The 57,066-nt window shown below is 70.2% G+C and carries 49 protein-coding genes, 1 other RNA gene and 1 pseudogene (2 of these 51 cut by a window edge); 26 read left to right on the top strand and 25 right to left on the bottom strand.

Going from position 1 to position 57,066, the window contains the following annotated elements:
• A protein-coding gene (locus HOV91_RS03910; protein WP_174184041.1) for a GlxA family transcriptional regulator crosses the window boundary here: on the bottom strand, positions 1-323 show its 5' portion. The gene continues 625 nt to the left of window position 1, outside the view; only the first 323 of its 948 coding nucleotides appear in the window; the start codon lies at positions 321-323; the stop codon falls past the left edge of the window.
• 71 nt (positions 324-394) lie between these two features.
• On the opposite strand from HOV91_RS03910, the gene HOV91_RS03915 reads away from it, so the two are divergent.
• Both HOV91_RS03915 and ald read left to right on the top strand, forming a co-directional pair.
• Positions 395-1,162 (top strand): MBL fold metallo-hydrolase, encoded by a 768-nt coding sequence (locus HOV91_RS03915; protein WP_174184042.1) that lies wholly within the window; start codon positions 395-397, stop codon positions 1,160-1,162.
• A 125-nt stretch (positions 1,163-1,287) separates the two neighbouring features.
• Positions 1,288-2,397: an alanine dehydrogenase gene (gene ald, locus HOV91_RS03920; RefSeq protein WP_174184043.1), complete on the top strand. Its 1,110-nt coding sequence runs from the start codon at positions 1,288-1,290 to the stop codon at positions 2,395-2,397.
• Here ald and sigJ read toward each other — a convergent pair whose 3' ends face one another.
• The gene (gene sigJ, locus HOV91_RS03925) at positions 2,398-3,357 is read right to left on the bottom strand and encodes an RNA polymerase sigma factor SigJ (RefSeq protein ID WP_174184044.1); all 960 of its coding nucleotides are present in this window, start codon (positions 3,355-3,357) and stop codon (positions 2,398-2,400) included.
• A 146-nt stretch (positions 3,358-3,503) separates the two neighbouring features.
• On the opposite strand from sigJ, the gene HOV91_RS03930 reads away from it, so the two are divergent.
• Positions 3,504-4,421: a cobalamin biosynthesis protein gene (locus HOV91_RS03930; RefSeq protein ID WP_174184045.1), complete on the top strand. Its 918-nt coding sequence runs from the start codon at positions 3,504-3,506 to the stop codon at positions 4,419-4,421.
• Between the two features lie 194 nt (positions 4,422-4,615).
• On the opposite strand, the gene HOV91_RS03935 is transcribed toward HOV91_RS03930, so the two are convergent.
• Both HOV91_RS03935 and HOV91_RS03940 read right to left on the bottom strand, forming a co-directional pair.
• Positions 4,616-5,518 (bottom strand): SURF1 family cytochrome oxidase biogenesis protein, encoded by a 903-nt coding sequence (locus HOV91_RS03935; RefSeq protein ID WP_174184046.1) that lies wholly within the window; start codon positions 5,516-5,518, stop codon positions 4,616-4,618.
• Entirely contained in the window at positions 5,518-6,036 is a 519-nt protein-coding gene (locus tag HOV91_RS03940) for a low molecular weight protein-tyrosine-phosphatase (RefSeq protein ID WP_174184047.1), read from the bottom strand. Before HOV91_RS03940 ends, HOV91_RS03935 begins: the two co-directional genes overlap by 1 nt.
• A 44-nt stretch (positions 6,037-6,080) precedes the next feature.
• On the opposite strand from HOV91_RS03940, the gene cobC reads away from it, so the two are divergent.
• The 9 genes from cobC to HOV91_RS03985 all read left to right on the top strand — a co-directional run bounded on the left by cobC (position 6,081) and on the right by HOV91_RS03985 (position 22,948).
• Positions 6,081-7,121 carry an Rv2231c family histidinol phosphate aminotransferase CobC gene (cobC, locus tag HOV91_RS03945; protein ID WP_174184048.1) on the top strand — a complete coding sequence of 347 codons (1,041 nt, stop codon included), beginning with the start codon at positions 6,081-6,083 and terminating at the stop codon, positions 7,119-7,121.
• 136 nt (positions 7,122-7,257) lie between these two features.
• Entirely contained in the window at positions 7,258-8,376 is a 1,119-nt protein-coding gene (locus HOV91_RS03950) for a Nif3-like dinuclear metal center hexameric protein (protein WP_174184049.1), read from the top strand.
• A 136-nt stretch (positions 8,377-8,512) separates the two neighbouring features.
• The gene (locus HOV91_RS03955; protein WP_174184050.1) at positions 8,513-9,157 is read left to right on the top strand and encodes a hypothetical protein; all 645 of its coding nucleotides are present in this window, start codon (positions 8,513-8,515) and stop codon (positions 9,155-9,157) included.
• 72 nt (positions 9,158-9,229) lie between these two features.
• Positions 9,230-9,967, top strand: coding sequence for a zinc ribbon domain-containing protein (locus HOV91_RS03960; protein ID WP_174184051.1), 738 nt, complete (start codon positions 9,230-9,232; stop codon positions 9,965-9,967).
• Positions 9,968-10,001: 34 nt separating this feature from the next.
• Complete coding sequence (locus HOV91_RS03965) at positions 10,002-11,189, top strand: bifunctional RNase H/acid phosphatase (protein WP_174184052.1); 1,188 nt, start codon at positions 10,002-10,004, stop codon at positions 11,187-11,189.
• A gap of 308 nt (positions 11,190-11,497) precedes the next feature.
• Positions 11,498-13,969, top strand: a complete 2,472-nt coding sequence (locus HOV91_RS03970) for an FAD-dependent monooxygenase (protein WP_174184053.1) — start codon at positions 11,498-11,500, stop codon at positions 13,967-13,969.
• Between the two features lie 177 nt (positions 13,970-14,146).
• On the top strand, positions 14,147-21,385 hold the full coding sequence (locus HOV91_RS03975; RefSeq protein ID WP_312884456.1) for a non-ribosomal peptide synthetase: 7,239 nt from the start codon (positions 14,147-14,149) through the stop codon (positions 21,383-21,385).
• Between the two features lie 295 nt (positions 21,386-21,680).
• On the top strand, positions 21,681-22,268 hold the full coding sequence (locus HOV91_RS03980; RefSeq protein ID WP_174184055.1) for a GNAT family N-acetyltransferase: 588 nt from the start codon (positions 21,681-21,683) through the stop codon (positions 22,266-22,268).
• The gene (locus HOV91_RS03985; RefSeq protein ID WP_174184056.1) at positions 22,265-22,948 is read left to right on the top strand and encodes a hypothetical protein; all 684 of its coding nucleotides are present in this window, start codon (positions 22,265-22,267) and stop codon (positions 22,946-22,948) included. Before HOV91_RS03980 ends, HOV91_RS03985 begins: the two co-directional genes overlap by 4 nt.
• Positions 22,949-22,954: 6 nt before the next feature.
• Here HOV91_RS03985 and HOV91_RS03990 read toward each other — a convergent pair whose 3' ends face one another.
• The 4 genes from HOV91_RS03990 to HOV91_RS04005 all read right to left on the bottom strand — a co-directional run bounded on the left by HOV91_RS03990 (position 22,955) and on the right by HOV91_RS04005 (position 25,721).
• Positions 22,955-23,416: a GNAT family N-acetyltransferase gene (locus HOV91_RS03990; RefSeq protein ID WP_174184057.1), complete on the bottom strand. Its 462-nt coding sequence runs from the start codon at positions 23,414-23,416 to the stop codon at positions 22,955-22,957.
• Positions 23,417-23,464: 48 nt separating this feature from the next.
• Complete coding sequence (locus HOV91_RS03995; RefSeq protein ID WP_174184058.1) at positions 23,465-24,037, bottom strand: NUDIX hydrolase; 573 nt, start codon at positions 24,035-24,037, stop codon at positions 23,465-23,467.
• Between the two features lie 113 nt (positions 24,038-24,150).
• Positions 24,151-24,669, bottom strand: a complete 519-nt coding sequence (locus HOV91_RS04000; RefSeq protein ID WP_174184059.1) for a TrmH family RNA methyltransferase — start codon at positions 24,667-24,669, stop codon at positions 24,151-24,153.
• A gap of 164 nt (positions 24,670-24,833) precedes the next feature.
• On the bottom strand, positions 24,834-25,721 hold the full coding sequence (locus HOV91_RS04005; RefSeq protein ID WP_174184060.1) for an alpha/beta hydrolase: 888 nt from the start codon (positions 25,719-25,721) through the stop codon (positions 24,834-24,836).
• A 36-nt stretch (positions 25,722-25,757) separates the two neighbouring features.
• Here HOV91_RS04005 and rnpB point away from each other — a divergent pair.
• Positions 25,758-26,175, top strand: an RNA gene (rnpB, locus tag HOV91_RS04010) — RNase P RNA component class A.
• A gap of 99 nt (positions 26,176-26,274) precedes the next feature.
• Here rnpB and HOV91_RS04015 read toward each other — a convergent pair.
• Positions 26,275-26,646: a hypothetical protein gene (locus tag HOV91_RS04015; protein ID WP_174184061.1), complete on the bottom strand. Its 372-nt coding sequence runs from the start codon at positions 26,644-26,646 to the stop codon at positions 26,275-26,277.
• 450 nt (positions 26,647-27,096) lie between these two features.
• Between HOV91_RS04015 and HOV91_RS04020 the strand changes: the two genes are divergently transcribed.
• Both HOV91_RS04020 and HOV91_RS04025 read left to right on the top strand, forming a co-directional pair.
• Positions 27,097-27,411, top strand: coding sequence for a hypothetical protein (locus HOV91_RS04020; RefSeq protein WP_246349801.1), 315 nt, complete (start codon positions 27,097-27,099; stop codon positions 27,409-27,411).
• A 15-nt stretch (positions 27,412-27,426) separates the two neighbouring features.
• Positions 27,427-28,878: an RNB domain-containing ribonuclease gene (locus tag HOV91_RS04025; protein WP_174184063.1), complete on the top strand. Its 1,452-nt coding sequence runs from the start codon at positions 27,427-27,429 to the stop codon at positions 28,876-28,878.
• 73 nt (positions 28,879-28,951) lie between these two features.
• Here the strand turns inward: HOV91_RS04025 and HOV91_RS39690 are convergent, their stop codons facing one another.
• The 4 genes and pseudogenes from HOV91_RS39690 to panB form a co-directional block, all read right to left on the bottom strand.
• Entirely contained in the window at positions 28,952-29,863 is a 912-nt protein-coding gene (locus HOV91_RS39690; RefSeq protein WP_312884459.1) for a CHAD domain-containing protein, read from the bottom strand.
• Positions 29,843-30,790: pseudogene (gene pip, locus HOV91_RS39695) on the bottom strand (prolyl aminopeptidase); the annotation flags it as partial. The pseudogene pip and the gene HOV91_RS39690, both read right to left, overlap by 21 nt.
• Positions 30,791-30,804: 14 nt before the next feature.
• Complete coding sequence (locus HOV91_RS04040) at positions 30,805-31,254, bottom strand: hypothetical protein (RefSeq protein ID WP_174184064.1); 450 nt, start codon at positions 31,252-31,254, stop codon at positions 30,805-30,807.
• 377 nt (positions 31,255-31,631) lie between these two features.
• On the bottom strand, positions 31,632-32,489 hold the full coding sequence (gene panB, locus HOV91_RS04045) for a 3-methyl-2-oxobutanoate hydroxymethyltransferase (protein WP_174184118.1): 858 nt from the start codon (positions 32,487-32,489) through the stop codon (positions 31,632-31,634).
• 182 nt (positions 32,490-32,671) lie between these two features.
• On the opposite strand from panB, the gene HOV91_RS04050 reads away from it, so the two are divergent.
• The 3 genes from HOV91_RS04050 (at position 32,672) to HOV91_RS04060 (ending at position 38,788) form a co-directional block, all read left to right on the top strand.
• Complete coding sequence (locus tag HOV91_RS04050; protein WP_174184065.1) at positions 32,672-34,216, top strand: alpha/beta hydrolase; 1,545 nt, start codon at positions 32,672-32,674, stop codon at positions 34,214-34,216.
• A 165-nt stretch (positions 34,217-34,381) separates the two neighbouring features.
• Positions 34,382-35,719, top strand: coding sequence for a glutamine synthetase family protein (locus HOV91_RS04055; RefSeq protein WP_174184066.1), 1,338 nt, complete (start codon positions 34,382-34,384; stop codon positions 35,717-35,719).
• A 57-nt stretch (positions 35,720-35,776) separates the two neighbouring features.
• Positions 35,777-38,788, top strand: coding sequence for a bifunctional [glutamine synthetase] adenylyltransferase/[glutamine synthetase]-adenylyl-L-tyrosine phosphorylase (locus HOV91_RS04060; RefSeq protein WP_174184067.1), 3,012 nt, complete (start codon positions 35,777-35,779; stop codon positions 38,786-38,788).
• Positions 38,789-38,830: 42 nt separating this feature from the next.
• Here the strand turns inward: HOV91_RS04060 and HOV91_RS04065 are convergent, their stop codons facing one another.
• Positions 38,831-39,166: a winged helix-turn-helix transcriptional regulator gene (locus HOV91_RS04065; RefSeq protein ID WP_174184068.1), complete on the bottom strand. Its 336-nt coding sequence runs from the start codon at positions 39,164-39,166 to the stop codon at positions 38,831-38,833.
• A 116-nt stretch (positions 39,167-39,282) separates the two neighbouring features.
• Here HOV91_RS04065 and HOV91_RS04070 point away from each other — a divergent pair, with 116 nt between their 5' ends.
• Both HOV91_RS04070 and HOV91_RS04075 read left to right on the top strand, forming a co-directional pair.
• On the top strand, positions 39,283-39,609 hold the full coding sequence (locus HOV91_RS04070; protein WP_043722338.1) for a YciI family protein: 327 nt from the start codon (positions 39,283-39,285) through the stop codon (positions 39,607-39,609).
• Positions 39,610-39,611: 2 nt separating this feature from the next.
• On the top strand, positions 39,612-40,259 hold the full coding sequence (locus tag HOV91_RS04075) for a cysteine hydrolase family protein (protein WP_174184119.1): 648 nt from the start codon (positions 39,612-39,614) through the stop codon (positions 40,257-40,259).
• Between the two features lie 120 nt (positions 40,260-40,379).
• Here HOV91_RS04075 and HOV91_RS04080 read toward each other — a convergent pair whose 3' ends face one another.
• A complete protein-coding gene (locus HOV91_RS04080) occupies positions 40,380-40,766 on the bottom strand; it encodes a hypothetical protein (protein WP_174184069.1) in 387 nt (128 codons plus the stop codon).
• Between the two features lie 127 nt (positions 40,767-40,893).
• On the opposite strand from HOV91_RS04080, the gene HOV91_RS04085 reads away from it, so the two are divergent.
• Both HOV91_RS04085 and HOV91_RS04090 read left to right on the top strand, forming a co-directional pair.
• Positions 40,894-41,838 carry an endonuclease/exonuclease/phosphatase family protein gene (locus HOV91_RS04085; RefSeq protein ID WP_174184070.1) on the top strand — a complete coding sequence of 315 codons (945 nt, stop codon included), beginning with the start codon at positions 40,894-40,896 and terminating at the stop codon, positions 41,836-41,838.
• Between the two features lie 220 nt (positions 41,839-42,058).
• The gene (locus HOV91_RS04090; RefSeq protein WP_174184071.1) at positions 42,059-42,499 is read left to right on the top strand and encodes a hypothetical protein; all 441 of its coding nucleotides are present in this window, start codon (positions 42,059-42,061) and stop codon (positions 42,497-42,499) included.
• Between the two features lie 57 nt (positions 42,500-42,556).
• Here the strand turns inward: HOV91_RS04090 and HOV91_RS04095 are convergent, their stop codons facing one another.
• Genes HOV91_RS04095 through HOV91_RS04105 form a run of 3 tightly spaced genes read right to left on the bottom strand, consistent with a single transcriptional unit; the run spans position 42,557 to position 45,790 of the window.
• Positions 42,557-43,069 carry a DUF3558 family protein gene (locus HOV91_RS04095; RefSeq protein ID WP_174184072.1) on the bottom strand — a complete coding sequence of 171 codons (513 nt, stop codon included), beginning with the start codon at positions 43,067-43,069 and terminating at the stop codon, positions 42,557-42,559.
• The gene (locus HOV91_RS04100; RefSeq protein ID WP_174184073.1) at positions 43,066-45,531 is read right to left on the bottom strand and encodes a TPR repeat domain-containing protein; all 2,466 of its coding nucleotides are present in this window, start codon (positions 45,529-45,531) and stop codon (positions 43,066-43,068) included. The genes HOV91_RS04095 and HOV91_RS04100 overlap by 4 nt, the downstream gene beginning before the upstream one ends.
• Positions 45,524-45,790, bottom strand: a complete 267-nt coding sequence (locus HOV91_RS04105; RefSeq protein WP_174184074.1) for a hypothetical protein — start codon at positions 45,788-45,790, stop codon at positions 45,524-45,526. Before HOV91_RS04105 ends, HOV91_RS04100 begins: the two co-directional genes overlap by 8 nt.
• A 453-nt stretch (positions 45,791-46,243) precedes the next feature.
• Between HOV91_RS04105 and HOV91_RS04110 the strand changes: the two genes are divergently transcribed.
• The gene (locus HOV91_RS04110) at positions 46,244-47,680 is read left to right on the top strand and encodes a neutral zinc metallopeptidase (protein WP_174184075.1); all 1,437 of its coding nucleotides are present in this window, start codon (positions 46,244-46,246) and stop codon (positions 47,678-47,680) included.
• Between the two features lie 6 nt (positions 47,681-47,686).
• Here the strand turns inward: HOV91_RS04110 and HOV91_RS04115 are convergent, their stop codons facing one another.
• The 4 genes from HOV91_RS04115 to HOV91_RS04130 are packed head-to-tail and all read right to left on the bottom strand — an operon-like array spanning position 47,687 to position 52,067.
• On the bottom strand, positions 47,687-48,139 hold the full coding sequence (locus HOV91_RS04115) for a 6,7-dimethyl-8-ribityllumazine synthase (RefSeq protein WP_174184076.1): 453 nt from the start codon (positions 48,137-48,139) through the stop codon (positions 47,687-47,689).
• A 9-nt stretch (positions 48,140-48,148) separates the two neighbouring features.
• Positions 48,149-49,036 (bottom strand): alpha/beta hydrolase, encoded by an 888-nt coding sequence (locus HOV91_RS04120; RefSeq protein ID WP_174184077.1) that lies wholly within the window; start codon positions 49,034-49,036, stop codon positions 48,149-48,151.
• Entirely contained in the window at positions 49,033-50,403 is a 1,371-nt protein-coding gene (locus tag HOV91_RS04125) for a M20 family peptidase (RefSeq protein WP_174184078.1), read from the bottom strand. The genes HOV91_RS04120 and HOV91_RS04125 overlap by 4 nt, the downstream gene beginning before the upstream one ends.
• Positions 50,400-52,067, bottom strand: coding sequence for a CocE/NonD family hydrolase (locus HOV91_RS04130; protein WP_174184079.1), 1,668 nt, complete (start codon positions 52,065-52,067; stop codon positions 50,400-50,402). The genes HOV91_RS04125 and HOV91_RS04130 overlap by 4 nt, the downstream gene beginning before the upstream one ends.
• Positions 52,068-52,178: 111 nt before the next feature.
• Here HOV91_RS04130 and HOV91_RS04135 point away from each other — a divergent pair, with 111 nt between their 5' ends.
• Complete coding sequence (locus tag HOV91_RS04135) at positions 52,179-53,177, top strand: DMT family transporter (protein ID WP_312884457.1); 999 nt, start codon at positions 52,179-52,181, stop codon at positions 53,175-53,177.
• Between the two features lie 36 nt (positions 53,178-53,213).
• Here HOV91_RS04135 and HOV91_RS04140 read toward each other — a convergent pair whose 3' ends face one another.
• The 3 genes from HOV91_RS04140 to HOV91_RS04150 form a co-directional block, all read right to left on the bottom strand.
• Positions 53,214-54,326 (bottom strand): glycosyltransferase, encoded by a 1,113-nt coding sequence (locus HOV91_RS04140; protein WP_312884458.1) that lies wholly within the window; start codon positions 54,324-54,326, stop codon positions 53,214-53,216.
• 8 nt (positions 54,327-54,334) lie between these two features.
• Positions 54,335-55,075 carry a DUF2334 domain-containing protein gene (locus tag HOV91_RS04145; RefSeq protein WP_174184081.1) on the bottom strand — a complete coding sequence of 247 codons (741 nt, stop codon included), beginning with the start codon at positions 55,073-55,075 and terminating at the stop codon, positions 54,335-54,337.
• A 78-nt stretch (positions 55,076-55,153) separates the two neighbouring features.
• Positions 55,154-55,678, bottom strand: a complete 525-nt coding sequence (locus HOV91_RS04150; RefSeq protein ID WP_174184082.1) for a hypothetical protein — start codon at positions 55,676-55,678, stop codon at positions 55,154-55,156.
• Between the two features lie 320 nt (positions 55,679-55,998).
• Here HOV91_RS04150 and HOV91_RS04155 point away from each other — a divergent pair, with 320 nt between their 5' ends.
• Positions 55,999-56,442 carry a TY-Chap domain-containing protein gene (locus HOV91_RS04155; protein WP_174184083.1) on the top strand — a complete coding sequence of 148 codons (444 nt, stop codon included), beginning with the start codon at positions 55,999-56,001 and terminating at the stop codon, positions 56,440-56,442.
• Positions 56,443-56,504: 62 nt separating this feature from the next.
• Positions 56,505-57,066 carry the 5' portion of a DUF4191 domain-containing protein gene (locus HOV91_RS04160; RefSeq protein WP_174184084.1) on the top strand. Its footprint extends 173 nt past the window's final position, so only the first 562 of its 735 coding nucleotides appear in the window; its start codon is at positions 56,505-56,507; its stop codon lies beyond the right edge, outside the window.

Here is a 57,066-nt window from a genome sequence, read left to right on the forward strand (position 1 = left end):
GCCCAGGAGCCGAGGCACAGCCCGACGATCCGCGCGCCGCCCGCGTGGGCGGCGTGCAGCGCGGCGCGCAGGTCGGCCGACAGCGCCATGCCCGCTCGCCAGCTCGGGAGCACGACCGTGTCGGCGCGGGTCAGCGTATCCAGGTCGTGCCGGACGTGGATGTCGAATCCGGCGGGCGTTGCCAGGCTTCCGGCTTGCTCGGCGCACACGTCGACTCGATACGGGGCGGCCCCGCCCACCCCTATCCGCCCGAAGACGAGGCTGGGTACCGACAGATGGAACGGACTGATCCCGTCGTACGCGAAGACGGCCACGGTGTGCATGGCCCGATCTTAACGTTAGGCGGCTCACGGGCCACTGTCGGCGGTTGGACGAGCCGGACAAGATCGACGGCATGAGCGACACGATCGAACGCACCGCCCTGGAAGTCCTGCATGTCGGCGGCCCGACGCTGCGGTTCCGCTACGCAGGCCGCACGTGGCTGACCGATCCCACCTTCGACGAGCCCGGCGACTACCCGGGGCCCGTCACACTGCACAAACTCATCGGACCCGCGGTGTCGCCGCGAGAGGTCGGCCCGGTGGACGTCGTGCTGCTCTCGCACGACGAGCACGCCGACAACCTGGACAACTCCGGCCGGGAATTCCTGGGCACCGTGCCGACCGTGCTGTCCACTCCCGGTGCGGCGACCCGGATCGAGGGGGTGCGCGGCCTGGAGAACTGGGAGACCGTGACGGTGCACGGGGTGCGGGTGACCGGCGTGCCCGCCCTGCACGGTCCCGAGGGCTGCGAACCGATCACCGGGGTCGTCACCGGGTTCGTGTTGCGCGCCGAGGGGGAGCCGACGGTGTACGTCTCGGGTGACAACGCCTCCGTCGACGTGGTGCGGCGCATCGTCGAGCGGATCGGCCGGATCGACATCGCCGTGCTCAACGTGGGCGCGGCGAACGTCGGCCGCTTCATCGAAGCCGACGTCACGTTGAACGCGCGCACCGCCCTGCAGGCCGCCGAAGTGCTCGGTGACGCGCTGATCGTGGCGGTGCACGGCGAAGGCTGGGCCCACTTCAGCGAGACGCTCGACTACCTGAGCCAGGTGTTCCGCTACGCCGGTCGCGCCGGCCACCTGCGCATACCTCCTCTGGGGCGCGCGGCCACCGTGTGAGATCGATGCGCTCAGCTGGGCAACGTGCCGAGAAACCGGCGCGAAGCGGGGTGCCCGAGTGGGCGGCGTGCGCTACCGGCGCGTCGCTCGTGGCGCGGGCACCGTGGCGGGGCCACGATGGCGATATGAGGATCGGAGTACCACGGGAGGTCAAGGAGCAGGAATTCCGGGTAGCCCTGACTCCGGCGGGTGCCGGGGAACTGGCCGGGCACGGGCACGAGGTGCTGGTGCAGGCGGGCGCGGGCGTCGGATCGGGGTTCCCCGATGCCGACTTCGCCGCGGCGGGGGCGCGTCTGGTCCCGGACGCCGACCGAGTGTGGCGGGAAGCCGAGCTGGTGTTGAAGGTCAAGGAACCGATCGCGCAGGAGTATCCGCGGCTGCGTAGCGGGCAGGTGCTGTTCACCTTCCTGCACTTGGCCGCCTCGCGCGAATGCACCGACGCCGTACTGCGCTCGGGGATCACCGCCATCGCCTACGAGATGGTCCGCGCCGCCGACGGCTCGCTGCCGCTGCTGGCGCCGATGAGCGAGATCGCGGGCAAACTCGGCGTCCAGGTCGGCGCGTATCACCTGATGGCGCCGCTGGGTGGCGCGGGACTGCTGCCCGGCGGCGTCCCCGGTGTGCGTCCGGCGGAGGTGGTGGTGCTCGGCGGCGGCGTCGCGGGCTCGAACGCCGCCGCGGTGGCGGTGGGCATGGGCGCGCGCGTCAGCGTGCTCGACACCAACCTGCACCGGTTGCGCGAACTCGACGCCCGCTTCGACGGGCGGGTCACCACCGTCGCGTCGAACGCCACGGAGATCCGGCGTGCGGTGCTGTCGGCCGACCTGGTGATCGGCGCGGTGCTTGTCCCGGGTGCGCGCGCGCCGAGACTGGTCACCGACGACCTCGTCGCGGGCATGCGCCCCGGCGCGGTGCTGGTGGACATCTCCATCGACCAGGGCGGCTGCTTCGCCTCCGCGCACCCGACGACGCACGCCCAGCCCACCTTCCGGGTAGCGGACGCGCTGTTCTATTGCGTCGCCAATATGCCCGGAGCGGTGCCGCACACCTCCACGATCGCGCTGACCAACGCGACCCTGCCCTACGTGCGCGCGATCGCCGACCTCGGCTGGAAGGAGGCATGCGCCGAGCACCCCGATCTCGCGCACGGGCTCACCGCGGACGCCGGGCGGCTGCTGTCGGCGGAAGTCGCCGCCGCGCACGGATATTCGCGGCCGCTCGGCGTCGCGGGCTGACTACTCCCGCTCGTCGCGGCCCTCGCCCAGATACCAGTCGGGCTCGCCGCTGGTGGGCAGGTCGCGCAGCTTGTCCGGGTTGCGGACCACGTCGATCGCCACGATGCGGCCGTCGTCGACGGTGAAGGAGAAGACGCCCGCGTGGGTGCCGTCGAAGACCACCAGCCCGGGCTGGCCGTTGACCAGCACCGCGCGACCCCAGGCGCCCGTGGCGGACGGCGCGTGGTACCAACCGAGCAGCAGCTTGGCCACGAGTTCGGCGCCGTGCACCGGCTGCCGGATCGCGGGCACCTTGCCGCCGCCGTCGGCGGTGAGGCTCACGTTCGAGTCCAGGACGCCGAGCAGCGCGCTGAGATCGCCGGAACGCCAGGCCAGCGCGAAGGCCGAGACCACTTTCTTCTGCTCGTCGGGCGAGGCCGGGAAGCGCGGCGTGCCGCTCTCGACGTGCTTGCGCGCCCGGGAGGCGAGCTGGCGGACCGCGGCCGGGGTGCGACCGACCACTTCGGCGACCTCCGGCCCGCTCATGCCGAAGACGTCCTGGAGCACGAACGCGGTGCGCTCGGCCGGTGACAGGGACTCCAGCACAACCAGCAGCGCGGTGGTGACCCGCTCGTCCTGGGTGATCCGGTCGGCGGGGTCGTCCCAGGTGGTCACCTCCGGCTCCGGCAGCCATTCGCCCACGTACTGTTCGCGGCGTACGCGCGCGGAACCGAGGTGGTCGAGGGCGAGCCGGCCGGTGACGGTGGACAACCAGGCGCGCAGGTTATCGATCTCGCCCGCCGCGCCCGCCTCGTACTGGCGCTGCAACCGCAACCACGCCTCCTGCACCACGTCGTCGGCGTCGCTGAGACTGCCCAACGTGCTGTAGGCGAGCCTGCGCAGATACGGCCGGTGCTCCTCGAACTGCCGGGCCAGCTCGGCTTGGTCGAGAGGCTCGCGGGAAGGCTGCTGGGAGGTCACTCTGTTCGCCCGTTCGTGGTTCGGCCCCTACTGGGGGAGTCTATGGTGCGTCACCAGGTCGACGACGCAGGGGAACAGAGTGTGACATGGGTTCGAGCGGTGAGCCGTGTGCGCAGGACCGCCCGCCCACCCGATAACCTCGCCGGGTGCAGAAGGGGACCTCCACCGCGATCGGGCTGCTGCTCGGATTCGCGCTCGACCGGGCGTTCGGCGATCCGCGGCGATGGCATCCGGTGGCCGGATTCGGTTCCGCGGTGACGGCTCTGGAATCGGTGACCTACGCCGACCGGCGCGCGGCGGGGCTGGTGCACGAGGCGCTGGCCGTGGGCGCGGTGGCCGGTCTCGGCATGGCCGTGCGGCGCGGCGGGGTGGTGTCGACCGCGGTGGCGACCTGGACCGTCCTGGGTGGACGCAGTTTGGCCCGGACCGGCCATGCGATGGCCGACCGGTTGGCGGACGGCGACGTGGAAGGCGCTCGCGCGCTGCTGCCCTCGCTGTGCGGCCGCGATCCGCAGGCGCTCGACGCCGACGGCCTCGCCCGCGCGGCCCTGGAGTCCATCGCCGAGAACACCTCCGACGCGGCAGTGGCCCCCGTGGTCTGGGGCGCCGTGGCGGGTGTACCGGGTTTGCTCGGCTATCGCGCGGTCAACACGCTCGACGCGATGATCGGCTACCGCAACGAGCGCTACCGGCGTTTCGGCTGGGCCGCCGCGCGCGTCGACGACGTGGCCAATCTGATTCCGGCGCGCCTCACCGGTTTGCTCACCGCCGCCCTCGCGCCCATGATCGGCGGACGGCCCGCGGCGGCTCTCGACGCTTGGCGACGGGACGCCGCCGAGCACCCCAGCCCCAATGCCGGCGTTGTCGAAGCAGCGATGGCCGGGGCGCTGGGCGTTCGACTCGGCGGCCGCACGCAGTACCCGCACGGCGTGGAACTGCGGCCCGTCCTCGGCGACGGCCCGGCCCCCACCGTCCACGACCTGCGCCGCGCGGTCCGCCTCTCCGAGGCCGTGCAACTCGCCGCCACCCTGCTGGCCGCCGCCGCCGCCGCGATCAGGCGCTGATCGGTTTCACGCGGGTCCGCGCGGTCCGGTTGCGTCGCCGGGGCAGGGATCGGCGGTGGCCGTGGACATCGAGCTCGCGATGGGCTGCGGCTCCCGGAGCAGCGGGGCGGAGCTGCGGCCGCGAGGGGTGCCGGGCGCGGGTCTGCTGCGACCGGAAGCCGCGAAGCCGGGGTTGTGGCCTCGAGCCGCCGGGGTCAGCCGCGCCCGCGGCCGTAACGGTCGGCGAGGCGAGCTTCCGTGGTCGGTGCGGCGGGTGGGGGCGGCGTGGTCGCCGGGCTCGGCTCGGACCCGGGTGGTTCGACGGGAGACCTTGTGCCGGAGGGTTGTGCGGCGGCGGCCTTTTCCTTTCTTCGTTCCCGGATCTCGGCGTAGACGAAGTAGCCGAGGCCCAGCGGCGCCATGATGCCGAAGGCGAGCCACTGGAGGCCGTAGGACAGGTAGGGGCCCGCGTCGAGCTGGGGCAGCGGAGTCGGGGTGAACACGCCCGGTTGGTTTTCGCTCAGCTGTAGGTAGCCGCCGCGGTCGCCGGTCGGGAGGGTGGTCAGGGGCTGGTCGAGGACCGCCGACTCCTGGGTGGTGTCGATGGAGTACACCTGGCGGTAACCGTCCTGGACGCTCGGGTCCTTGCCGGGCGTGACGCCCTCGGACATCCGGACGCGGGCCTCGATGCGCTGCGGTCCGGCGGGCGGCTCGGGAATCCGCGGCGGGCGCGTGCCGTCCACCGCCGACACCAGCCCGCGGTCGACGAGCAGCACCCGGCCGTCGTCCAACCGGAAGGTGGCCAGCACCGCGTACCCCGGAGCGCCGTCGAGGTGGCGCAGCCGCACCAGCACCGTCGAGTCCGGGACATAACTGCCGGAGGCGGTGACGCGCCGCCACTCGGTGGGCGTGCCGCCGCCCGACTCGGCGAGCACGGCGGTGACGTCGACCGGCTCGGCCTTCACCGAGTCGGCGATCAGCTGGTTGCGGTGCGAGGTGGCCGTGTTCTTGCCGAGCTGCCACGGCGCGAGCACGGTGAAGCACAGGTAGGCGAACGCGGCGACCAGCACCGCCAGGATCAGCCAGCTGGGACGCAGGAGGAAGGCGAGCCTGCGCATCAGAATCGCTCGTCGGCGAGCAGGCGGGGATCGGGCGGTTCGGCGGCCAGTTCGGCGCGCACCCAGTCGAGCAGGCCGGGGACGGCGGCCTCGATCTGGGCGCGCACGAGTTCGAAGTCGGCCGCGTCGCCGTAGTAGGGGTCGGCCACGTCCTGCCCGTCGGCCTCCGGGTCGAAGGCGCGCAGCAACCGCAGCCGCTCGGCCGGGATGCCCAGCCGGGCCAGGTCGCGCTGGTGCGAGCGGTCCAAGGCGATCACCAGGTCGGCGTCGCTGTGCTCGGCGCCGAACACGGCGGCGATGTGGCCGGTCGGGTACCCGTACTTGCGCAGGGTCGCGCTGGTGCGCGGGTCGGCGTCGGCGCCGACGTGCCACGAACCGGTGCCCGCGCTGCTGACCCGTACCCGATTGGCCAGTCCGGCCCGGTACAGGTGCGACGCGAAGATCTTTTCCGCCATCGGAGAGCGGCAGATGTTGCCGGTACAGACGAACGAGACGTGCAGCTGACCCACGCCTGCCATTCTGGCCGGTCCCGCTACGGGACCGCCACGTAGGGTGTGGTCTCGTGGCCGAGGACACCGTCGATCGCGCGAAACTGCGTCACCACGGCGACGTGGACGCGCGCCCCGGCATGCTCGACTTCGCGGTGAACGTGCAAGGGATCGCGCCGCCGGAGTGGCTGCGGCGGCGACTGGCCGCGCGCCTGTCCGATCTGGGTCGCTATCCGAGCGCCGAGGACGCCGAAGCCGCCCGCCGCGCGGTCGCGGCCCGGCACGGCCGCGTTCCCGGCGAGGTGTTGCTGTTGGCGGGCGCCGCGGAAGGGTTCGCGATGCTGCCGCGCCTCGCGCCGCGATCGGCCGCGGTGCTGCACCCGTCGTTCACCGAGCCCGAACTCGCGCTGCGCGAGGCCGGTGTCCCCGTGACCAGGGTGCTGCTACGGCCGCCCTACCGGCTCGACCCCGCCGCCGTGCCCGCCGAGGCCGACCTGGTGGTGCTCGGAAACCCCACCAACCCGACCTCGGTGCTGCACCCGGCCGACGCCATCCGCGCCCTGCGCAGGCCCGGTCGCGTCATCGTGGTCGACGAAGCGTTCGCCGACGCGGTGGCGGGCGAACCGGAATCCCTGGCCGCCGACACCGCGCCCGACCTGCTCGTGCTGCGCAGCCTCACCAAGACCTGGGCGCTGGCCGGGCTGCGCTGCGGCTATTTCCTCGGAGCGCCCGAGGTGCTCGACCGGCTCGGCCACGGGCGCCCGCACTGGCCGCTGGGCACCTTGCAATTGGAGGCGATCACCGCCACCGCGAGCCCCGCGGCCGTCGCCGAAGCCGGGCGCCGAGCCGAGACGCTCGCCGGGCACCGCGCCGCGATGATCGAGCGCCTGACCGGCGTCGGCGTCGACGTCCACACCCCGGCGGAAGGCCCGTTCCTGCTGCTCCGCGTGGCGGACGGCGAACTGCTGCGCAAGCATCTGGCCGCGGAGGGCATCGCGGTCCGCCGCGCGGACACCTTCCCCGGTCTCGGCCCGGATCATCTGCGCGTCGCGGTCCGTGCCACCGCGGAGGTCGACCGGCTGGTCGCCGCGATCCGGTCGGCGGACGCACGGTGAGCGCGCCCTCGGCCTGCGCGACGAGGTCGCGGATCCGACGCCGTGCGCTCGGGCGGTGGGCGAGCCCTCGAACCCGCACCGCTCCGGAAACGAACGCGGGGCGGCAGTACTGGAGCGACGTGAAGGAAGGTGGACGATGACCACGCTCGCGGATCTCATCGGGGTGCTCGACGCGGCCTACCCGCCCGCGCTGGCCGAGGCGTGGGACTCGGTCGGCCTGGTCTGCGGTGACCCGGCCGAGGAGCTGACCCGAGTGCTGTTCGCGGTCGATGCGACCGCGGCCGTCGTGGATGAGGCGATCGACTGGCGCGCGCAGGCCCTGGTGGTGCACCACCCGCTGCTGCTGCGCGGCGTCGACACCGTCGCGGCGAGCACGCCGAAAGGCGCCCTGCTGCACCGGTTGATCCGTTCCGGCTGTGCGCTGTTCACCGCGCACACCAACGCCGACTCCGCCGCGCCCGGCGTCTCCGACGCGCTCGCCGAAGCCCTCGGGCTCACGGTGACCGGTCCGCTGGACGCCAAACCCGAGTCGGCCGTGGACAACTGGGTGATCCAGGTGCCTCGCACGCACACCGATGCCGTACTCGCCGCGCTCTTCGCCGCGGGTGCGGGCGGGAGGGGGTCTTGCGACTGTGCGCTGCGGGTACCCGCGACGGGGCAGTACCGTCCGGTGGAAGGCGCGACTCCGGAGGAGGGCTCGCTGGGCGAACTCCGGCAGGTCGAAGCGGACCGGGTGGAGGTGGTCGCCCCGACCGCGGTGCGCTCGGCCGTGCTCGCCGCGCTGCGCGCCGCGCATCCCCACGAGGAACCGGCGTACCACATCAGCGAACGCGCCCAGTTGCCGTCGTCGCTCGGCATCGGCCGGGTCGGCACGCTGCCGGAACCGGAATCGTTGCGCGCGTTCACCGATCGGGTGGCCCGTTCTCTGCCACACACCGCGTGGGGCGTGCGCGCCGCCGGAGACCCGGATCGCAATGTCTACACCGTCGCGGTGTGCGGGGGAGCGGGCGACTCCTACCTGAACAAAGCCACCGGGCTCGGCGTCGACGTGTACCTCACCTCCGATCTGCGCCACCATCCGGTCGACGAGCACCTGCGCGCGGGCGGTCCGGCGCTGGTCGACGCCGCGCACTGGGCAACCGAATTCCCTTGGTGCGCGCAGGCCGAAGCGCTCGTCCGAAACGCCTTGCCGGGCCTGGAGACCAGGGTGTCCACCTTGCGCACCGACCCGTGGACGGTGCGCGCGTCCAGCTGAGGGCCGCGGGCGCGCGTCCGATGCCGTTGTCCCCGCGGCGAACTGGCGACGGCGTGTCGGGGCGTGTCCGCGCCGTGCCGGAACTGGATGGGCGTTTCGGGTGAATCGAGTAGTTCGTGCGGGGTACAACTACCGCATGAACTTCCCGGTTGATTTCGGGCTCGTGCAGATCGGGCTGATCCTGCTGCTGGTCGTCGGTGTGGCGCTGATCGTGTCCGGCCTGCTCGCCGCGCGCCGGGTCGGGCTGCGGGCGCTGCTCGCGCGCGGGACGGGTGGACTCGCGTTGTTGCTGGTCGCGGCGGTGTTGCTGTGGATAGCGACGCTGCTGCAGACGTATCTCGGACTGACCGGCGAGATCAAGGCGGCCCATGTGGTGGCCAAGCCGGTGCCGGGTCAGGAACACCAGCTCGACGTCGACCTCACCCTCTACGGCGACGACGACCACCCCGAACAGCGCAAGACCTACCGGGTCGAGGGTGACATGTGGGTGCTGCAATCGGGCATCGTCGAGCTGGAACCGTGGGTGAACGCCCTGGGCTTCCATTCCGGCTACCGGATCAGCCGGTTGTACGGTCAGCGCCTCGACGGCGTCGCGACCACGCAGAACCAGATCTTCCTCAACGACGGCGACCGCGACTTCTTCGCCGACATGCGCGAGGGCCGCTGGTGGACCCAGCCGTTCGTGCGCTCCGCCTACGGCAACGCGGTGATCGCGGTCCCCGGCGAATACGACGTCTACATCTCGCGCGACGCCATCAAAACTCGCGCCGTCGGCGGCTGACGCGGGTCCGCCGGTCCGGCGGGGTACGGTTGAACACCAGTCCCGTCCACCCCGTCCAGGAGTTTGTCCGCGTTGAATGTCGAACCCACGATCCAGGCCGAGCTGCTGCGGCTCGCCTCCGTCGACGCCGAGCTGACCCGGATCGCGCACCGGCGCACCGTGCTGCCCGAGCAGCAGGAGGTGGCCCGGTTGGAGGCCGAGCGCAACGCGCACAAAGACGCCGCGGTGGCGGTGGAGATCGTGCTGGACGACCTCGACCGCGACATCCGCAAGCTGGAGGGCGAGGTCGAGGCGGTGCGCAAGCGCGAGGACCGCGACAAAGGCATGCTCACCGCGGGAACGGTGAACGCCAAACAGCTTTCGGAGATCCAGCACGAGCTGGGCAGTCTGGAGCGCCGCCGCTCGGTCCTGGAGGACGAACTGCTCGAGGTGATGGAGCGGCGCGAGGCCTCCGCCGCCGACCACGAGCACGCGGGCGCCCGGTTGAGCAAGACCGAGGACGAGCTCGCGAACGCGCAGCGACAGCGCGACGAGGCGCTGGCGGATCTGGACGTCGCGCAGACCCGCTGCGACACCGATCGCGGCGTCGTGGTGGCGAAGCTGCCCGCGGAACTGCTCGCGATCTATGACCGCCAGCGGCAACAACACGGCGTGGGCGCCGCGCTGTTGCAGGCTCGTCGCTGCGGTGCGTGCCGCATCGAGCTCGACCGCGGCGAGATCGCGCGCATCGCCAAGACCGCGCCCGACGTGGTCGTGCGCTGCCCCGAGTGCGGCGCGATCCTGGTCCGGACCAAGGAATCGGGGCTGTGAGCTGGTCGCGACCGGGCGCCGGGGAAGCCCGGCGATGAGCTTTCCCGAAGTGATCATCGAAGCCGACGGCGGTTCCCGGGGCAATCCCGGCCCGGCCGGATACGGAGCGGTGGTCTACGACGCCGACCACGTCCGGGTGCTCGCCGAGCGCCGGGAGTTCCTCGGCATCGCGACCAACAACGTCGCCGAATATCGCGGGTTGATTGCCGGATTGGAGGCGGCCGCGGAACTGGGCGCCGAGTCGGTCGTGGCGCGCATGGATTCCAAGCTGGTCGTCGAGCAGATGTCCGGTCGCTGGAAGATCAAGCACGCGGCCCTGATCCCGCTGGCCGACCGCGCCCGCAGGCTCGCCGCCGGGTTCGCGCGGGTGACCTACACCTGGATTCCCCGCGCGGAGAACGCCGCCGCCGACCGCTTGGCGAACGAGGCCATGGACGAGGGCGCGGGGCAGGACCGTGCGGCCGCCGCGGACACGCGGTCGGCCGAGGCCGCCGATCCGGCCCTCGCGGTGACCGAACGCGATCTGCCGAGCTGGATCGATGAAGTCAGGGACGCCGGCGCCGCGCAGCCGACGCCCGCGCAGTACAGCCCGGGCTGGACCGGCGCCACCGGTCGTCCCACCCGTTTGCTGCTGCTTCGCCATGGGCAGACCGAGTTGTCGCTGCAGCGCCGCTATTCCGGCCGCGGCAACCCGCCGCTCACCCCGCTGGGCCGGGAGCAGGCCGCGCGCGCCGCGAAGATGCTCGCCGCCAAAGGCGACATCACCGCCGTGGTCAGCTCTCCGCTCGGCCGGGCCAGGGAGACCGCCGAGGCGGCGGCCACCGCTCTCGGAGTTCCGGTCGAGGTCCACGGCGGGTTGATCGAGACGGACTTCGGCGTGTGGGAGGGGCTGACCTTCGCGGAGGCCGCGCAGCGCGACCCCGGCCTGCACGCGCGCTGGATCGGTGATCCCACCGTCGCCGCGCCCGGCGGGGAGAGCTTCGTGGAGGTCGAGCGGCGGGTGGACGCGGTTCGGCGCGACCTGGTCGAGCGGTATCCGGGCGCGAACCTGGTGGTGGTCAGTCATGTGACCCCGATCAAGACGCTGCTGCGGCTGGCCCTCGACGTCGGGCCCGCGCTGCTGTATCGGTTGCACCTGGATCTGGCGTCGCTATCGATAGCGGAGTTCTATCCCGACGGCGGGTCGTCGGTGCGTCTGGTGAACGATACGTCCTACCTCTGAGGGCGCCGCGGGGCCGGAATCGAGGGCGAACGGGGTGCGCGGACCGCGAATTATGCCCTATTGCAACACATTTGCGTTTCACATTCGCGCGATGCGGTGAATCTCACTTCAACTCTGCCTTGCGCGCCCAGTAGCGGTAGGCTTCCGGACGGTCAGGCACAGGCGTCCTACGGCCTGCCTGGCCGGGGTCTACGCACGTCCTCGGTCAGTGCTGTTCGCGGGACGATGGTTCGCGGGCAGCGGCGCCCGCAGGCCGCGTCGTAGGAAGCACCTGTGCCGTCGAGTGGTTCGATGAGAGTGCAGGTTCGATGAGCAGTCCGATCAAGGTTGTCGTTCTCGGGGCGGGGATCGGAGGGCTCACCACCGCTGCCGCCCTGCGGCATGCGGGATTCGGCGTCGAACTATACGAAGCGGGTCCGCAGCTGCGGGCCCAGGGTTTCGGACTTTCGGTGCAGGCCAACGGGATCAACGCGCTGCGTACCCTCGGCCTCGGCATCGATGAGCAACTGCTCGAACTCGGCGGCCGGGTGGAGACCTTCCGCTTCTGTAACCCGGACGGCAGCCCGATCCGAGTGCTTCCGGTGCACCGGCTCGACGCCCAGCTCGGCGCACCCGCCGTGGCGCTGCACCGCACCGACCTCCATGACGTGCTGCTGCGCGCGATCGGCGACACACCGACTTTCGTAGGCGCGCAAGCCACTCGCTTCGTGGACGACGGCGAGCACGTGCGCGTCGAGTTCGCCGACGGCCGGATCGCCGAGGGCGATCTGCTCGTCGCCGCCGACGGCATCCACTCGGTGGTGCGCGCCCAGCTGCACGGTCGCGCCGAGCCGCGCCCCGGCAATTTCGTGTGCTGGCTGGCCTGCATCCCGTTCGAGCATCCCAATGTCGCGCGCGGTCTGTCGGCGCATTTCTGGGGCACCGGAATGCGTTTCGGCATCCACGACATCGGCCACGGCCGGGTGTACTGGTGGGGCACCAAGACGCTGCCCGCCGAGGAGGCCGCGAACTGGCAGGGCGGCAAAGAAGACCTGCTGCGCCTGTACGCCGATTGGGCGCCGGAGGTGCGCGCCTGCATCGAGCAGACCGACGAATCGGCGATCCTGGCCGTGCCCGCGCAGGACCGCCCGCCGCTTCCGCAGTGGGGCCGCGGCCGGGTGACGCTGCTCGGCGACGCGGCGCACCCGATGCTGCCCAGTCTCGGCCAGGGCGCCAACGCGGCCATCGAGGACGCGGTGGTGCTGGCGAGCGTGCTGCGCAACTGCCTGGATCCGGTTGCGGGCCTGCGCCGTTACGAGAAGCTGCGGGCCGAGCGCACCGCCATGTTCGTCAACGGGTCGGCCTCGCTGGCCAAGATCGAGCAGACCACCGACCCGCGTCTGGTGCGGGTGCGCGACACCTACTTCCGGCACGCGCCCACCGAATTCTTCCTGCGCGAGCTCGGCAAGCCGATGTCCTTCCCGCCGCCGGACGGGCCGACCGCCCGGCTGCCGCGCCCGCTGTCACCGGTCGAGCGCTGGCATTGGATCGCCGATCAGCTCGCGCCGCTGCACATCCTGTCGCGCGTGCGGATCCGGGGGCACGTCGAGGTCGAGCAGATCCGCGCGGGCTTGGACGAGGTGCAGCGCCGACATCCGCTGCTGCGGGTCGCGGTCGCCGCCGAACCGGACGGCACCGCACCGCGTTTCGTGCCGGTGCAGGCGCCGATTCCGCTGCGCGTGATCGAATCCGAGGACAGCACGAACTGGCTGGCCGAGGCCGACGAGGTGGAGCTGCGCGAGCCGTTCGACTGGCGTACCGGCCCACTGGCCCGAGCGGTGCTGATCAAGGAGACCGACGGCACCAACGAGCTGATCGTCACGCTGCACTACGCCATCGCCGACGGGGAGAGCGCGCTGTCGGTGGCCAAGCAGGTGCTCCAGGTGGCCGCTGGGGAAGCGGGCGACTTCTCGCCCGCGCCGGTGCGCCCGGGGCCGGAGGAGCTGTTCCCGCCGCGTTTCCGAGGAGCGGGCGGTGCCCTGCGCACCGCGAGTTCCTTCCTGCGTGACCAGAAGTCGCAGCTGCGCAAGCCGCGCAGGCTGGAGCCCACCTCGCTGGCGCCGCCCGCGCAGCGGCGCAGCCGGGTCGTGCACCGCAGCCTCGACGCCGACCGGCTCGACGCGCTCACGGCGGGATGCGCCCGCCACGGCGTCGGCCTGCACGCGGCGCTGTCGGCCGCGCTGCTGATCGCGGCGGCCAGGGAGGCGGGCACCGAGAAGGCCACCTGGTACACCGTCGGCAGCTCGGTCGATTTCCGCGACCATCTCGACGGCGCCGCCGCCGACACCGAGGTCGGCACCTACCAGGGCATGATCGCCACCCCCGCGAAGTACGCGCCGTGGGCCTCGCTGTGGGAGATCGCCGCCGAGATCGAGCGCGAGTACGGCGCGCGGATGCAGCGGCGCGATCACCTGTCCGCGCTGAACCTGCTGAAGGTGGCCGCGCCGAAATCGGTGGCCGCCAGCGCGTCCACGGTGAAACTCATGGACACCCGCGGCCCGGGTCATCTCTGCATGACCTACCTGGGCAGCTACCCCTTCCCGGACAAGGTCGGCTCGTGGCAGCTGGAGGGCGCGCAGTTCGTCTCCGGCATGTCCGTCAGCGGCTTCATCATGGCCACCGCCAACGCGACACACAACGAGCTGTCCTTCAACATCGGCTACGTCGAGCCCGCGGTCTCGCGAGACCGAGCCGATCGCCTGGCCGACGAAAGCGTGCGCGCGCTGCTGTCGGCTTGCTGACCGGCCCGCATACACCGCGATACAACAGCAGAGTCGCGGCATCGGCAAAGCCGATGCCGTGATTCGCGATATCGATAACTGGATAAGTGTGGTAGCAGCTTTGCGTGTCAGCGATCAGGGTGGGCTTGGTTAGATCCGCGCACGGCCGGTGCCGCGACTGTCGCGATAGGAGTGACTGTGACATCCGAACCGAGTGCTACTTCCGAAAGACCTCTCGAGGCCTGGCCGGTCAGCGCGTATCAGCGAGACGTGTTGTCGGTCGCCTACCGGTATGCCCCGGCACCGGTGACCAGAAACGCCTACTGCGCGTTCCTGGACGAGCCTTTCGATATGGCCAGGTTGCGGGCGGTGGTGCGGAGGGCGCTGCTCGGTGACGACGCGTTGCGGCTCCGGTTCGAATTCTCCGAAGGCCGTTTCTGGCAGTGGGTGTCCGACGAGCTACCCGAAGTCGAACTGGTCGATCTCAGCTGGGCCTCCGACCCCGCCGCGGCACGCCGGGACTGGGTGAACCGGGCCAACGTGACACCGTCCCCGCCGCGGCAGCCGTTCCGGATCGCGGCGCTGGTCGACGGCCCCGACCACTTCCATCTCTACGTGGCGATGCACCACGCGATGATCGACGGCTGGGGCGTGAACGCGCTGTGGAGCGCGCTGGTGGACAACTACAGCCGCACGGATCTGCCGCTGGACCAGCTCGCCGAACCGGACCCGGCGACCGAGCAGACCGACCGCAGCGCGGCCACCTACCGCAAGATCGCCGCCGAGCACGAGGAGTACCTGTCCTCGCCGCAGTGGGTGGCCGACCGGGACGCGCTGGTGCGCCGTTTCGAAGGCGTGGTCCCAGCACTGTTCTCCGGCCGGGCGAGCACCCCGAACGTGAACCGGGGACGCAGGCGCGTGGTCGTGGAGCCCGCCTTCCTCGACCGGATCCGGGCCACCGGCTTCTCGGTCTTCGCGTTCACCGTCTCGGCGCTGGCCGCGTACCTGACCACCATCCACCGCTCCGAGGAGGTGGTGATCGGGGTCCCGATGCTCAACCGGCACAGCGCGGAGACCTTCCGCACCTCCGGTCACCGGACGAACGTGGTGCCCCTGCGCATCCGGGTCGACCCGGCCGAGCCGCTGTCGGCGGTCGCGACCGAGGTGGCCGCGCAGATCCGGGAACTCAAGCGCTACGAGCGTTTTCCGTACGGTGACCTGGCCCGTGCGCTCAGCAGTGATCCCACGGCGCCGCCGCTGTTCGACGTGGCCTACTCCTATATCAAGATGCCGCCGTCGGATCACCTCGACAAGATTCTCGGCACCCTCGACATCGTCAATCCGGGCACGGTGCTCGAGGCGCTGAACATCCTCGGTGTCGAGCACGCCCGTGACGGCTCGCTGAACCTTCAGCTCTACTACGACCGGGATGTCTTCGACGAGAACTTCCCGTTCGAATCGGTCGTGCGCGGCATCGGCGCGCTGCTGGTCGCGGCGCTGGACCGGCCCGCGGCGCCGATCTCGGCGTTGCCGCTGATGCCCGCGCGGGAACTGGCCGCCATCGCCGCGTTCGAATCCGGTCCGCGCGAGCAGTTCCCGTACACCACGATCGACCGGCTGTTCGTCGAGGCGGCCGCCGCGCATCCGGAACGTGTCGCGATCGAACCGGTCGCGGGTTCGGGAGAGCAGCCGCTGCGTTACGGCGAATTGTCCGCGCTGGCCGACGGATTCGCCGCCGAGCTGCGCGCACTGGGCGTGACCGGCAACGAATGCGTCCCGGTGGTGCTGAACCGCTCGACGGAGATGCTCGTCGCGATCTTCGGCGTGCTGCGCGCGGGCTGCGCGTATGTGCCGCTTGACCCGGACTTCCCGGCCGCCCGCATCGAGACCGTGCTCGCCGACTGCGGGGCACGCTTCGTCGCGGCGGGGCCGCGGCATCGAGCCGTCTTCGACAAGCTGGGCGTCACCCGGATCACGGTGGCCGACATCGGCGCGGCCCGCGGCGTCGAGAATGTCTCGCACCCGGCGGATCTCAGCTATCTCATCTACACCTCGGGCTCCACGGGCGTGCCCAAAGGCGTGATGATCGAGCACCGATCGGTGGTGAACCGTCTGACCTGGATGCAGCGGCGCTACCCCCTGCACGCCACGGACGTGATCCTGCAGAAGACACCGGTCACCTTCGACGTGTCGGTGTGGGAACTTTTCTGGTGGGCGATCACCGGCGCGCGGGTGGCGCTCTTGGAGCCGGGCGGGGAGCGCGATCCGCGCCGCATCGCCGAGGCGATAGCCGCGCACGCGGTGACCGTGTTGCACTTCGTGCCGTCCATGCTGGCCGCCTTCGTCGACGAGCTCGCTGCCGATCCGGCGACGGTCGCGCGGATCGACAGCGTGCGGCGGGTGTTCTGCAGCGGCGAGGCGTTACCACCGGCGCTGGTGCGCCGGTTCCACGCGGTCTTCGCCGCGGCCGGGGCCACAGCGCCGCAGCTGGTGAATCTCTACGGTCCGACCGAGGCCACCGTGGACGTGTCCTATTTCGACTGCCCGCCCGGCGACTCGCTGGACGTGCTGCCGATCGGCCGCCCCATCGACAACATCGATCTGCTCGTGCTCGACGACACCGGCCGCCGCGTGCCGGTGGGTGTGCCGGGGGAGTTGAACATCGCGGGCGTCGGCGTGGCTCGCGGCTACCGGGGCAGGCCCGAGCTGACCGCGGCGGCGTTCGTCGACGACCGCGCGGTGCCGGGACGCCGCCGGTACCGCACCGGTGACCTGGCGCGGTGGCTGCCGGACGGCAACCTCGAGTACCTGGGCCGCTTCGACGACCAGGTGAAGATCCGCGGCAACCGGATCACGTTGGGCGAGGTGCACAACGCCATGCTCGGCTGCGCCGGCGTGCGTGCGGCGGCCGTGGTGGACGAGGTCTCGGAGGCACACGGCGTGCAACTGGTCGGCTATTTCGTCGGGGCGGACGTCTCCGGCGAGGAGATCGCCGAGCAGCTCGCGGCCACGCTGCCCCGCTACATGGTGCCGTCCCGGCTGATCCGGGTGGACCGGATCCCGCTGACCCGCAATGGCAAACTGGATCGCCGCGCGCTCGCCGCGCAACTCGTCCTCGGCCACGGCGCCGAGCCGGTCGCGGGCGGCGGCGAGCCGCGCACCGCGGTCGAAACCCGGCTCGCGCGGGTCTGGCGCACGGTGCTCGGCGTCGAGTCGATCGGCGTGCACGACAACTTCTTCACCCACGGCGGCGATTCCATCCTCGCCCTGGCCGTGCGCACCGCCGCCGAACGCGACGGGCTCTACTTCGACGTGGACGCCTTCTACCAGGCCCCGACCATCGCCGAGCTGGCCCGTGTGGTGCGCGACAGCGGCCACGGTGACCGCGCGCACATCGGGACCGCCCTGGAGACGGTGCCGCTGATCGACCGCGCCGCACTGCACCGGGTCGAGGACGCGTTCCCGGCCACCGCCCTGCAACTGGGCATGCTGTATCACAGCATCGAGCGCGCCGACTCGGTCACCTATAAGGACGCGTTCCGCTATCGACTCGAAATCCCCTGGGACGCAGCGCTATTCCGAGAGGCTGTGGATCGGCTGGTGCGGCGCCAGCCCGCGCTGCGCTCGTCGTTCGAGCTGAGCAGGTATTCGGTCCCGCTCCAGGTCGTGCACGTCGCGCCGCCCTACGAGCTGGAGATCGTCGACCTCGGCGAGATGGACGAGGCGGACGGGGAGGACCTGATCGAGATCTATCTCCAGGAGCGCACGCACGCCCACTACGACTTCTCGGTCGCCGCGCTGTTCGCCATCCGGGTGTTCGTCCGCCCCGGTCCGCAGGACCCGGTCGCGACCGTCGACCTGGTACTGAGCTTCCACCACGCCATCCTGGACGGTTGGAGCGTCGCCACCTCGGTGCTGGAACTGCTGCTGGACTACCTGAACCACCTCGGCATGACCCGGACCCGGATCGAGGCCACGCCGCATCCGGCCACCGTGCTCGCCGAGTACGCGCGGGCCGAGCAGGGCGCCGCGCACGACACCGCCGCCCGCGAGTACTGGCTGACCGCCCTCGCCGGGGCCGAACCCACCGCGCTCACCGCGCTCGGCGTGCACCAGCCGGTGGTCGCGGGCGTGCCGCAAGCGCGGGCGCTGGTGCCGCGCGGGCTGGCCGAGCGGGTCTCGGCATTCGCCGCGCGTCACCAGGTTCCGGAGAAATCGGTCTACCTGGCCGCGCACTGCCTGGCATTGCGGGCGCTCACCGGGCGCACGGACGTCACCACCGGCGTGGTGAGCCACGGTCGCCCCGACCGTGCGGGTGCCGAGCGGGTGGCGGGGCTGTTCCTCAACACGCTGCCGATCCGGTTGGACAGCACGGCGACCACTTGGCGCGCGGCGGTGGAGCAGATCGCGCGCCGGGAACGCGAGGCCTATCCGTTCCGCCGCTACCCGCTGCGCTCGATCCTCGCCGACGGCGGGCCGGTCTTCGAGACGGCGTTCAATTTCGTCAACTACCACGTCTTCCAGCCCATGCTGGTGCTGGACGGCGTACGCCTGCTGGACTTCGACGCCCGCGAGGAGACCAACTTCCAGCTCCTGGTCACCGCGGCGACCGACCCGCGCGACGGCCGGATGTGGCTGCGGGTCGACGGGGACCACACGCTGACCGCCGAGCAGTGCGAGACGGTGGCGCTCACGCAGCTGCGCATGCTGGCGGGCATCGTCGCCGACCCCGATACGGCGATCGACCGTGGCGTCGGCCCGGCCACCGCCCGCGACGTCGGCACGCTGGTAGCCGAGGCCGCCGCGCTCAACCCCACCCGGGTCGCCCTGGCCGGCGACGACGAGACGGTCACCTACGACGAGCTGATCGAACGCTCCGATCGGCTGGCCCGCCGCCTGGTCGGGCTCGGAGTGTCGCCGGGCGACCGGGTCGGCATCCTGATGGGGCGTCGCCCGCGACTGGTGCTGCTGGTGCTCGCACTGACCCGCATCGGGGCCGCGTGCGTTCCACTGGATGTCAGCTACCCGCGGGCCCGGCTGAACCTGATGATCGACCGCGCCCGCCCGCACCGGGTGATCGCCGACGCCGCCTATCGCGACATCGTGGACGACGCCGCCTTGGTCCTGGACACCGCCGCGCTCTTCGACGATGCCGCGCCCGACGCGGAGGTGGCCCTGCCCGACCACGTCTCGCCCGACGCGGTGGCCTACGTGCTGTTCACTTCCGGGTCGACCGGCGAGCCCAAGGGCGTCGCGATGCCGCACCGCGGCCTGACCTCCCTGGTGGACTGGCAGAATCGCGCGTCCACCGGCACCGGGTTGCAGAGCACGCTGCAATTGGCGCCGTTGAGTTTCGACGTGTCGTTCCAGGAGATCTTCACCACCCTCGCGGCCGGTTCCACCCTGCGGGTGAGTTCGGCCGACCTGCGATCGAATGTCGAGCAACTGCTGAACACGGTGGTGGAGGAGGGCATCGAGCGGCTGTTCCTGCCGTATGTGGCCCTGCAGGCGTTCGCCGAGGCCGCCGTGGGGCGGCGGATGTTCCCCACCGAACTGAAGGTGCTGATCTCCTCCGGTGAACAGCTGCGCATCACCGACGAGATCCGCGCGCTGTGCAAGGTGGTTCCCGGCCTGGTGCTGGAGAACCAGTACGGCCCTACCGAATCCCATGTCGCGACGAAGTTCACGCTGACCGGCCCGGCCGACGAGTTCCCCGCCCTGCCGCCGATCGGCCGCGCCGTCGACGGTGACACCGTGGAACTGCTCGACAGCGCGCTGCGCCCGGTGCCGGACGGCGTCATCGGCGAGATCTATCTCGGCGGCCGCAGCATCGCCCGCGGTTACGAGGGCAGGCCCGCGCTCACCGCACAGCGGTTCGTCGCCACGCACGCGGGCGGAATCCGCTACCGCACCGGTGACCTGGGTGTCCGACTATTCTCCGGCGACATCGTCTGCCTGGGCCGCAGCGACAGTCAGGTGAAGATCCGCGGCTTCCGGGTGGAGCCCGCGGAGGTGGAGCTGTGCATCCTCGGGTTGGTCGAGAAGTTCCCCGGCATCACCGAGGCCGCCGTGGTGGCGCGCGGTTTCGGTGGGATCGACGGTTCGCTGATCGCGTTCCTGGTCGGCTCGGCCGAACAGACCGACCTCGCCGCGCTGCGGCACGACCTGCGTTCGGTGCTGCCCGCGCACATGGTGCCGTCGCGGTTCGTCTGGCTCGACGAACTGCCCCGCACGCCCAGCGGCAAACGCGACGACGCCACGCTGCGCGCCTACGGGGAGGACGCCACGGATTCGGTGGCGGCGCGGCGGGAACCGGCCGACGAGTACGAGCGGTCGGCGGTCGAACTGCTGGCCGAGTACGCGGGGTTGCGCGCGATCGGGGTGGACGACGACTTCTTCGCCGCGGGCGGCACCTCGATCGGTGCGATGCGCGTGGTGATGGCGCTGTCGCGCCGCTGGGGAGTCGACGTGCCGCTGGACGCGTTCATCGGCGCGCCCACCGCCGCCGGGCTCGCCACCCTGGTGCGGGCGGGCGACGTCCAGCGCACGTTCGACCCGCTGGTGCCGATCAGCGTGGGCGGCGCCAAGCCGCCGCTGTTCCTCGTGCACCCGATCGGCGGCAACGTGCTGTGCTACCTGGCTCTCGCCCGGTACCTGGACCCGGACCGCCCGGTGTACGGGTTGCAGGCGGCGGGCGCGGACGCGGGTAGCGCGCCGGAGAAATCCATTCCCGCGATGACCGAGTCGTACCTGGAGGCGGTGCGACGGGTGCATCCGGTGGGTCCGTACCACCTGGCGGGCTGGTCGTTCGGCGGCTACGTCGCCTTGGAGATGGCCCGCAGGCTCCCCGAGCACGAGGTGTCCAGCGTGACGCTGCTGGACACGATGGCGCTGCGCGCACGCACGCGAACGCCGATCCCGGAGGAGAAACTCATCCGGTGGTTCTTCCTCGAACTGCTCTGGTACGCGCGGGGAAGCCAATCCGCCCTGGTCGATTTCGAGCCCGACGTGCACAATTCCGAGGATTTGTTCGCGGCGATGCTGGAGGAGTCGGTGCGGTCGGGCATCCTGCCCGCCGACAGCTCACCGCAGGCGATCCGGCGGCTCTACGAGGTGTTCTTCGCCAACTACTCCGCGATGCTGGAGTACAAGCTCGAGCCGTACGAGCGCGACATCACGCTGCTGCGCGCCACCGAGGGGCTGCCGCCGGGCGTCGACCTGGCGCACAAGACCGTCGGCAGCATGTTCGACAGCGCCGACAACGGCTGGAAACAGTACGCGGCGCGCCGGTTCACCGTGATCGACGTGCCGGGCGATCACTTGAACATGATGACCGAGCCGAACATCGGGGAGCTGGGGCTGCGGCTGGACGAGGTGCTCTCGGCCGCCGACCCGGACCTGGACCGGGAGTGGGACGAATCCATGCTGGACGCCTGAGTCCGTTCACGCCTTCGCCGCGGCCGCCGCACGCAGCGCGGCCGCGGCGAAGGCGTCGGTGCGGCCATGACCTCCGAGGTTATCGAGACGCCCCCGTTCGGCCAGCAGGGTGGGTGCCGGACCCGACCGGTTCCGGCGGATCGACCGACAGGACGCCTTTCCGAGCCGGAGATCACCACGATTCGCTTCCCGCTCGCCGATGTGGCGATCGTGGTGACTCGACAGCGACTCCGGTCTCGTCGGCGTGCCGGAAATCCGTTGCGCACGCCGACGCCGAGCACGTAGAGAAGTCCCGGTGGACGTCTACACACCCGAGATCAGGTTGCTCGCTCCCGACGACTGGGCGGTGTTCCGGCGCGTCCGGCTCGCGACGCTGGCCGACGCGCCGCAGTTCTTCGGCACCACGTTGGCCGAGGCGCAGGCTCGCACCGAGTCCGAATGGCGGCACGCGCTGTCGGATCGGGCGCAATTCGTGGCCGAGTCGGGCGGTGCCGAGCTGGGGACCGTCGCGGGCATGCTCGATTTGGAACGCGGTGGCGTGCACCTGATCTCGATGTGGGTGGCGCCCCGGGCGCGGGGAACCGGTGTGTCCGACCGCCTGGTCCGCGCGGTGCTCGACTGGGCAGTGGCCGGCGGGCACCGGGTGGTGCGCTTGGAGTTCGTCGAGCACAATGCCTTCGCCGAGCGGCTCTACCTGCGCAACGGCTTCGTGCGGACCGGGGTGAGCGGGCCCGTCGCCCCGGGCGACCCACGACAGGAATTCGAGATGGAGTGGCGCCCGCTCGAGTCCGGTTTGCCCACCCATCCCCCGGGTATCCGGGCCTCGACGGCAGCCGAGACATCCGTCCCGCATCGCGACGCCGAGGACAGGAGACAGCGATGAACGATCGCAAACCCGCGGACAAGGGGACCGACGACGCAACGGGCACGCCGGAGTTCTCCGGTGGGCCGGACGACGCGGCGCGGCTGTCCCACGGTGCGGCCGCCGGAGCGAATGGGGACGCCGAGCCGGGCACGGCACGGGGAACGACGGACGCGCCCGCGGGGGCGAGCGGCGCCGAAGCGCGGAAGACCGAACCGGACACGGGCGATGCGGCGCAGGTCGCGGAGAGCGGTCGTGCCGCCGGTGCGGGTGGGGAGCCGGAGACGGTGAGTTCGGCGCAGTTCCCGGAGGCTACGGCTGCGAAGCCGGGCGGTTCTGCGGGTGCGGGTGGGGAGCCGGAGACGGTGAGTTCGGCGCAGTTCCCGGAGGCCACCGCTGCGGTGCCGGGCGATACCGCGGCGGCTGGAAAGGTGGAGCCGGAATTCGCGCGATCGTCGGCCGCGGACGACAGCTGGCACGACACACCGATCGCGGAGTCCGTGCGCCGCGCTACCGAGCGCGCCGAGCAGGTGCAGGCGGATGCCGCCACCGCAGCCGAACGGGGCGCGGCGGGAGTTCCCGGACCGGTGAGCCGTCCGGGCCGCACACTCTTGGAAACCTTCCGCGACAAGCCCATCCTCGCCGCGATACCCGCCTCGGTCCTCGCCTTCATCTTCTGGCGCGCGTTCCGCGGCCGCTGACCCGCGTCACACGCGACGTCGATAGACCTGCCGGGAACCGCCGTCCGGCCCGGCAGCCGCGCCTTCGGCGGGATGGAACCCCAGATTCTGGTAGAACGCCCGCGCGCCGCTCGACGCCGCGCCGGGATGATCGGGCCCGAAGGTGATCGCCTCGAGCGTGCCGGGGCCGAGCACGAACCGGCGGATCGCATCCGTGGTCAACGCCCGGCCGATGCCGTGCCCGCGCGCCTGCTCCGCGACCACCAGCCAGTGCACCCGATACACCGGCGGCTTCGCGCCGAACATCAGGCCGCCGAGCACCTCCGCTCCCGCGGACCGGGCGACGAGCGCCGTCCCCCGCTGGACGTGCCGCAACACCGCGGCACGAAACCCGGCGTCGTCGGCCGCCGCACCGAACCAGTGCTCGACCTGCCCCGCCAGTTCGACGAATCCGGCGAGGTCGTCCTCGCGCGCAAGCCTCACAATCATTCGCGCCATGGTGACAGCATCGGCCCGGTCCGTCGACTCGAGACGGTCTCAGTCGGCGGCTCGTCGCAGCGCGATGTCGAGTTTGGTCAGGAAACGTCCGAAGTGAGGGTCGGCGTCGGGCAGGGCGAATCCGTCGACGTCGCACCAGCGCGAACCGTCGAACTCGCGCGGATCGAGGGTGTGGCCGCCGGTGCGGTCACCACGGATGACGTACCAGAGGCTGACGTCCTCGTGCGCGCTGCCCGAGCCGACGGTGGTGGTGACGGTGACCAACAGCGGATCCTGCCCCACGACGTCGAACCGCGCCTCGACGCCGATCTCCTCGGCCGCTTCGCGCCGCGCGGTCTCGAGCGGATGCTCGCCGGGGTCGACGTGTCCTCCGGTCGGCAGCCACAGCCCGGCGAGGCGATGCTTGCCGAGCAACACCGCCCTTGCCTTCGGATCGACCAGCACGACATAGGAAACCAGGTGCCGCGGTGGCGTCGCAGGTTTCACCCGGCGGAATATGTCGTCGGTCGACGCGAGCCAGGCCAGCGTGGTGTCGATGTGCCGCTGCTCGAGTTCGTCGAGGGGCACGATCCGATGCACGATCTCGGCGACCGCGGCGGTAGCGGAATGCATGGGCCGCAACGGTAGCGCCGGGCACCGACAGCTTCAGCCGTCCGGCTCGACGGGCCGCAGTCGCGAGGTGTCCGTCGCGGCGCGGTCCAGCGCGTCGGCGGCCGCGGCGCGGCTCAACACAGCCCGGCGAGCTTGTACAGCACCAGGGATCCGGCGACCGCCACGTTGAGGCTGTGTCCGGTGCCCACCATCGGGATCTCGACGGTGACGTCGGTCAATTCGAGCCCTTCCGGGGGAATCCCGCTGACTTCGTGACCGAGGACCACGACGGTGCGCCGCCGGGCGGCGGGCAGGTCGGCCAAACGGATGGATTCGTCGGTCAGTTCGACCCCGACGATCGCCGAGCCGCCGTCTCGTTGCCGGGCGAGCCACCGCTGTACCCGTCCCTCGATCCAGTGCACGCAGGACCGGTGCCGCAATGTGTTGCCGTGCGCCAGCGCGTCGGGCACCCACGGCAGGCGCGGAACAGCCAGGCATGCCCCGACGGCGTCGCAGGTGCGCAGCAGCGTGCCCAGATTGGCGCTGTGTTTGGGCCACAGCGGGGCGACGAGCAAATGGTTCCAGCAGCCATGGGCACGCCTGCGGCGCTGTCCGCGCAATTCCGGGCGGGTGCGCAGCCGCGGGGCGCTCATACGGAAACGGGAAAGGCCTTCCCTTGGCAGAGAAAGAAATTCATGAAGACGATGCTTCGCGGCGCATCGGGGCCATCACCGAGGGCGCAATGCCCGGGATCTATCTCGACAACATGATACGCCATCGGATGGGTGGCCCGGCTACCGAGCCGGGCCACGAACGGCTAGGGGCGCAGCACCGACACCAGGAATTCCGTCTGGTCGTAGACGGTCTTCTCGAAGACCTCGTCGAAATAGATGTCGAAATGCCCGGCCGGATAACGCTTCACCACCGCGTGCTTGGTGCGTTCGGCGGCGCGCAGCGCCGATTTCACCGGCGCCACGGAGTCGTCGTCGCACAGCGCGTACAGCACCGGCATCTTGAGCGCCTTCGCGCGTCGCCCCGGCGCGTCGAAGAGTGCGGAGAACGCCACGCGCGCGGCCACTTTCGGCTCGTAGGTCTCGCTCTCGTCGGTCAGCCTGCGGAAGCCTTCCGGCACGTCCGGCGCGCTCATCAGCGCCGCGGCGCGCTTGCGTCCGGCGAGCCGGATGCCGATCGGCTTGCGCCGGATCGGCCCGAGCAGCAGGTCGGTGGCCGCGATGGTGGCCACCTTGATCGTGCTGATCGGTCCTTTGGCGAGCGCCGAGGACAGTCCGCTGGTGAACGGCACCTGTGCGACCACGGCCGCGATGTAGGCGTCGTCGGGCGCGACCGACAGCACGTGTCCTCCGCCGAACGACGTGCCCCACAACGCGATCCTGGTCGCGTCGATGCCGCGCAGCGTGCGCGCGTACGCGATGGCGGCATGCCAGTCTTCGCGCTGCCGCGCGATGCTCAGCAACTGGCGCGGTGTGCCCTGGCTCGCGCCGAAGTGCCGATAGTCGAATGCCAGGACCGCCATCCCCGCGGCGGCGAAGCGCCGCGCGTACCGATCCAGTCCCATTTCCCGATTGGCCCCCAAGCCGTGTCCCATCACCACTAGCGGGCGGGGTTTGGGTGCGCCGTCCGGGCGATATAGCCACGCCGCGCACTGTTCGCTTCCGGAAGGGAAGCCGACCTCGACACGTTCCATGGCCACCAACCGTACCCAGTATCCTGTTCTCGCGGACGAGTTGGTCGGGCGGCCGCGGCGCTGGGAACGGGCACTGTGGTGCCGCCGCCCGGCGCCGAGGAAAGTCCGGACTCCACAGAGCAGGGCGGTTGCTAACGGCAACCCGGGGTGACCCGCGGGAAAGTGCCACAGAAAACAGACCGCCCACGGCCTTCGCGGGCCGTGCGGTGAGGGTGAAACGGTGCGGTAAGAGCGCACCAGCGCCCCGGGTGACCGGGGCGGCTAGGTAAACCCCGCCCGGAGCAAGGTCGAAGGTCGCACCGCAGGCGGTGCGGCTGCGCAGGCGTTCGAGGGCTGCTCGCCCGAGCTTGCGGGTGGACCGCTCGAGGTACCCGGCGACGGAGTGCCCAGATGGATGGTCGCCCCCCGGCCACACGGCCGGGGACAGGATCCGGCTTACAGACCAACTCGTCCGCCCGCTACGGCCTGCTTCGCACACCGGCTCGATTCCTCACCCGGTGTACGCGGTGCGAGGAATCGGCGGGTGTGCGAAGCACGCCGGAAAGGAGCGGGGTCAGCACATGAGTTTGGCCATTTGGTAGATCGCCTTGGCTTCCTCGGTGCTGGGCTGGGTGGCGCCGCCTGCGCGCTTGGTGATGTTCTTGACGACGTCGTCCTCGGATTTGCCCGCTTTGATGTCACCGCACGTTTCGGAAAGGATGTTCGCGATCTTCGCGTCGTCCTTGCCGTCGGCCAGCTTGGGGAACGCGCCGCGGAAGCTGACGACGAACGCGCCCGCTTTCACATTGTCGACCTGGGCGGCCGCCTGCGCCGCCGTCGTGGTGGCGGGGGAGGTGGCATCGCTGGTCTTGTCGCCGCCGCAACCGGTGAGGAGCAGGGCGAAGAGGGTGGCGCTGGCCGCGAGCGCGGCGGTAGTTCTGATCACGCAGCGGGATGCTAGCCGCCGACAACTACCGTCGCCTCCCGTCAGGTGAACGGGAGGCGACGAGTAGTGGGAGAACAATCGCGCGGTCAGACCGGGTTGATCACGAAAACCTGAGCCCAGTACGCGGCCTGCTCGGGGCCGAGCAGCGGCAACAAGTAGTCGAACAAAATCGATGACATAGGTGTGGAGCTCCCAATTGTCGACGTACGGGACATTTCCAAGGCGCGGGCGATCGCGACGCCCGTCACGGCGGGCCACGTTAGCAGCGTGAGAGCGCTCATGCCGTCGAGCGAGATTCCGGTGTGTCCGATTCGGGCGGAACTGGCCCAGATCGTGATCGACGTCATAAAGTAGTCGCCGTTGGCAATGCGCGGTGCAGGGCAGCACCGGGCTATTCATACTTCTGACGCGGGAAAGCAGGTCTCAACACATATGCGAGTAGTTCGCTCCATGGTCGCCGGCGCATTGGTCGCAGGCGCCGCTTCGATTTTCGCGGTGCTGGGTGCGGGTTCCGCCGGCGCGGTCGCGGTGACCCCGCTGCCGGGTGGGGTTCAGGTCGACCTCAGTCCCGCCGACACGGTATTCGTGCACCAGAACAACGTCGGCCTGGCCATCGCCGGGCTGCCGCATCCCTCGGCTGCCTCGTTCGGTCAGGCGTTGGACGCGGCGGCCGAGGTGTCGTCCTCGGTGCCTGGTGGCCGGGTCACCTTCACCGTCTACGGGCCGTTCGACCAGTTGAACGGCACCATGCTGGCGCTGCAGTAGGACCGGCGCCGAAGCGTGGAACTGCACCAGCGGATCGTCTCGGCGCCGGTCGATTTCGGCGCCATACGTTCCGAGTTCGGCCTGGCCTCGGCGTATCCCGCCGAGGCAGGCACGGAGGCCCGCGACGCGGTGGACGCGTTCGCGGGCGCCCGGGTCGATCGCACGGACATCCCGTTCGTGACGATCGACCCACCCGGGGCCATGGATCTGGACCAGGCCCTGCACATCGAGCGCACCCCCGGCGGTTTCATCGTGCACTACGCCATCGCCGACGTGGGCGCCGTGATCCCGCCCGACGGCGCACTCGCCAAAGAGTCCGTCGCCAGGGGCCAGACTTTCTATCTTCCCGACGGCGCCGTGCCGCTGCACCCGCGCGTCTTGTCGGAGGGGTCCGCGAGCCTGCTTCCCGACCGGGCGCGCCCGGCCGCGCTGTGGACCATCGAACTCGACGAGCGGGCCGAGCCGGTGCGGTGCACGGTGGTCCGGGCGCTGGTGCGCTCCCGGGCCCGGCTCGACTACTTCCGCGTGCAGGCCGACGCCGAGGCCGGTCGGCTGCATCCGTCGATCGCGGCCCTGCCGGAATTCGGCACGCGGCGCATCGAGGCGGGCTTGGCGCGCGGCGCGATCGGGCTGCGGCTGCCCGCACAAGCCGTGGTCGAGGACGAGCGCGCCGACGGGCACTGGCGGCTGGTGGTGCAGCCGCGCACCGCCGCCGACGACTGGAACGAGCAGGTCTCCCTGCTGACCGGCATGTGCGCGGCGCAGATCATGCTGAACGCGGACGCGCCCGCCGCGCAGCGGGTCGCGCTGCTGCGCACCATGCCGCCGCCCGCCGAGGCCGCGATCGATTCGATGCGCCGGACCGCGCAGGCGCTGGACGTGGCCTGGCCCGCCGGCGAAGCGGTCGGGCGGATGCTGGCCCGGCTGGACCCGAACACTCCCGCCGCGCTGGTGCTGATGTCCGAGGCGACCACCCTGCTGCGCGGCGCCTCCTACACCGTCGTCGACGGCGTGGCGGACGAGCCGCCCGCACCCGAGATGCTGCGCCACAGTGCGATCGGCGCTCCGTATGCGCACGTCACCGCCCCGCTGCGGCGGTTGTCGGACCGGTTCGCGACCGAGATCTGCCTGGCCAGGTGCGCGGGCGCGGAGGTGCCGCGCTGGGTGCGGGACGGCCTGGCGAGCGCGGCCGAGGCCATGCGGCGCAGCGACGGCGTCGCGAGCAAGATCGAACGCGCCTGCATCGACCTGACCGAGTCCACCTTGCTGGCGCCACGGACCGGTGCGGAGTTCGACGCCGTGGTGGTGCGCGAGGCCAACGGCAACCGGCCCGCGGTGGTCTTCATCGCTGATCCGCCGGTGCTCGGCCCGTGCGCTGGTCAGCCGCCGGAAGGGGAGACCGTGCGGGTGCGATTGGTGTCGGCGGACCCGAGGGAGCGGAAGGTGTCTTTCGCCTATCCGGCGTGAACGGGTACGCGCGCAAGCCGGGTGGTGGGCCGCCCGTCGGCGGTGCCCGACGCGACGATCCGTTCCCCGTGGCTCATCCGGCTACCGCGGCCGCGGTAGCCGGATAGCGGCTCAGTTCACGACCGGCGGCAGCGTCCTCCGCGGCCGCGAGAATGTCGTAGAGGCTCGCGTCCTCGCCCGCGGCGGCGGCTTCGGCGGCCCGGCGCACGATCGCTTCGTGCGACTCCACCGCGTCCCGATGGTCGCCGAGCACGGTCTGCAACTTCTTCGCGCGGCTGCCGCGATCGGCGGCATCCGCGCCGATCACCTGCTCGGCCGCCTCGCACGAATACCGTAAACGCTTGGCGCTTTTGCGGATATCGTGCAGCAGCTCGACCCGTTCGTGCGGGTCCACGCTGGGCTCGGCGCGGACCAGGGCGGCCACGCGGTCGAGATCGCGCCGCAGCACCTGCTCGAAGACGTCCGTCGCGAGCGCCTCGGCGCGGGAGTGCCGCAACGGCGGGTCGGTGCGCCACCGGAGCAGTTCTTCGCGCAGCGCGCGGTAGCGTTCGCCGTCCAACGCGGCCAAGACCTCGTCGTGCGCGGCACGATAGCGATCCCGCTCGGCGTTCACCAGACGCGCGGTGACCGCGTCGAGGGCGGCCGGGTCGGCCCGCTCGCCGTGCTCGGCCAGCAGCGCGGCGAACCGATCGGCGCGCACCTCGGCGTCGCGCGCCTCGCCGAGCAATCCGGCCAGCCACTTGAGTTCGGCGTTCATCGCGGCGGCCGGTTTCTTGGCCAGCAGGGAGCCGTAGGACCGCAGCACGCTGCGCAGTCTGCGGGTGGCCACCCGCATCTGGTGCACCGAATCCTCGGCGTCGGCGCGGACCTCCGGCTCGGCGGCCGACAGCCGGTCGATGTCGTCGCGCAACGCGCCGATCAGCGCGTCCGCGGCCGTGGTCACCGCGCGCGCCTCCGCTTTCGCGAATCGGTCGGTCGCTTCCACCAGGTGATGGACGATGCCGGGCTCGTTCGCCGCGTGCCCGGCGTCGTCGACGATGTGCAGGACCGACCCGGGCCAAGCCCGATGCAGGTCCCACGCGCTGACCGCCGGACAGACGATGTCGTGGCGGCCCTGCACGATCACGGCGGGAATGTGCGTGATGGCGGCGATGTCGCGCAGCAGCTGGCCTTCCTCGAGGAAGCCGCCATTGCGGAAGTAATGGTTCTCGATTCTGGCGAAGGCCAGCGCGAACCGGGGCTCGGCCGTCTCGGCCACCCGATCCGGATGCGGCAGCAGCGAACTCGTCGCGCCCTCCCAGGTGGACCAGGCGATCGCGGCCGCGCGCGCGAGTTCTTCGTCGGGCGAGTGCAGCAGCCGGTGGTAGACCTCGACCAGATCCTGCTCGCGTTCGTCCTCTGGCACCGGCGCGAGGAACTTCTCCCACTCGTCCGGGTAGACGTAACCCGCCGCGCCGTTGTAGTACCAGTCGATCTCCTTGCGGCGCAACAGGAAGATGCCGCGCAGCACCAGTTCGGTCACGCGGTCGGGATGCCGCTGCGCGTAGGCCAGCGCGAGGGTGGAACCCCAGGAGCCGCCGAACACCTGCCAGCGTTCCACGGCCAGATGCTCGCGCAGCGCCTCGATGTCGGCGATCAGGTGCCCGGTGGTGTTGTGCTCCAGACTCGCGCCGTCGGCCACGTGCGGAGTGGAGCGGCCGCAACCCCGCTGGTCGAACAGCGCGACGCGGTAGACGGCCGGATCGAAGAAGCGCCGGTGCGTCGGCACGGTGCCGCCGCCGGGACCGCCGTGCAGGAACACCACCGGCTTGCCGTGCGGGTTGCCGCTGACTTCCCAGTACACCGACTGGCCGTCGCCGACCGCCAGCATGCCGGAGTCGTAGGGCTCGATCTCGGGGTAGAGGGTGCGCATCGGGGCCGGCCGGATCAGAACGCCAGACCGGAGGCCAGGTCCGGGATGCCGAGCGCCTCAACGGCCTGCTGACGCACGTCCGGGCAGCTCTTCGTGGTGACCCGGTCGACGATCTGCTTGTCGCCCAGCACCGCGGCGTTGATGCCGCCGTTGCGCAGCGCCCATTCGTGCACCAGGGCGTTGAGCCCGATCTTGCCCAGGGTCCCGCCCTGGACGCGCCAGTTGGACAGCTCCGGCCGGATCATGTCGCACAGCTGGGTCGCGGCCGCGTCGGAGATGTCCGGGCTGGCCGGCGTGACGCGGCCGGAGGTCGTGCCGGGCGTGGCGGTGGCCGACGCCGTGGTCGAACTCGAGCTGCCGGTGGGGGCCGGGCTGGTCTCGCTGCCGCAAGCGGTCAACGCCGCCGCGGCGAGAGCGCCCGCCACCAGCAGGGTGCTGCGTGAAATCCAACGGCTGTACGGCATCGGTACCTCTGGTCGTGTCGGTATTGTCGGCATCGAGTCTGCCATTGATTTCTCCGACCGGCCCGAACCGACTGCTCGCGCTGGGAATAGTTCAGCGCAAGCGCCCACGCGGCTCGCCGAGCGGATCCTGGCGTACCCGGTCGACGGCGGGCTCGCTCCACGGTCCGCCACGGATGCAGGGCGAGCCGATCGGCCATAGCGATCCCAGCTTCGGGCGCATCCCCCGGTCCGCCGTCGGCGCGCGAAATACTCCCTGGGCCAGGGGCTGCGCAGCACAAGTGGGACAAGCGCGGATAGGCGCGAGCGATCGCAGCGGTCGGCCGGGCAGCGTGACGGGTGCGCGCTGCCCGGCCGGTCGCGGTTTCCTCAGCCGCTGGTCAGAAGCTGTGCTCCGGGCCGGGGAAGGTGCCCCGGCGCACTTCGTCGGCGTACGCGGCGGCGGCGGCGCGCAACTCGTCTCCGACGTTGGCGAAGCGCTTGACGAACTTCGCGGTCTTGCCGCTGGTGTAGCCGGCCATGTCCTGCCAGACCAGCACCTGCGCGTCGGTGTCGGCGCCCGCGCCGATGCCGACGGTCGGAATGGTCAGCTTGCGGGTGACCTGCCCGGCCAGCTCGGCCGGAACCATCTCCATGACCACCGAGAACGCGCCCGCCTCCTGGACCGCGATGGCGTCGGCGATCAGCTGCTCGGCGCCGTCGCCCCGGCCTTGCACCCGGAATCCGCCGAGGGTGTTCACGCTCTGCGGGGTGAAGCCGATGTGCGCCATGACCGGGATGCCCGCCGCGGTGATCACCGCGATCTGCTCGGCGACCCGCTCGCCGCCCTCCAGCTTCACCGCGTGCGCCCCGCCCTCCTTCATGAACCGGGTGGCGGTGGCCAGGGCCTGTTGCGGGGAGGATTCGTAGGTGCCGAACGGCAGGTCGGCGACCACCAGCGCGTGCGGTGCGCCGCGCACCACGCCGCGCACCAGCGGGATGAGCTCGTCCACGGTGATCGGCACGGTGGTGTCGTAGCCGTAGACGACGTTGGCCGCGGAGTCGCCCACCAGCAGTACGGGAATGCCTGCCTCTTCGAACAGCCGCGCCGAGGAGTAGTCGTAGGCGGTCAGCATTGCCCAGCGCTCGCCGTCGGCCTTCATCTGCTGCAGGTGGTGCACCCTGGTCTTGCGCGCGAGTTTCTTGGACTCGGCGGGCGCCGCACCGTAGGCAGGGGTTTCCGAATCGGATACGGACATCATCGTCCCTTTCGTCTGTGTCGCCTCGGGGCCCGTCCGGGTCCCCGGGATTGTCTGACGAGATTCAGTGTGCCACCCGCCACGGTGCCGGATTAAGGCCGATGACCGGTGCAATTGGTCACAGCGGCGCGTGGGTTCGCCCGGGTCGGCGCCCGGGTTCGCGCGGTGGCAATATCGAGAGCATGTCGACGGTGCGCGGTAGGCGCGGTGTGCTCGTGGTGGCGGTGCCGGCCTTGGTCGCGGTCCTGGTCTCGGGATGCGCCGTCACCCGCACCGAATCGGGGCAGCCGATGCCGGCCGCGCCCACCGGACTGGAGAAGTTCTACGGCCAGGCCGTGCAGTGGGGGGACTGCGCCGACTTCGGCGGCCCGGACGACCGACTGCCTCCGAACACCCAGTGCGCGCGGATCACCGTGCCGGTGGACTACGCGGCGCCCGACGGCCCGACCGCGCAGATCGCGGTGTCCCGGATCCAGGCGACCGGACGGCGCGTCGGTTCGCTGCTGATGAACCCGGGCGGACCGGGGGAGTCCGGGCTCGCCATGTCCTCGCTCGCCAACAAGACGCCGCTGGCCGAGCGCTTCGACCGGGTCGGTTTCGACCCGCGCGGCGTCGGCTCCTCCACTCCGCCGATCGTCTGTCAGACCCCGCAGGAGCAGGACGCCGAGCGCGCCGAGCCGCAGGAGGACTACACCAGGGAGGGCATCGCCGACGCCGAGGCCGACAACCGCGAGTACGCCGACCGCTGCGCCGAGCGCACCGGGAAGGATTTCCTCGCGCACGTCGGCACTCGCGAAGTGGTGCAGGACCTCGACGTCCTGCGCGCGGTGCTGGGTGACGCGAAGCTGACCTACGTCGGGTACTCCTACGGCACGAAGATCGGCTCGGCGTACGCGGAGAAGTTCCCGGACCGGGTGCGTGCCATGGTGCTCGACGGCGCCATCGACTCCTCGCAGGATCCGGTGCAGGAGTCGCTGCGGCAGGCGGCGGGCTTCCAGAAGGTGTTCGACGCCTACGCCGCGGACTGCGCGAAGCAGCCGGACTGCCCGCTGGGCCCGGACCCGGCGCAGGCGGTGCCGCGCTTCCGCGCGCTGGTGAACCCGCTGTGGGACAAGCCGGCCCCGACCACCGACCCGCGGGGGCTGACCTACGGTGACGCGCTCACCGGCGTGCGCCAGGCGCTCTACACCGACGAGCTGTGGAAGGTGCTCACGCTGGGGTTGTCCGAACTGCGTGACGGACGCGGCGACACGTTGCTGGCACTGGCCGACATCTACGACGGCCGCCGCGACGACGGCAGTTACTCCAACACCACCGACGCGTTCAACGCCATCCGGTGCGTGGACGACCCGCGCATCAGCGATCGCGAGGTCACCGCGCGCCAGGACGCGGAGTACCGCAAGGCCGCGCCGTTCCTGGACGACGGCCGCGCCACCGGGGCGGCCCCGCTGGAGCTGTGCACCGCCTGGCCGGTGCCGAACACGAGTGAACCGCACCGCATCACCGTGACGGGTCTGCCGAAGACGGTGGTGGTGTCCACGACCGAGGATCCGGCCACGCCGTACCAGGCCGGAGTCGACTTGGCCGCGCAATTGGGCGCCGCGTTGATCACTTACCAGGGCAACCGGCACACGGTGGCGCTCGCGGGGGGCGTGCCGTGTGTGGACGAGGCGGTCATCGCCTATCTGATCGACCTGACCGAACCCGCTGCCGGCCTCACCTGCTGAGCCAGGCGGTTCCGGTTGCCAGCGGGTGACGCCGCCCGCGGCGCGGGCGAAAAATCTCACAAACCGGACGATCCGACTGTGCGGAGTCTTCCGAAAAAATCCAGGTCAGCAATCTTAAGCGTGTATGTAACACAGATTTAACGCCAGGTGCTTACGCTCGCGGGCATGGATCGCCAGAAGGAATTCGTGCTGCGGACGCTCGAAGAGCGGGACATCCGCTTCGTACGTCTCTGGTTCACCGACGTCTTGGGCTACCTGAAATCCGTCGCGATCGCGCCCGCCGAGCTGGAGGGCGCCTTCGAGGAGGGTATCGGGTTCGACGGCTCGGCCATCGAGGGCTTCGCCCGCGTCTCCGAGGCCGACATGGTCGCCCGGCCGGATCCGTCCACCTTCCAGGTGCTGCCGTGGGCCACCAGCAAGGGCCACCAGCACTCCGCGCGCATGTTCTGCGATATCGCCATGCCCGATGGGTCGCCGTCCTGGGCCGACCCGCGCCACGTGCTGCGCCGCCAGCTGAACAAGGCCGGCGACGTCGGCTTCAGCTGCTACGTGCACCCCGAGATCGAGTTCTTCCTGCTGGAGAACGGTCCGCAGGGCGGCGCGCCGGTGCCCGCCGACAGCGGCGGCTTCTTCGACCAGGCCGTGCACGATTCGGCGCCGAACTTCCGCCGCCACGCCATCGACGCGCTGGAGTCCATGGGCATCTCCGTGGAGTTCAGCCACCATGAGGGCGCTCCTGGCCAGCAGGAGATCGACCTGCGCTACGCCGACGCGCTGTCCATGGCCGACAACGTGATGACCTTCCGCTACCTGATCAAGGAAGTGGCCATCGACGAGGGCGTGCGCGCCACCTTCATGCCCAAGCCGTTCGCCGAGTACCCGGGCTCGGCAATGCATACGCACATGAGCCTGTTCGAGGGCGAGACCAACGCCTTCCACGACCCCGACGATCCGATGAATCTGTCGGAGACGGCGCGGGCGTTCATCGCGGGCATCCTGGAGCACGCCCCGGAGATCAGCGCGGTCACCAATCAGTGGGTGAACTCCTACAAGCGCCTGATCCACGGCGGCGAGGCGCCCACCGCGGCCTCGTGGGGCCGGTCCAACCGCTCCGCCTTGGTGCGCGTGCCCATGTACACGCCCAACAAGTCGTCTTCGCGCCGCGTCGAGATCCGCAGCCCGGATTCCGCGTGCAACCCCTACCTGACCTTCGCCGTCCTGCTCGCGGCCGGTTTGCGGGGCATCGAGAAGGGCTACACGCTGCCGCCGGAGGCGGAGGACGACGTGTTCGCGCTGACCGTCGCGGAGCGGCGCGCGATGGGCTTCCGTGAGCTGCCCGGCACCTTGGACGAGGCGTTGCAGGCGATGGAACGCTCCGAACTGGTCGCCGAGACCCTCGGTGAGCACGTGTTCGATTTCTTCCTGCGCAACAAGCGCCGGGAGTGGGCGGACTACCGCAGCCAGGTCACGCCGTTCGAGCTCAAGGAATACCTGGGGTTGTAACCCGAGCGATGTCCCGGGGCGGCGTGCCCCCGGCTCCGGCCATGTAATTTGAGAATCATGGTCCGGCCCCCGTCTGCGCGCTCCGCCGTCCCCGGTGTCGGTCGGCTCGGATTGCTCGAGCCGTCCGCCGCCGCGTCGCTGCGCGAGCTGGGCTGGGACAACGTCGAGAGCATCCCCGTGCTGTGGGCGCTGTCCCGTGCGCCGGACGCCGACCTCGCGTTGAGCACGCTCATGCGGCTGCGGGAGAGCATCGGGAACGATTGGCAGGCGGTCGATTCGGCGATCCGCACCGATACCTCGCTGCGCGGCAGGCTGTTCGCGCTGCTCGGTTCGTCCAGCGCGCTGGGCGACCACCTCGTCGCAGAGCCGTCGGCCTGGGAGGTGCTGCGCCGCAAAGAATTGCCCGCGCGCGACGAGCTGATCGCCGATCTGCTCGCGGTGGTCGAGGCGGAACCCGAACCGGGGCCGAACGCGTCGCCGCTGCTGTTCCGTGCCGGGATCTCCGGCCCCGAAGTGGTGGCGTCGCTGCGCAGGCGGTACCGCGATCAATTGATGCTGCTGGCCGCGCTGGACCTGGCGGCCACCGTGGAGAACGAGCCCGTGCTGCCCTACCAGGTGGTCGGCAGGCAGCTCACCGACCTGGCCGACGCCGCCCTGACCGCGGCGCTCGCGGTCGCCGTGGCGCGGGTCTGCAAGGACGAGCCGGTACCGGTGCGGCTGGGCGTGCTCGCCATGGGCAAGTGCGGGGCGCGCGAGCTGAACTATGTCAGCGACGTCGACGTGGTGTTCGTCGCCGAACCCGCCGACGCCACCGCCACGCGCCTGGCCGCGGAGCTGATGAGCGTGGCGGGCCAGGCGTTCTTCGAGGTCGACGCGGCGCTGCGGCCGGAGGGCAAAGCCGGGGCGCTGGTGCGGACGCTGGATTCGCACGTCGCCTACTACAAGCGATGGGCACGGACGTGGGAATTCCAGGCCCTGTTGAAGAACCGCCCGGCCACCGGTGATCTCGAGCTCGGTGAGCGGTACCGCGCCGCGCTGATGCCGATGGTCTGGCAGGCGTCGGAGCGTCCCGACTTCGTCGCCGACGTCCAGGCGATGCGCCGCCGGGTGGAGGATCTGGTGCCCGCCGACCTGCGCGAGCGTGAACTCAAACTCGGGCACGGCAGCCTCCGCGATGTCGAATTCGCCGTGCAGCTCCTGCAATTGGTGCACGGGCGGGTGGACGAGACGCTGCACGTGCAGGGCACGGTCGAGGCGCTGACCGCGCTGGCCGCGGGCGGGTACGTCGGTCGCGACGACGCGGCCAATCTCACCGCGTCCTACGAATTCCTGCGCCTGCTGGAACACCGGCTCCAGTTGCAGCGGCTGCGCCGCACCCACACGCTGCCCGCCGCCGACGACGAGGAGGGCATGCGGTGGCTGGCTCGCGCCGCGCACGTCAGGCCCGACGGCCGGCAGGACGCGGTCGGTGTGCTGACCAGCGAGATCCGCCGGAATGCGGTGCGGGTGCGGCGATTGCACGCCAAGTTGTTCTACCGGCCGCTGCTGGAATCGGTGGCGCGCCTGGATTCCGACGCACTGCGCCTGAGCCCCGAGGCCGCGATCCGGCAGCTGGCCGCCCTGGGCTACGCGGCCCCGGAGCACGCGCTCGGCCATCTGAAGGCGCTCACCGGCGGAGTGTCCCGCAAAGGCCGTATCCAAGCCCTGCTGCTGCCGACGCTGCTGGAATGGCTCAGCGACACACCGAATCCCGACGCGGGCCTGCTGGCCTACCGCCGGGTCTCGGAGGGCCTCGCCGACCAGATCTGGTTCCTGCGCGAACTACGCGACGAGGGGGCTATCGCGCAGCGGCTCATGATCGTGCTCGGCTCCTCGGAGTACCTGCCCGATCTGCTGATCAACGCGCCCGAGACCATCCGGATGTACGCCGACGGCCCCGGCGGCCCGCTGCTGCTGGGCCCGCAGCCCGACGAGGTGGCTCGCGGCATCCTCACCGCCGCCGCCCGCTACGAGGACCCCAAGCGCGCGGTTGCCGCGGCGCGCTCACTGCGCAGGCACGAACTCGCGCGGGTGGCCTCGGCCGATCTGCTCGGCATGCTCGAGGTGCCGCAGGTGTGCCAGGCGCTGTCGTCGGTGTGGGTCGCGGTACTGGAAGCGTCGCTGCTCGCGGTGATCCGGGCGAGCGAGGCGGAGCGGGGTGCGCCCGCGCCCGCCGATATCGCGGTGATCGGCATGGGCCGCCTCGGCGGTATGGAACTCGGCTACGGCTCCGACGCGGACGTGCTGTTCGTCTGCGACCCGCGACCGGGCGAGGACGAGACCAAGGCCGTGAAATGGGCCATCGGGGTGGCCGACCGTGTGCAACAGCTGCTCGGCGCGCCGAGCACCGATCCGCCGCTGCACGTGGACGCCGGGCTGCGTCCGGAGGGGCGCAACGGCGCGCTGGTGCGCACGCTGGCCGCCTACGCCGCCTACTACGAGCAGTGGGCGCAACCCTGGGAGGTGCAGGCGTTGCTGCGCGCCCACCAGGTGGCCGGTGACGAGGGCCTCGGCGTGCGCTTCCTGCACGTCGTCGACAAGGTGCGCTACCCGGACGGCGGTGTGTCGGCCGACGCGGTGCGCGAGATCCGGCGCATCAAGGCCCGGGTGGACGCGGAGCGACTACCCCGCGGCGCGGATCCGGCCACGCACACCAAGCTAGGGCGCGGCGGTCTGGCCGACATCGAGTGGACGGTCCAGCTGATGCAGCTGCGCCACGCCCACGAGGTGCCCGGCCTGCACAACACCTCCACGCTGCAAACGCTGGACGTGATCGAGCAGACCGAGCTGCTGGACGCCCACGACGTGGCGCTGCTGCGTGACGCGTGGCTGACCGCGACGAACGCGCGCAACGCCCTGGTCCTGGTGCGCGGCAAGCCGAGCGACCAGCTCCCGGGGCCGGGCCGCCTGCTGTCGGCCGTCGCGCGTGTCGCGGGGTGGCCCAACGACGACGGCAGCGAATTCCTCGACCACTACATGCGCGTCACCCGGCGGGCCAAGGCCGTCGTCGAGCGGGTCTTCGGCGCGTGACGGTTCCGCTCGCGCGGGTCCTGCGCCTCCGCACGGCCGGATTCACGCACCGAGGGTGAGGCCGGTGCGGGCCGCCCGCTGTTCGCCCCAGTCGTAGAGCGCGGTGAGGACGGGCACGAGGGTGCGGCCTTCGTCGGTGAGGGTGTACTCGACCTGCGGGGGCACCGTGTCGAAGACGGTGCGGCGGACCAAGCCGTCGGCTTCCAGTTCGCGCAGTTGCTGGACCAGCATCTTCTCGCTGGTGGTCTTCATCCGCCTGCGCAGCTCGCCGTAGCGGTGCACGCCCTCCTTGAGGTGCGCCAGGATGACCGGCTTCCACTTGCCGCCGATCAGGTCGACGGTCACCTCCACGGCGCACTGGTAGCGCTTGTCGGGCACGCGGCGGACCTCCTGGCTACCTACTCACCGAAAAGTGCGTTCTTGTAACACTGTAATCATCACGATTCCATGGATGCCGTTCAAATGGACAACGGCAGACATGGAGCGAAACAGCAATGAAGGTCATCGTTTTCGACCGATTCAAGCCCGGCGTCACGCTGGAGACGATCAACCCGTACCTGCCCGAGGAAGTCGCCAACGTGTGGCGGCTGTGGAAGGCGGGCATCGTGCGGGAGAACTACGCGCGAGCCGACGAGCCGGGCGTAGTCATCGTTTTCGAGGTCGACAGCGTCGAGCAGGCGCGCAAGTACGTCGCCGACTTCCCGCTCACCAAGGCCGGGTACCTGGAGTGGACCTTCGTGCCGGTGCAGGCGCCGTTGCCGCTGGAAGCGCTGATGGACCCGGCCGTCGACGTCGCCGAGCCGTACGACCGGACCGCGTGAGCATGCGCAACGCCTTCGGCCTGAGCATCCCGCAGACCGTGCCCGACGCCTGCGACCCCGCGCGGATGGCGCTGCTCATCTACGACATGCAGGTCGGCATCGTGCGGCAGATCCCGGAGGGGAAGCAGATCGTGCGCGCGTGCGTGCGGTTGCGCGACGCCGCGCGGGCGGGTGGTTTCCGGGTGTTCTACACCCGGCACATGTCGCTGCCGGTCCCGGCCTCGGGTGTCGCGCAGCTGCGCACCGCGATGGCCTGGCAGCGGGTGGACGATCCGGCGTCCCTGCGCTCCAGCTTTCCGCAGGGCTCACCGCAGTTCCAGTTGGTGCCCGAGTTGACGCCCGGTCCGGACGAGGTGGTGTTCGACAAGATCACCATGTCGGCGTTCGCGTCGACGCCGCTGGACTTCGCCCTACGCGACTGCGGCATCGACACCTACGCCATCGCGGGCATCGCCATGGAGGTGGGTATCGAGCCGACGGTCCGGCACAGCCTGGATCTGGGCTATCTGCCGATCGTCGTTCCCGACGCTTGCGGCGCGGGCCACCCGGAAGCCGCAGAAAGGTCTCTCGCTACCTTGGAATTCGCGGGAGGATCGCTCACCACCGACACGGCCGCACTTAGCGATCTGATGAGCCGCCGCGTACCGTAACGCGTTGCACGCGGGGCGATCCCGCCGACGTTCCCGGCGGAGCCGCCATCTCGCGCGGAAGCTCGACGGCGCCGGTGCTCCGCCGGATCCGCAACGCGCCGACTAACGGGTCGGTGACGGTCAGGAGGGCCGCGATCCGCGCGGGGTAGCGGTCCTCCATCCGAGACTTCGCAGGCCGAACCCGCGCTTTCCGGCCGCATTCGGCTCGTCGTCCGCACGTTCCGCCGACCGTGCGGCCGGACTGCCGGTCAACGCTTGGAAGCGATCGACGAACTGGCGGATGGCCAGCCGGTCCTCGTCACCGCGCCCGTTGGCGACGGTGACGGTGACCACCGTGCCGGAGTCGATCCGCAGCAAGTCCCAGGCCACTGGCCGGACGGGCGCATGCACGCTGTGCCCGTTACCGCTGATCGTGACCGACGAACGGGACACGCCCGGAAGCCAGGCCAGGTCTTCGGCGATCTCGGCCGTGAGAGGGCCTTTCGCGCGGAATTCCTCGACGTACATCCTCGACCTCGTTACGTCACCGGCAGTAGTGAGCCAGTGTAGAGGCGGGACGGATCACACTCGGTCCACACAGAATCCACACTCGCGCGCCACCGGGTCTTCGAAGACATTGCCTAGGCTCGACCGCATGCGTAGATGGATAAGCCGGGCATTGCTCGGTGTGGGGTGGTGCGCTGTCGTCGTGGGCGCGGTCGGGATCGTGCTGCATTTCGGCGCCTGGCAGCGGCGCGAGTTGGTGCTGCTCGCCTCAGGGGCGTCATACCTGATGATCGGCGCGATCGCCGGTGTGGTGCTGTTGCTGATCGCGCGCGGGTGGCGCAGCGCGGCCGTCGCCGGGGTACTGGCCGTGGCGGTGTTGTGGACGCTGGTGCCCGCGTTCGTGCCGGAGGGGCGGGCCGCGACCGGTCCGCAGGTCACCGTCATGCAATCGAATCTGTTGTTCGGCGGCGCTGATCCGGCCGCCGTGGTGCGGGCGGTGCGGGACAACCACGTCGACGTGCTGACCGTCGACGAACTGACCGACGCGGCGGTCGAGCGCCTGGCAGGCGCGGGCCTGTCCGGTGAACTGCCCCATAGCTACACCGAGCCCACTCGCGACGGCGGTGGCGGCACCGGCATCTACAGCCGATATCCATTGCGGGACAACAAGAAATACGACGGATACATCCTCAACAACATCTCCGCGGCAATGGATCACCCGGAACGCGGACCGATCACCGTCTTCGCGTTCCATCCGGTCCCACCGCCGTTCGATTTCCCCGCCTGGACCGCGGAGATGCGCAAGACGCGCGAAATCCTCGACGCGCACCAAGGCTCCGCAATCGTGGGCGCCGACTTCAACGCGACCCGCGACCACACCGCCTACCGCGATCTGTTGCGTGGCCGCTTCGCCTCGGCCGCCGACCAGACCGGCGCCGGTCTGCTGCCCACCTATCCGGAAGACCGCAGCTGGGGCCCGGTGATCGGCATCGACCACATCCTGCTGGCCGATGCCACCGCCGAAGACCTGTACAGCCTCACCGTCCCCCGCTCCGACCACCGAGCCCTCATCGCCCGAATCCGCTTGCACTGACCGGCGCTGCGCACGGCGCGGTCCAGGGACGCTGCGCAGCGGGTGTTCTCGACGCCGAGCCCGAAGAAGTGGGGCGGCGGCCGGATGCCGTGAACGACATCCACCCGACCCGTTTCGCTGGCTATGATGCGCAGGTTCCGGTGTTGCCGAAACCGTGGCGTCCGCAGGTTGCCACCCCAGCGCCGGGTCTGCGGGGCATCGAAAGAAGGGAGCCGGCGAAGTGAGCGACATCGAGCGACTGCTTCTCCGTCTGTCGGCCCATCTGAGCGACGACTTCTCGATAGAAAGCGCCCGCGAGGTCCGGCGCCTGCTCGACGCTGTTCGCAACCGCGTTCCCTTCCCGCCGCCGGACACGATCGAGCAGACGCCGTTACGAAACCTGTTCGACTACCTCGAGCTGAAAAGCCACGACGCCGTACTGGGCCGAACCCAATGGCTTCGCGGCGAGCTGGCGGAGATCGATCGAGAACTGCTGGCGGCATTGGCTCAGACCCAGCGCGGCCACCTGACCGCGCAGGACCTCGAAGAGATCGACAACCTCTTATGGGAACTGCGCGACCGCGTCGACACTTTCGGACCGATGGACGACGGCCGCTGGCCGTTGCAATGCCTCATTGCCTACGTCGACGCGAAGATCAAACGTTTCCTGGGAACGAACTGAACGCCTGGCTTGTGGTCACTCCAGTTCTTCGAAGGTTGAATTCCACGTCACGCTGGTTCAGGCTTCCGGAGGAAGTAGTGGTATGAGTTCTCCGGCCAGTGCTGTCAGAGTCGTGCACGGATCGAGGGCGACTTTGCGGGCCAGGTAGAGCGACAGTATTCCGCCTGTTATTTCGATATTCAGCACGCAGATTCTTTGTTCCAACGGTAGCGATAGGATCTTGGCGGCACGCCCGGCGACGCGTGTCTGTTGGTATCTATCGCGATCCAACAATGGGATTTCGTGAAGTGGGGCGTTGCTGACCTCGACGATCAGATCGTACTCTGAGGCATCGTACGAGCATCCCAAGGATACGTACTGTTCGATGCGATTCTCGGTGCCCTCTGGCTTGGTGTCGAGGTGGTGCTTTTCGAGGAACTGCTGGGGGATTTGATGGCAGGGATCGAATATTCTATCGTACATGTACTGGGATGAGGTGGTGTCGACGGGCTTCGGTTCGTCGTGTGTGCAGCCACCCAGCACTGCGCAGGCCAGAGTGCCGACAAGCGCTACTTGTGCCGGTTTTCTCATTTGTTCTCAGGTTCCTCTGGGGGCTGCCCTGTCAGGTAGTACGTAAGGTCTCCCGGCCTTTGTGCCATCCCCGATAGGGTCGTGAAGGAATGCGCGTTCGCGTACTTATCTGTGAATTCCTCCAGGTGACGGTCGGTGAGGAATTGTCTCAGCGTCGGTTGCAGCGGTTCGGCCATAAAAGGGGCAACGTCGAGTGGTCTGCCGTCCGTGCCAAGGAATTCCGGTGGAAGTTGTCCATTGGCGTGTAGTGTGGTGAACAGCTGCTGGATGATCTGCTGATTCGCTTCGGCGGTTGCCTGTGATCGGTCGGGATAGGTGGGGTATTCTTTCTCGGGTTCGGGATTGAACTTCTCCATGGCGGCGTTGTAGCCTTCGTCCTTGGCGACTTCGAGCACTTGGTTGCCAAGGACGCCTATAGGTGTCCGGCCGGGGATCTCCAAGTTGTCCAGGGTCAAGGATTTGACAATGTCACCGACCTTTTGACGCATCTCGTACGTATCCTGTTTGGCGTTGAAATCGTCGGTGGCTGTCTTTTCCTGCTGGTAGGTGAGCGCGTTCAAGGACGCGTTGGTGATCCGTGCGTCCAGAGAGCCGAGTTCGCGTGCGTGGATGTTCAGCCATCGCTGCGGGTCGCCGTTGCCTTCGGTGATGGCGCGGTTCAGCATCTCGGCCTCATAGGTCTGCCGGGCGAATTCCAGGCTGAACCTGCCCGTCTCGGATTGGCTGCCCAAGAACAGCAAACGGTCGGCGTCTGTCTTGCTGAAGGCGACGTTGGCCTGGTCACCCGGCGCACGAGGATCGTCAAAAATGCTGGTATCCCGCGTATCGGTGCTCAGATAGGTTTCCATATTGGTCGCCAGAACATGCGAAAGCCCGTCCGCCAGCCTGGGATTGATGACGAACGCCTTGGCGTTGTCCTCGAAGACCGTGCCGTCCTCACCTGCCTTCAGCTTCGGTCGTCCGGAATCATCCAGCTCTTCCGGCGCGAAGACGTTCGGCAGTTCCGCCAGCGCACGCTTGGCCAATAGTCCTTCTCGACCGGGCTCGTCGGTACCGTCGGCGATCCATTCGTACAGCCCCGCAGCGGTTTTGCCGTCGTCGTCCCACTCGTGGGAGAAGACGGTCGAGGTGAATTTCTGGGGGTCGAAGTTCTGTGGGTTGTACAGGTTGTCCGTGGCGCCGAAGGACAGGTCGCCGGGGATGTCCTGGCCGGTGCTCGGATCTTTGCCGGTCAGCAGGGCGTAGCTGGATTCGTTGTTGCGGGTGCTCGTTTCCAAGAACTGCCGGCTCGCTGCCTCGACCTTGTCCAGGTCACCTTTGTCGAAACCGGGCGGGTAGCCGTGCCAATCCTGCTCGCCGGCTTCGACGTACTCGGCGAGGCTGGCGCTCTGCCTGCCCAATTCGATGCCGAGGGTTTGCCCGGGCTCGTAGCCGGGGTTGGCTTGGGTCAGCAGTTCGGCGAATGCGGCCTGTTGCAGCATCTGCTCCTTGACGGGGCGTTGTCCGTCGATCACCGTGTCGTCGCGTTCTTCGTAGCGGCCCGACACCAGTTCACGGACTCCGGGCGGAAGGTCGGCGTAGGAGCCGCGCCGGGTGCCGGAACCGATCTTCTCGTTCGACACGACCATGAGCGAGTTGGCCAGGTTGTCGCGTTTCATCGCCGCGACGGGATCACCGGCCTGTTCCCGCTCGAGCAGTCGCTGGTTCAGCGCGAGGATGCCGTCCTTGCCCGCTTCCTGGTACAGCGCCTTGTAATAGTCCTGCACGCTGGCCGGGACGGTGCTGACCTCCTCGCCCGCCGCCAGGCGGCGCAGTTCGTCCGGACTCAGCACGTGCTCGGGCATATCCGAGGCGATCGCATCGATGGCCGCGGTGTCGCCGGTGCGCGCCGCGTCGGCGAGTGCCTTGCCGTCCTGCTTGCCGAACCGAGCCGCCTGTGTGTCGGCGTCGGCGACGTCGAGGCTGGAGCCGAGGAGGTCGCCGCCCGATCTGATCTCGAGCGCTTGATCGCCGATCTGCTTCGCCAGGTCCTCGACGGCGTCGCGGAACGGGGAGAACGCACCGTTGATCGCGTCCTGATGGGTGCGGATCACCTCGGGGTCGACGCCTTCTTTGTCGAGTACCTTCCAGGTGTCGTCCACGGTGAGCTGTGCTGCGCGCGCGTCGTTCAGCTTCGCCAGCAGGGTGTCCCGGCACCCGGCTACCGCGCCGACTCCGCGCGTCAGGATGTCGATCAGCTCGTCGATCTCGTACCCGAGCTTCTTACCCTGGTCGTGGTCTTGGCCGACACGGTTGTACGCGGCGTCGTAGGCGACGCCCTGCCAGTCGTGCCGGACCTCGTCGAAGTGTTTGCGGGCGCCGTCGAGCTGCTCGGCCAGCGTGGACCGGGATTCGGCGAGTTTGCCCGTCCATGCGTCGAGCGCCCCGAGGTCCCAGCGCTCGACTTCGCCGGGACTAAGCATGGTGCACGTCCATGGCGTGCATCATCTGGGCGAACTGCTGGTCGCTGGTCTGCAGATTGCCAGCCGCGTCTGCGGCCTTGTTCGCCACCTCGCGCAGCCGCTCGGCGACGCGCAGATACGCGCCCTCGACGAACTCGGCGGCCAGTTCGATGGCTCGGGGGATATCGGACCCGGGCACAGCCGCGTGCAGCCCCGCCGCCGAGGAACGTACATCGATGCTGTCGATAGCGCCGCCCGCGGCCAGCAGTTTGTCTGCCATCGCGCGGATCTGGTCCACATCGGCTTGTAGCAACTCCGCCCCCTCGTCCTCGCAACTGGCGACGAATTTAGCATGCTGAACGGCCGGTCGTTCGCGCCGATGAGCGTCGTCGGACGCGACCGTATACGCAGACACGGCCGCTCGCGACCGGCCTGGGGCGAAGGAGTCGGTCCGGTTCCGAGATCCGCTTCGAGGCAGGCGATTCGGATGTTCGGCCCCCGAGACGACACCCGAGTGGTCGGCGGATCTGTATGCCCGGTCAGCCGCAGAAACTTCCGTATCGCAGCGCTGTTGTCGGGTGCTGTGCCGTTCGTGCAGATAGAACTCGGATGGCCGCGTCGCCACACACATGCGCCAGTTCGCGTCGGCTGCACGGTGATTGATGCGCGCGGCCGATTTGTCGCGATTAGGATGTGAGCGCTCGCGCGCGGTACTCGGGGAGGCGGGTTCGAGATGAAGAACAGGCGATTCGGTCCGGTGGCGGTACTCGCGGTCGTGGCGACGGTGCTGGCCGCGTGTGCGCAGGCAAGCAATGATCCTGCGGCCCAGCAGGTCTCGCCGCCTGCCGACACCTGGGAGCTGGCCGGATCGATGACGGCTTCTGGCCCGAACGGTCCGCGCAAGGGCGTACCGGACGCGTCGCTCACGGCGGACAACGGTGACGGCGGCCCCGTCGACAAGCTGGCCCTCAATGCCGTCGCCGACGTCCAGGACTTTTGGACCGCCGAGTACGCCAAGTACTTTCCGGGCACGTTCAAGCCGGTGACCAGGTACATCTCCTGGGACGCCAAAGCGCCGAAGACGCAATCGGTCAAGTTCTGCAAGTCGGACACCTACCAGGTGGTGAACGCCGCCTACTGCGGTGGCGACCACACCATCGGCTGGGATCGCGGTGTGCTGCTGCCGAAATTGGTGCAGAAGTACGGCGAGATGGCGGTGGTGATGGTGCTGGCCCACGAGTACGGCCACGCCATCCAGGGGCAGGCGAGGCTGGCCGGTTTGCTGACTCCGCCACTCGTGCAGGAACAGCAGGCCGACTGCCTCGCCGGGGTCTTCCTGCGCCATGTGGCCGAGGGGAACTCGGCGCACTTCACGCTCAACACCACCGACGGCCTCAACGCCGTGCTCGGCGCCACGGTGGCCGTCCGCGACCGGGATCCGAACGATCCGGAGAACGTGCACGGCTCGGCGTTCGAGCGGGTGACCGCGGTGCAGATCGGCTACACCGACGGTGCGGACGGGTGCAAGAAGATCACCAGGAAGGAGATCGCCCAGCGCCGCGGCAACCTGCCCACCACCTTCGAACCCGGCGAGGAGCAGGCGCAGCTGCCGGTGGATGCCGCCGCGCTGACCAGCCTGAGCAAGGCGCTGGCCGAGATCTTCCCGATCGCGCGGCCGCCGCGGTTCGACTACTCCGGGGTCGGCCGCAGCTGCTCGGAGGTCACGCTCACCCGGCCGGTGTCGTACTGCCCGAGCGCGAACCGGATCGGCACCGATGTCCCTGCCCTGGCCCGCCGTGGCGGACCGATGGCGGGCGAGGACCCGCTGTCTGCGGTCGTGGACGGCGACTACAACGCGTTCGTCGTCTTCGTGTCGCGGTACGTGCTCGCCGTGCAACAGGATCGCGGGCTCTCGCTGACCGGCGCCGAGACGGCGGGCCTGCGCACCGCCTGCCTCAGCGGCGTGGTGACCACGAAGCTGAGCGAGCCGGGCAGCGACCCGCACCTGTCCGCGGGTGACCTGGACGAAGCGGTCTCCGGCCTGCTCGCCGACGGGCTGGCGGCCGCGGACGTGAACGGCGACGTCGTGCCGAGCGGCTATCAGCGGTTGGAGGCCTTCCGCACCGGCGTCCTGGACGGCGAGAGCGCCTGCCTGGCCAAGTTCCGGTAGCCGCCGCTACACCGGCAGCGACCGCAACGAACTCAGCGTGCTCGCCAGCGCACGGGCCGCTTCGGCGCCCTTGGTCACGAAGTGCTCGGTGAAGTACGTGACGTGCTCGCTGTGCTCGTGGAAGTGGTGCGGGGTGAGCACGACCGAGAACACCGGCACGTCGGTGTCCAGCTGGACCCGCATCAGCCCGTCGATCACCGCCGAGGCCACGAAGTCGTGCCGGTAGATGCCGCCGTCCACCACCAGGGCGGACGCCACGATCGCCGCGTACCGGCCGGATCGTGCCAGCCGCTTGGCGTGCAGCGGGATCTCGAAGGCGCCCGGCACCTCGTAGACGTCGACGGTGGCGGGGTCGAAGCCGAGGTCGGCGTATTCGGTGCGGAAACCCTCGTATGCCTTACCGACGATCGAGCTGTGCCAGCTGGCACGGATGAACGCGATGGATCCGGTATTGCTCATGCCGGGATACTACGGTTCGGTCAGGTGCGCTTCCAGCCAGCCGACGACATCGTCGAGCACCTTCCGCTGCTCGGGCTCGTTGAATACCTCGTGGTAGAGGCCCTCGTAGCGGATCACGGTGAGGTCGCTGGACCCGGCGCCGCGCTCGATGAGATCGGAGCTGGACGGCGCGGCGATCGAGTCGGCGGTGCCGTGCAGCACCAGCAGCGGCACGGTCAGCCGCGCCAGCCGCTGCTTGACCGTGTTCGTCGCGTCCAGCATCTCGGCGCCGGTGCGGGCGGGCAGTTTGCCCCGGTAGACCAGCGGATCGTTGTCGTAGGCCGCAACCACCGCCGGGTCGCGGCTGATCTGCGACGAATCCAGTTTCAGCACACCGAGATTCGGGGTGAACCTGCTCAACACCGGCGCGAGCATGCGCTGCACCGGATTGCCCACCGGGATGTCCAGCGGCGGGGCGGACAGCACTATGCCCGCGACATCGATCGGCGCGCGGGTGGCCAGATACAGGGTGATCAGGCTGCCCATCGAGTGCGCGACGACGAAGCGCGGCACGCCCGGCTGCTCCCGGCCCGCGATGGCCAGCATGGCGGCGACGTTGTCGGCCGCGCCGTCCATGGAACCGATGTTGGCCTTACCGCCCGCGGACTTGCCGTGCCCGATGTGGTCGAGCGCGTAGACCGCGAAACCGGCGGCCACCAAGCGCCGCCCGACGTGGGTGTAGCGGCCGGAATGTTCGGCCACGCCGTGGACCAGGACGATCACGCCACGCGCGGCGCCGTCGGGCAGCCACGCGCGCCAGGCCACCCCGCTGCCGATGCCGTCGAACTCGCCGGACTCGGTGCGGATCGCGGGCGGCTCGGCGGGCGTGGCGTCGCTCGCCGTCGGCTCGGTCGTCATGCCTCGGCTCCTGCCGTCGATGGCGCGCCGACCGTCGCGAAATGCTCGATCAGCCGCCGGTTGAACTCGATGAGTCGAGCGTAGTTGACCCGGGAGAGGCGTTCGTCGGTTCCGTGGATCGAGGCCAGGTCGCGCTGGTCCAGCACGATCGGCGCGAAGTTGCACCGGGTGCCCGCCAGGTCGTCGTAGTGCCTGGAATCGGTCGCGCCGGGCACGATGCCGGTGGTCACCGCGATGCCGGGGACGACGGCACGGGCGAGTTCGGCGATCAGCTCGAAGCCGGGGCCGGGCCCGGTGATGTTCGACGGTTCCGACGACATGCCGATCAGTTCGAACTCGATTCCCTTGTCGCGCACCACTTTGCGGCAGTGCTCCAGCACCGAGGAGACCGAGTCGCCGGGCAGGATGCGGAAATTCACCATCGCCTCGGCCCGCTGGGGCAGCACGTTCGGCCGGACTCCGCCGCGGATGACGGTCGGCGCGGTGGTGGTGCGCACCATCGCCTCGGTCTGCGGCTGGGTCGCCATCACGCGGGTGATCGCCGGTCCCGCGATGCTCGCGAGCGCGAGCAGCCGCCGCCGCGGCCCCGGCATCACATGGCGCAGCCTGGCCAGCATGTCCGCGATCACGGGGGTCAGCCGCAGCGGCATCGGATGGTCCTGGATGCGCCCCACCGCCCGCGCGAGCCGGCCGACCGCCGTCTGCTTGCCCGGCATGGACGAATGGCCGCCCACCTCGGTGACCGACAGCCGGACCGTCGCGTAGCCCTTCTCGCCGAGCATGATCGTGGCGACCGGTTGCCGCACCCCCTCGACCACGCCCGCGGTGATCACCCCGCCCTCGTCCAGCAGCAGATCCGCGCGCACGCCCGCCTGCCGCAGATGTCCGGCCATCCGCTCGGCGCCCGCGCCGCCGAAGACCTCTTCGTCGTGCCCGAAGGCCAGGTACACGGTGTGCCGGGGACGCAGGCCCGCGGCGAGCGCCGACTCGACCGCCTCCAGGATGGCCAGCACGCGGCTCTTGTCGTCGATCGCGCCACGGCCCCAGATGAATTCGTCGTCGACCACACCCGCGAACGGCGGGTGGGTCCAGCGCTGCGGATCGTCCGCGGGCACCACGTCCTGGTGCGCGAGCAGGATCGCGGCCACCCGGTCCGGTTCGGCGCCCGGCCAGCGGTAGAGCCTGCTGTGCGCGAACCGCCGCAGTTCCAGTTCGGCGTGCACGCGCGGGAAGGACGCCCGCAGGTGTGCGTCGAGGCGGTCGAACGCGTCGCTGTCGGCGTCGCGCGGGTCGTCGGTGGACACGGTGGCGCACCGGAGCGCGGCGGCGAGGCGCTCGGCGGTCAGGTCGTCGACCGGCTCCGTCATCGGTCACCGGTGCGGTCGGGCAGATTCATGGGCACCGTTGCATTGTTCAACACACTCGGGTCGAGGGCGATCGTCTTCTCGTTTCGCCACTTCACGATGCCTTCGGTGAGCCCACCCGGCAGATCGGGACGCCGTGTTCCGGTCAGCAGCGGCAGCTCGACGCGGGCCGAGATCACCGTCACGGGAGCGAAGGCGGGGGAGTGTGACCACACGTCGTCCACCACGTCGGTGACGCGCACGCCGATCCGATGACCTGCGGCAATCGGCCAGTCCTGCGCGAGCAGCCGAACCTCGGCGGTGTCGCGGACGGGGGCGATGCCGCGGGTGATGACGGTCGCGCGCAGGTCGGGTGCGATGTCGTAGAGCTCGACCGCCACCGTCGCGCTCGCCGGGCCGCTCAGCCGGAGGGTCGCGGTCGGGATGCCGGACAGATGCTGGTCCCCGGTCAGCGGCGCGGAGACCGACCAGATCTCGCGATCGGGCCCCGGGACCAGGCCGCGATCGGTATAGCCGCCCGGCCGCAGCTCCACCGAGATCCGCTGGGCGTCCGCGGGAGGCCACGCGTTCTCCGCGCGCCAGCGGCCGTCGAACTGGCCGACGGTGATCCGCGGTCCGGGAACCCGCACGTCGCGGTCGGCGACGTGCTTGTCGAAGAACGCGAGCAACTCGGTGTCGAAGTGCGGTGTGCCGCATTTGTCGTGGCAGGTGCGGTGTCCCCACTGGCCGAACCAGGCCCGGTGGTCGCCGGGGCCGAGGCCGTTCCAGAGATCGAACACCCGGTAGGCCCGGGTGTTGTAGTCGACGAAACCCTGACCGAGGAACACCGGGATCGTGTTGCCGCGCAGTCGGGCGACCAGGTCGCGGTCACGCCAGAAGGCGGTGTCCGGATTGTGGTCGCCGATGTCGGCCAGATACTGCCGGTAGCACTGCCACGGCAACTGCGTCGCGTTCGCCTGGTATTCGCCGGAGTCCTCCGGGCGCGGCGGGGTCGAGGCGATGAGCAGATGCTCCAAGCCCGCGAAGTCGGCGGGCCGCACACCGCTCTCGGTGATCGGCTTGCCGGAGAACTTCCACGAGACGCCCTGCATGTACAGGTAGGAATACGGGTCGACGACCGGCTCGAACGCACCGACGGCGGCGAGGCCCTTCGGCGCGGTGGCCAGGCCCATGAGGCCGGTCCAGGCTTCGTACGACGTGCCGAACAGCCCCACCTTGCCGGTGGACCACGGCTGGCTCGCCGCCCACTCCACGGCCGCGGCGACGTCCGCGCGTTCCCCGGGACCGCCGAAGTCCGGGCAGCCGTTGGAGCCGCCGAATCCGCGCAGGTCGACGACGACGTAGGTGTAGCCCGCGTTCAGGAACAACTCGGCGGTGAGGTTGTCGGTGGAGGGGCCGCCGGAAAGGCGCGGCTCGCTCAGATACGCCAGATGCGCGCGATACGGACTGACGGTGAGGACGACGGGCGTGCGGGTGTCGTCGGAGACACCGGCCGGGCGCAGGATGTCCGCGTGCAGCCGGGTGCCGTCCTTGCCGTCGATGTACGTCTGCTTCCACTGGTAGGGCACCGGAAGTGGTTCGGCGGCTGCGGTCGCCGGGGCTATCGCGGCCAGCAGCAACAGCAGGCCGCACAGGATGCGCGACAGGACGGCTCGTTCGGTCACCATAGGACTATCGAGTGTGCCGGGACGGCCGTCCAGCCCCTGGAACCGGGGTGGTCGTCCAGTCGCCGGGCGCACGCCATCCGGCGTTCATCCGCGCAGACCAGCATCGGCGCTGTGCCGGAGCGCTATTTCGGATCCGTCGACGCGGTGGCGACGATCACCCTGGCGTTGCTGAGCGCGTTGCTGTTCGCGGTGTCCGCCGCGCTGCAACAGGGCGCGGCGCGGCAGGCCGCCGCCGGAACCGGGCAGGGACGGTTCCTGCTGATCGCCGCGATCGCGCGCCGCTTGCTCACCGACCGCCGCTGGCTGGCCGGGCAGGGGGCGAACGTGGCCGGGTTCGTCGTGCACGCGTTCGCGCTGCGTTTCGGGGCCATCGCGGTGGTGCAGGCGTTGCTGGTCGTGCAATTGCTGTTCGCGCTGCCGTTCGCGGCGCTGCGGCGCAGGCGGGCGCTGCTGGCCCGGGACTGGGCCGGAACGACAGCGGTGTGCGCCGGGCTGATTCTGCTCGTCGCGCAGGGGATTCCCGCGCATTCGGCGGTGCGGGGCGAACTGTTGCCCGTGGCGGGCACCGGAGTGGCCGTCGCGATCGTCGTGCTGTTCGGTGTGTCCCGGCTGGCCCGCTCAACGCAGCTGCGGTCCGCGCTGGTGGCGGTGGCGGCGGGCTGCTGTTTCGCCGCCACCGCGGTCCTGGTGGTGGTGGCGACGAGCGCGCTGCCGGAGCCGAGTTGGGCGCTGCTCGGCATTCCGGTGTCGACGGTGCTCGGCGGCATCCTGACCCAGGAGGCGTACGCTCGCGGTTCGCTGCCCACTGCGTTGACCGCGATGACGATCACCGACCCGGTGCTCAGCTACCTGGCCGGGGCGACACTGTTCACCGCGACGATCCACCCGCGCCCGCCACTGCTGGCTTGCGCGGCCATCGCGGTGATCGTGGGTGTCGCGCTGCTGGCGAATTCGCCGACCCTGCACGACGAGCGGGAAACCGCCGAAGCGACGCAGCGGCCGATGCGGGTGCAGGTCGACGAGGTGGCTCCCGCAGGCGACGGCCGACGGACGCGGCGAGGCGGCCCACTGTCCGAGCGCGGCATCCGGGCGCTGCTGCGCCGGAACTGAATCACCGATCCGGTCGCGCCTGCGTTTCGCTGCGCGTCAGGCGGATCGGGCCGGGGTTTCGTAGGGCGCGTAGAGGGCGAGCATGCGCTCGACCGTCGCCGACCACGGAAAGCGTTCCGCCGCAGCGCGGGCCGCGCGCCCGCGCTGGGCAGCGGGGAGGGCGAGCAGTTCGCGGACGCCGTCGGCGAGGCCCTGCGGGGTCCCGTCACACACGATGCCCGAGCCGGGCGCGCCGATGAGTTCGCGGGCGGCGCCCGCCGCCGGGACGACGACCGGCGTCCCGCACGCGAGGGCCTCCAGCACGGCGAGGCCGAAAGTCTCGGCAGGGGAGGGGAACACGGCGATGTCGGCGTCGGCGATCAGGGCGGCCAGCGCGGTCCGGTCGGTGAGGTGGCCGTGGAACACGACCGGAAGCCCGGCCGCCATATGCTCCAGGCGCGGACGCAGCGGGCCGTCACCGATCACCGACAGCGCGCAGCGCAGACCGGATTCGACCAGGACGCGGACCGCCTGGATAGCGCGTTCGGCTCGTTTCTCCCGCGACAACCGGCTCACCAGGACCAGCCGCACCGGATCGTCGGAGCGCTCGGCGTCGCGCGGTCCTTCGGTGGACGGGCGAAAGGTGGCGAGGTCCACGCCGAGCGGGACCCGGCGTACGTTGCGCGCGCCGACCCGGTCGAACTCGGCGGTGGCGAAATTCGATGTCACGACGACCTTTTCGGCGCGCACCCAGAGCCGCCGGTTGGCCAGGTCGGCCGCCGCGGTGAGCGGGAAGCCGCGCGGCACCCGTGAGCGCAGGATGGCGTCGATGCGTTCGTGCGAGAACAACACCAGCGGGACACCCGCGCCGCGCGCCCACGGAGCGAGCCAGCGGACGCTGAGTTTGTCGCTGCACTCGAGCACGTCCGGGGCCAGCCGATCGAGGACGGGCCGGGTACGGCGGGCGGTGAGCACGTGATAGCCGGCCTCGCCGAACCTCGGGCTGCGCACGGTGATCCGGTGACCGGATGCGGTGTGCTCGTCGTCGTCGCGCGGACCGGGCACCACGAGCACCCGGTCGTGGCCCGCCGCCGAATAGCCGCGCCCGATCTCGTCGACGCACGTGCGCAAACCGCCGGAAGCCGGGGTGTAGAAGTTGGCGATCTGCACGATGCGCACTAGTCGACCGCCGATCCGACCAGCTCGCCGTAGGTCGTCGCCCGTGCGCCGGTCCGCAGTACCGCGTCGATGGCGCGCAGGGTGGTGTCGCGCAGACCCGGTCTGCTCAGGTCGTCGGGATGCAAGGCCAGACGGACCAGCCCGTCGCGTTCGGCGATGCGGCGGGCCATGGTGTGGACCATCGCCGCGCCCAACCGTTCGGACCACCCGCCGCCCGGACGGTGCGAGAGCGCGAACCCCCGATACCGGCGTCCGGTGCGCAGGTGCTTCGCCGCGAAGTGCGAGGTGGTGTAGGTGAACCCCGCCGCGCGCAGCGCCCGCTCCGCGTCGGGTGAGGCCAGCCAGCCGGGGGGAGTGAAGCCGGTGGTGGACAAACCCGCTTCGGACATCACCTCGGTGGCGGCGCGCAGCTTGGCCGCGGCCTCGCCGACGTTCAACGCGGCGAATTCGGCCGCTCCCCGCGCCACCGCCCGTCCTACCGCGCGACGCGGCCACCCGCCTTCGGGCCCTGCCCGGTGCGACCACCCGTGCAGCAGGATGTCGTCACCGGCCCGTCGGCGCTCGCGCAGGAACGCGGCATAGTCCGGATCGCCGGACAACCGCTGCCCGCGCCAAGGGCCGGGAATCACCAACAGCGAGACGGGGATCCCGAATCGATCGGCGTCGGCGCACCAGCGCGCCGTCTCCGCCGCACTCGCCGGTGCGACGTCATGGACGCTCACCACCAACCGCGCACACACGTCGGGGAAGCTAACACCGCCCGGTGGCCGCGAGCTGAACAGCGCAATGCGCTCGTCTGAAAGATGGGTTCGCGCCGGTCACCAGATATCCGCCCAGGCCGGGCGTACCGGCAGATCGAACGCCGCGGACCGCCCCCGCACCAGCGCAGTCATCGAGGCGCCCTCCGGGAAGTCGGCCTGCAACGACGTCGCCCGTCTCCGGCGGAACTCGGAGAACACGTACTCCTTCCGCAACAGATGTTCCACACCGGTCTCCGGATGCCCGAAGGTCACCTCGATGCGCACTCGATGCTGATCGAAGCCGTTGATCCTGTTCAACCGCCGGTAGCTGGTATCGACCACGGCCGCGGGAACCGCCGTCCCCGACCGCCGCAGATACGCCCGCCGAAGACGCCAGACCACACCCAGCACCTGTGTCCACAACACCATTCCGAGCACCACGCTCACCGGCAGCGCCAGAATCGCCGCGGCCTCCAGCCCCGATCGCATCCCCAGGCGCACACCGAGGCTGACGACCGCGGCGACGAAGAGCACCGCGCCCACACCGGCGACGAGCACCCATACCAAGTTCGCGGGACCGATCAGATTGCGTCCCTTCCCCACCGGACACCCTCCCGCTCGTCCGCTGCGCACTTGGCGAAGCCGAGACGAAACACATCATGCGATTCGAAGCGTGAACCCAGACCCTACCGTCCGCCCACGCTGCCCTCGGGCGGTGAGTGTCGAGATACTGAGCGGGCCCGCCGCGAGCGGGCGTTCATCGAGCGGTGCAGACGCGGGTTCGGGCGCTACCCGACGAGTGCGACACCGGATATGGCAAACGGCTATAACGCGGCTGAACTGGGCAGGAGCGCAACAATTTTCGTCTGGCCTCCCAGGCGCTTCGGCGTATGATCAGGCCAGTGCCGATACCCGGGGGAAGAATGAGCGAGCCGGCGACAGCGGACTGGGAGCAGTTCGTGCGAGCGCTGGCGCATTGTCTTTCCGAGTTGCCGTCCAGGGCGACGCTCATCATCGCCGCCCCCGGAAACCGCTACGTCCAATTCGTTCAATACGACATCAAGTTGTCCGCTGAACTGGCCGGGAACCACTACCTGAGCCACCCGATCCCGGAGACCGCCGCGCGGGAGTTGCGGGCGCTGGGCTGGCACGAGCCCGCGGTGCGGCACGACGCGGACAACTGGACCAGGACCCTCTTCTGGCCCATCGCCCCGAACAGCCTGGTCGAGTTCGCCCGCTCGGTGGCCGTCGGCCTGCGGGACGCCCTGGGTGTCGCGGCGCCGGTCGAATTGCGCGCGATGGGCTGGACCGAGGCGTCGGGTGACCTGGATCTCACCGTGCTCGGCCCGATCGCCCGCCGCGGGTAGCGCCGCGGCGGCCCGCTGTCCCACGGCAAAGCCGCGACTACCTGGGCACTATCCTGAAGGGCATGGCAGCAGGCAAGCCCACCAAGGAAGCGAAGGCCGCGGCGAAAGCGGCCCGCAAGCAGCAGTCGAGAGAACGCCGCAAGCAGTTGTGGCAGGCGTTCCAGATGCAGCGTAAGGAAGACAAGCTGCTGCTGCCGCTGATGATCGGCGCCCTGGTCGGCAGCACCGCCGTCTTCGTCGTGATCGGCCTGATCTTCGGGCTGACCTTGTTCCTCGTCCCGCTGGGCGTGGTGCTCGGCGCGCTGGTGGCGTTCATCATCTTCGGACGGCGGGTGCAGAAGAGCGTCTACCGCAAGGCCGAGGGCCAAGCCGGCGCCGCGGCCTGGGTGCTGGACAACCTCCAGGGCAAATGGCGGGTGAGCAACGGCATCGCCGCGACCACCCAACTGGACGCGGTGCACCGGGTGATCGGCCTGCCCGGCGTGGTGCTGGTCGCCGAAGGCTCCCCCCAGCGGGTCAAGTCGCTGCTCGCCCAGGAGAAGAAGCGCACGGCCCGGCTGATCGGCGACACCCCGATCTACGACGTCGTCATCGGGAACGACGAAGGTCAGATTCCGCTCAAGG

The sequence above is a fragment of the Nocardia barduliensis genome (assembly GCF_013315795.1).
Taxonomy (GTDB): Bacteria; Actinomycetota; Actinomycetes; order Mycobacteriales; family Mycobacteriaceae; genus Nocardia; species Nocardia barduliensis.

Excerpts from the sequence above, each read along its gene's own strand:
- HOV91_RS03935 (WP_174184046.1), bottom strand. The coding sequence starts at position 5,518 with ATGCGCAGGCTCGCCTTCCTCCTGCGTCCCAGCTGGCTGATCCTGGCG.
- HOV91_RS03970 (WP_174184053.1), top strand. The coding sequence starts at position 11,498 with ATGAGCAGTCCGATCAAGGTTGTCGTTCTCGGGGCGGGGATCGGAGGG.
- HOV91_RS04070 (WP_043722338.1), top strand. The coding sequence starts at position 39,283 with ATGAAGGTCATCGTTTTCGACCGATTCAAGCCCGGCGTCACGCTGGAG.
- HOV91_RS04110 (WP_174184075.1), top strand. The coding sequence starts at position 46,244 with ATGAAGAACAGGCGATTCGGTCCGGTGGCGGTACTCGCGGTCGTGGCG.
- HOV91_RS04095 (WP_174184072.1), bottom strand. The coding sequence starts at position 43,069 with ATGAGAAAACCGGCACAAGTAGCGCTTGTCGGCACTCTGGCCTGCGCA.
- HOV91_RS04075 (WP_174184119.1), top strand. The coding sequence starts at position 39,612 with ATGCGCAACGCCTTCGGCCTGAGCATCCCGCAGACCGTGCCCGACGCC.
- HOV91_RS04005 (WP_174184060.1), bottom strand. The coding sequence starts at position 25,721 with ATGGAACGTGTCGAGGTCGGCTTCCCTTCCGGAAGCGAACAGTGCGCG.
- HOV91_RS04105 (WP_174184074.1), bottom strand. The coding sequence starts at position 45,790 with ATGGCAGACAAACTGCTGGCCGCGGGCGGCGCTATCGACAGCATCGAT.
- ald (WP_174184043.1), top strand. The coding sequence starts at position 1,288 with ATGAGGATCGGAGTACCACGGGAGGTCAAGGAGCAGGAATTCCGGGTA.
- HOV91_RS04060 (WP_174184067.1), top strand. The coding sequence starts at position 35,777 with ATGGTCCGGCCCCCGTCTGCGCGCTCCGCCGTCCCCGGTGTCGGTCGG.
- HOV91_RS04115 (WP_174184076.1), bottom strand. The coding sequence starts at position 48,139 with ATGAGCAATACCGGATCCATCGCGTTCATCCGTGCCAGCTGGCACAGC.
- HOV91_RS03950 (WP_174184049.1), top strand. The coding sequence starts at position 7,258 with ATGACCACGCTCGCGGATCTCATCGGGGTGCTCGACGCGGCCTACCCG.
- HOV91_RS04055 (WP_174184066.1), top strand. The coding sequence starts at position 34,382 with ATGGATCGCCAGAAGGAATTCGTGCTGCGGACGCTCGAAGAGCGGGAC.
- HOV91_RS04020 (WP_246349801.1), top strand. The coding sequence starts at position 27,097 with ATGGTCGCCGGCGCATTGGTCGCAGGCGCCGCTTCGATTTTCGCGGTG.
- HOV91_RS04000 (WP_174184059.1), bottom strand. The coding sequence starts at position 24,669 with ATGAGCGCCCCGCGGCTGCGCACCCGCCCGGAATTGCGCGGACAGCGC.
- HOV91_RS03965 (WP_174184052.1), top strand. The coding sequence starts at position 10,002 with ATGAGCTTTCCCGAAGTGATCATCGAAGCCGACGGCGGTTCCCGGGGC.
- HOV91_RS04120 (WP_174184077.1), bottom strand. The coding sequence starts at position 49,036 with ATGACGACCGAGCCGACGGCGAGCGACGCCACGCCCGCCGAGCCGCCC.
- HOV91_RS04085 (WP_174184070.1), top strand. The coding sequence starts at position 40,894 with ATGCGTAGATGGATAAGCCGGGCATTGCTCGGTGTGGGGTGGTGCGCT.
- HOV91_RS03915 (WP_174184042.1), top strand. The coding sequence starts at position 395 with ATGAGCGACACGATCGAACGCACCGCCCTGGAAGTCCTGCATGTCGGC.
- panB (WP_174184118.1), bottom strand. The coding sequence starts at position 32,489 with ATGTCCGTATCCGATTCGGAAACCCCTGCCTACGGTGCGGCGCCCGCC.
- HOV91_RS04080 (WP_174184069.1), bottom strand. The coding sequence starts at position 40,766 with ATGTACGTCGAGGAATTCCGCGCGAAAGGCCCTCTCACGGCCGAGATC.
- HOV91_RS04050 (WP_174184065.1), top strand. The coding sequence starts at position 32,672 with ATGTCGACGGTGCGCGGTAGGCGCGGTGTGCTCGTGGTGGCGGTGCCG.
- HOV91_RS04155 (WP_174184083.1), top strand. The coding sequence starts at position 55,999 with ATGAGCGAGCCGGCGACAGCGGACTGGGAGCAGTTCGTGCGAGCGCTG.
- HOV91_RS03940 (WP_174184047.1), bottom strand. The coding sequence starts at position 6,036 with ATGGCAGGCGTGGGTCAGCTGCACGTCTCGTTCGTCTGTACCGGCAAC.
- HOV91_RS03955 (WP_174184050.1), top strand. The coding sequence starts at position 8,513 with ATGAACTTCCCGGTTGATTTCGGGCTCGTGCAGATCGGGCTGATCCTG.
- HOV91_RS03990 (WP_174184057.1), bottom strand. The coding sequence starts at position 23,416 with ATGATTGTGAGGCTTGCGCGCGAGGACGACCTCGCCGGATTCGTCGAA.
- HOV91_RS04100 (WP_174184073.1), bottom strand. The coding sequence starts at position 45,531 with ATGCTTAGTCCCGGCGAAGTCGAGCGCTGGGACCTCGGGGCGCTCGAC.
- HOV91_RS04040 (WP_174184064.1), bottom strand. The coding sequence starts at position 31,254 with ATGCCGTACAGCCGTTGGATTTCACGCAGCACCCTGCTGGTGGCGGGC.
- HOV91_RS04125 (WP_174184078.1), bottom strand. The coding sequence starts at position 50,403 with ATGACGGAGCCGGTCGACGACCTGACCGCCGAGCGCCTCGCCGCCGCG.
- HOV91_RS03995 (WP_174184058.1), bottom strand. The coding sequence starts at position 24,037 with ATGCATTCCGCTACCGCCGCGGTCGCCGAGATCGTGCATCGGATCGTG.
- HOV91_RS03985 (WP_174184056.1), top strand. The coding sequence starts at position 22,265 with ATGAACGATCGCAAACCCGCGGACAAGGGGACCGACGACGCAACGGGC.
- HOV91_RS04130 (WP_174184079.1), bottom strand. The coding sequence starts at position 52,067 with ATGGTGACCGAACGAGCCGTCCTGTCGCGCATCCTGTGCGGCCTGCTG.